This window comes from Streptosporangium oxazolinicum (assembly GCF_039537505.1).
GTDB classification, from domain to species: Bacteria; Actinomycetota; Actinomycetes; order Streptosporangiales; family Streptosporangiaceae; genus Streptosporangium; species Streptosporangium oxazolinicum.
The window spans coordinates 170,442-228,112 of record NZ_BAABAQ010000001.1; the positions used below are offsets into that span (position 1 = coordinate 170,442).

Annotated in this window: 47 protein-coding genes and 1 tRNA gene (2 of these 48 cut by a window edge); 15 read left to right on the forward strand and 33 right to left on the reverse strand. The window is 69.7% G+C overall.

The genetic code is table 11. From position 1 onward, the window contains the following. The 15 genes from fusA to ABD817_RS00885 all read right to left on the reverse strand — a co-directional run. Positions 1 to 866 carry the beginning of an elongation factor G gene (gene fusA, locus ABD817_RS00815; protein WP_425583259.1) on the reverse strand. It extends 1,183 nt beyond the left edge of the window, so 866 of the gene's 2,049 nt are visible here — the first part of the coding sequence; it begins with the start codon at positions 864 to 866; its stop codon lies off the left edge, out of view. 87 nt (positions 867 to 953) lie between these two features. Beyond that, positions 954 to 1,424, reverse strand: a complete 471-nt coding sequence (rpsG, locus tag ABD817_RS00820; RefSeq protein ID WP_012887827.1) for a 30S ribosomal protein S7 — start codon at positions 1,422 to 1,424, stop codon at positions 954 to 956. Positions 1,425 to 1,426: 2 nt separating this feature from the next. Next, positions 1,427 to 1,798 (reverse strand): 30S ribosomal protein S12, encoded by a 372-nt coding sequence (gene rpsL / locus ABD817_RS00825; RefSeq protein ID WP_012887826.1) that lies wholly within the window; start codon positions 1,796 to 1,798, stop codon positions 1,427 to 1,429. Between the two features lie 623 nt (positions 1,799 to 2,421). Further along, complete coding sequence (locus tag ABD817_RS00830; RefSeq protein ID WP_344913800.1) at positions 2,422 to 6,309, reverse strand: DNA-directed RNA polymerase subunit beta'; 3,888 nt, start codon at positions 6,307 to 6,309, stop codon at positions 2,422 to 2,424. A gap of 27 nt (positions 6,310 to 6,336) precedes the next feature. Beyond that, the gene (gene rpoB, locus ABD817_RS00835; RefSeq protein WP_344913803.1) at positions 6,337 to 9,804 is read right to left on the reverse strand and encodes a DNA-directed RNA polymerase subunit beta; all 3,468 of its coding nucleotides are present in this window, start codon (positions 9,802 to 9,804) and stop codon (positions 6,337 to 6,339) included. 443 nt (positions 9,805 to 10,247) lie between these two features. Beyond that, positions 10,248 to 10,772 (reverse strand): hypothetical protein, encoded by a 525-nt coding sequence (locus ABD817_RS00840; protein WP_344913805.1) that lies wholly within the window; start codon positions 10,770 to 10,772, stop codon positions 10,248 to 10,250. Beyond that, positions 10,769 to 11,296 carry a hypothetical protein gene (locus ABD817_RS00845; protein ID WP_344913808.1) on the reverse strand — a complete coding sequence of 176 codons (528 nt, stop codon included), beginning with the start codon at positions 11,294 to 11,296 and terminating at the stop codon, positions 10,769 to 10,771. The genes ABD817_RS00840 and ABD817_RS00845 overlap by 4 nt, the downstream gene beginning before the upstream one ends. A 413-nt stretch (positions 11,297 to 11,709) precedes the next feature. Next, entirely contained in the window at positions 11,710 to 12,096 is a 387-nt protein-coding gene (gene rplL, locus ABD817_RS00850; RefSeq protein WP_344746616.1) for a 50S ribosomal protein L7/L12, read from the reverse strand. A gap of 84 nt (positions 12,097 to 12,180) precedes the next feature. Continuing rightward, entirely contained in the window at positions 12,181 to 12,705 is a 525-nt protein-coding gene (rplJ, locus tag ABD817_RS00855; protein WP_344746617.1) for a 50S ribosomal protein L10, read from the reverse strand. Between the two features lie 399 nt (positions 12,706 to 13,104). After that, on the reverse strand, positions 13,105 to 13,935 hold the full coding sequence (locus ABD817_RS00860; RefSeq protein ID WP_344913811.1) for an SCO4651 family lipoprotein: 831 nt from the start codon (positions 13,933 to 13,935) through the stop codon (positions 13,105 to 13,107). Between the two features lie 142 nt (positions 13,936 to 14,077). Then, positions 14,078 to 14,791, reverse strand: a complete 714-nt coding sequence (rplA, locus tag ABD817_RS00865) for a 50S ribosomal protein L1 (RefSeq protein ID WP_344913814.1) — start codon at positions 14,789 to 14,791, stop codon at positions 14,078 to 14,080. Positions 14,792 to 14,959: 168 nt separating this feature from the next. Continuing rightward, positions 14,960 to 15,391 carry a 50S ribosomal protein L11 gene (rplK, locus tag ABD817_RS00870; protein ID WP_344913817.1) on the reverse strand — a complete coding sequence of 144 codons (432 nt, stop codon included), beginning with the start codon at positions 15,389 to 15,391 and terminating at the stop codon, positions 14,960 to 14,962. Between the two features lie 147 nt (positions 15,392 to 15,538). Next, the gene (gene nusG / locus ABD817_RS00875) at positions 15,539 to 16,327 is read right to left on the reverse strand and encodes a transcription termination/antitermination protein NusG (protein ID WP_329089908.1); all 789 of its coding nucleotides are present in this window, start codon (positions 16,325 to 16,327) and stop codon (positions 15,539 to 15,541) included. Between the two features lie 74 nt (positions 16,328 to 16,401). Further along, positions 16,402 to 16,650: a preprotein translocase subunit SecE gene (gene secE, locus ABD817_RS00880; protein ID WP_344913820.1), complete on the reverse strand. Its 249-nt coding sequence runs from the start codon at positions 16,648 to 16,650 to the stop codon at positions 16,402 to 16,404. Between the two features lie 75 nt (positions 16,651 to 16,725). Continuing rightward, positions 16,726 to 16,798 (reverse strand) — tRNA-Trp (locus tag ABD817_RS00885). 257 nt (positions 16,799 to 17,055) lie between these two features. On the opposite strand from ABD817_RS00885, the gene ABD817_RS00890 reads away from it, so the two are divergent. Further along, complete coding sequence (locus ABD817_RS00890) at positions 17,056 to 18,261, forward strand: pyridoxal phosphate-dependent aminotransferase (protein WP_344913823.1); 1,206 nt, start codon at positions 17,056 to 17,058, stop codon at positions 18,259 to 18,261. Between the two features lie 54 nt (positions 18,262 to 18,315). On the opposite strand, the gene ABD817_RS00895 is transcribed toward ABD817_RS00890, so the two are convergent. Together ABD817_RS00895 and ABD817_RS00900 are read right to left on the reverse strand one after the other, a co-directional pair. Beyond that, positions 18,316 to 20,325, reverse strand: a complete 2,010-nt coding sequence (locus ABD817_RS00895) for an ATP-binding protein (RefSeq protein ID WP_344913825.1) — start codon at positions 20,323 to 20,325, stop codon at positions 18,316 to 18,318. Positions 20,326 to 20,351: 26 nt separating this feature from the next. Beyond that, complete coding sequence (locus ABD817_RS00900; RefSeq protein WP_344913828.1) at positions 20,352 to 22,469, reverse strand: ATP-binding protein; 2,118 nt, start codon at positions 22,467 to 22,469, stop codon at positions 20,352 to 20,354. A gap of 536 nt (positions 22,470 to 23,005) precedes the next feature. Between ABD817_RS00900 and ABD817_RS00905 the strand changes: the two genes are divergently transcribed. After that, the gene (locus ABD817_RS00905; RefSeq protein ID WP_344913831.1) at positions 23,006 to 24,025 is read left to right on the forward strand and encodes an adenosine deaminase; all 1,020 of its coding nucleotides are present in this window, start codon (positions 23,006 to 23,008) and stop codon (positions 24,023 to 24,025) included. 234 nt (positions 24,026 to 24,259) lie between these two features. Here ABD817_RS00905 and ABD817_RS00910 read toward each other — a convergent pair whose 3' ends face one another. From ABD817_RS00910 to ABD817_RS00920, 3 genes are all read right to left on the reverse strand, one after another. Then, positions 24,260 to 25,108 carry a hypothetical protein gene (locus ABD817_RS00910; RefSeq protein ID WP_344913834.1) on the reverse strand — a complete coding sequence of 283 codons (849 nt, stop codon included), beginning with the start codon at positions 25,106 to 25,108 and terminating at the stop codon, positions 24,260 to 24,262. Then, positions 25,095 to 25,673 (reverse strand): RNA polymerase sigma factor, encoded by a 579-nt coding sequence (locus tag ABD817_RS00915; protein WP_344913837.1) that lies wholly within the window; start codon positions 25,671 to 25,673, stop codon positions 25,095 to 25,097. The genes ABD817_RS00910 and ABD817_RS00915 overlap by 14 nt, the downstream gene beginning before the upstream one ends. Before the next feature lie 116 nt (positions 25,674 to 25,789). Further along, positions 25,790 to 27,841 carry an ATP-binding protein gene (locus ABD817_RS00920; RefSeq protein ID WP_344913840.1) on the reverse strand — a complete coding sequence of 684 codons (2,052 nt, stop codon included), beginning with the start codon at positions 27,839 to 27,841 and terminating at the stop codon, positions 25,790 to 25,792. 410 nt (positions 27,842 to 28,251) lie between these two features. On the opposite strand from ABD817_RS00920, the gene ABD817_RS00925 reads away from it, so the two are divergent. The 5 genes from ABD817_RS00925 (at position 28,252) to ABD817_RS00945 (ending at position 32,586) form a co-directional block, all read left to right on the forward strand. Further along, complete coding sequence (locus ABD817_RS00925; RefSeq protein WP_344913843.1) at positions 28,252 to 28,962, forward strand: class I SAM-dependent methyltransferase; 711 nt, start codon at positions 28,252 to 28,254, stop codon at positions 28,960 to 28,962. Positions 28,963 to 29,267: 305 nt separating this feature from the next. Beyond that, entirely contained in the window at positions 29,268 to 29,777 is a 510-nt protein-coding gene (locus tag ABD817_RS00930) for a hypothetical protein (RefSeq protein WP_344913846.1), read from the forward strand. Positions 29,778 to 29,929: 152 nt separating this feature from the next. Then, positions 29,930 to 30,616 carry a response regulator transcription factor gene (locus ABD817_RS00935; protein ID WP_344913849.1) on the forward strand — a complete coding sequence of 229 codons (687 nt, stop codon included), beginning with the start codon at positions 29,930 to 29,932 and terminating at the stop codon, positions 30,614 to 30,616. Next, complete coding sequence (locus tag ABD817_RS00940) at positions 30,616 to 32,025, forward strand: sensor histidine kinase (protein ID WP_344913852.1); 1,410 nt, start codon at positions 30,616 to 30,618, stop codon at positions 32,023 to 32,025. The genes ABD817_RS00935 and ABD817_RS00940 overlap by 1 nt, the downstream gene beginning before the upstream one ends. Before the next feature lie 357 nt (positions 32,026 to 32,382). Continuing rightward, entirely contained in the window at positions 32,383 to 32,586 is a 204-nt protein-coding gene (locus tag ABD817_RS00945) for a hypothetical protein (RefSeq protein WP_344913855.1), read from the forward strand. A 271-nt stretch (positions 32,587 to 32,857) separates the two neighbouring features. Here ABD817_RS00945 and ABD817_RS00950 read toward each other — a convergent pair whose 3' ends face one another. From ABD817_RS00950 to ABD817_RS00960, 3 genes are all read right to left on the reverse strand, one after another. Beyond that, positions 32,858 to 34,003: an acetyl-CoA C-acetyltransferase gene (locus tag ABD817_RS00950; protein ID WP_344913858.1), complete on the reverse strand. Its 1,146-nt coding sequence runs from the start codon at positions 34,001 to 34,003 to the stop codon at positions 32,858 to 32,860. A 228-nt stretch (positions 34,004 to 34,231) separates the two neighbouring features. Beyond that, entirely contained in the window at positions 34,232 to 35,092 is an 861-nt protein-coding gene (locus tag ABD817_RS00955) for a class F sortase (protein ID WP_344913861.1), read from the reverse strand. A 13-nt stretch (positions 35,093 to 35,105) separates the two neighbouring features. Next, positions 35,106 to 36,020: a hypothetical protein gene (locus ABD817_RS00960; protein WP_344913864.1), complete on the reverse strand. Its 915-nt coding sequence runs from the start codon at positions 36,018 to 36,020 to the stop codon at positions 35,106 to 35,108. Positions 36,021 to 36,656: 636 nt separating this feature from the next. Here ABD817_RS00960 and ABD817_RS00965 point away from each other — a divergent pair. The 6 genes from ABD817_RS00965 to ABD817_RS00990 all read left to right on the forward strand — a co-directional run bounded on the left by ABD817_RS00965 (position 36,657) and on the right by ABD817_RS00990 (position 43,911). Further along, entirely contained in the window at positions 36,657 to 37,328 is a 672-nt protein-coding gene (locus tag ABD817_RS00965) for a DUF2291 family protein (RefSeq protein WP_344913866.1), read from the forward strand. Beyond that, a complete protein-coding gene (locus tag ABD817_RS00970; RefSeq protein ID WP_344913869.1) occupies positions 37,325 to 38,872 on the forward strand; it encodes a sugar ABC transporter ATP-binding protein in 1,548 nt (515 codons plus the stop codon). The genes ABD817_RS00965 and ABD817_RS00970 overlap by 4 nt, the downstream gene beginning before the upstream one ends. Continuing rightward, positions 38,869 to 39,981 (forward strand): ABC transporter permease, encoded by a 1,113-nt coding sequence (locus tag ABD817_RS00975; protein ID WP_344913872.1) that lies wholly within the window; start codon positions 38,869 to 38,871, stop codon positions 39,979 to 39,981. The genes ABD817_RS00970 and ABD817_RS00975 overlap by 4 nt, the downstream gene beginning before the upstream one ends. A gap of 194 nt (positions 39,982 to 40,175) precedes the next feature. Beyond that, positions 40,176 to 40,766 carry a 2Fe-2S iron-sulfur cluster-binding protein gene (locus ABD817_RS00980; protein WP_344913874.1) on the forward strand — a complete coding sequence of 197 codons (591 nt, stop codon included), beginning with the start codon at positions 40,176 to 40,178 and terminating at the stop codon, positions 40,764 to 40,766. Then, positions 40,763 to 41,809: an FAD binding domain-containing protein gene (locus ABD817_RS00985; protein WP_344913877.1), complete on the forward strand. Its 1,047-nt coding sequence runs from the start codon at positions 40,763 to 40,765 to the stop codon at positions 41,807 to 41,809. The genes ABD817_RS00980 and ABD817_RS00985 overlap by 4 nt, the downstream gene beginning before the upstream one ends. After that, positions 41,806 to 43,911, forward strand: a complete 2,106-nt coding sequence (locus ABD817_RS00990; protein ID WP_344913880.1) for a xanthine dehydrogenase family protein molybdopterin-binding subunit — start codon at positions 41,806 to 41,808, stop codon at positions 43,909 to 43,911. Before ABD817_RS00985 ends, ABD817_RS00990 begins: the two co-directional genes overlap by 4 nt. 104 nt (positions 43,912 to 44,015) lie before the next feature. Here ABD817_RS00990 and ABD817_RS00995 read toward each other — a convergent pair whose 3' ends face one another. From ABD817_RS00995 to ABD817_RS01010, 4 genes are all read right to left on the reverse strand, one after another. Continuing rightward, on the reverse strand, positions 44,016 to 44,801 hold the full coding sequence (locus ABD817_RS00995; RefSeq protein ID WP_344913882.1) for a class I SAM-dependent methyltransferase: 786 nt from the start codon (positions 44,799 to 44,801) through the stop codon (positions 44,016 to 44,018). Positions 44,802 to 44,928: 127 nt separating this feature from the next. Further along, positions 44,929 to 45,990, reverse strand: coding sequence for a glycerophosphodiester phosphodiesterase family protein (locus tag ABD817_RS01000; protein WP_344913885.1), 1,062 nt, complete (start codon positions 45,988 to 45,990; stop codon positions 44,929 to 44,931). Positions 45,991 to 47,418: 1,428 nt separating this feature from the next. Continuing rightward, positions 47,419 to 48,252, reverse strand: coding sequence for a class F sortase (locus ABD817_RS01005; RefSeq protein WP_344913888.1), 834 nt, complete (start codon positions 48,250 to 48,252; stop codon positions 47,419 to 47,421). Positions 48,253 to 48,263: 11 nt separating this feature from the next. Beyond that, positions 48,264 to 49,622, reverse strand: coding sequence for a hypothetical protein (locus tag ABD817_RS01010; RefSeq protein ID WP_344913890.1), 1,359 nt, complete (start codon positions 49,620 to 49,622; stop codon positions 48,264 to 48,266). Between the two features lie 336 nt (positions 49,623 to 49,958). Here ABD817_RS01010 and ABD817_RS01015 point away from each other — a divergent pair, with 336 nt between their 5' ends. Further along, a complete protein-coding gene (locus ABD817_RS01015; protein ID WP_344913893.1) occupies positions 49,959 to 51,104 on the forward strand; it encodes an acyl-CoA dehydrogenase family protein in 1,146 nt (381 codons plus the stop codon). Between the two features lie 197 nt (positions 51,105 to 51,301). Here the strand turns inward: ABD817_RS01015 and ABD817_RS01020 are convergent, their stop codons facing one another. Next, positions 51,302 to 51,835 carry a hypothetical protein gene (locus tag ABD817_RS01020; RefSeq protein ID WP_344913896.1) on the reverse strand — a complete coding sequence of 178 codons (534 nt, stop codon included), beginning with the start codon at positions 51,833 to 51,835 and terminating at the stop codon, positions 51,302 to 51,304. A gap of 99 nt (positions 51,836 to 51,934) precedes the next feature. Between ABD817_RS01020 and ABD817_RS01025 the strand changes: the two genes are divergently transcribed. After that, positions 51,935 to 52,096 carry a hypothetical protein gene (locus tag ABD817_RS01025; RefSeq protein WP_329089849.1) on the forward strand — a complete coding sequence of 54 codons (162 nt, stop codon included), beginning with the start codon at positions 51,935 to 51,937 and terminating at the stop codon, positions 52,094 to 52,096. Between the two features lie 65 nt (positions 52,097 to 52,161). On the opposite strand, the gene ABD817_RS01030 is transcribed toward ABD817_RS01025, so the two are convergent. From ABD817_RS01030 to pdxH, 5 genes are all read right to left on the reverse strand, one after another. After that, the gene (locus ABD817_RS01030; protein WP_344913900.1) at positions 52,162 to 52,935 is read right to left on the reverse strand and encodes an alpha/beta fold hydrolase; all 774 of its coding nucleotides are present in this window, start codon (positions 52,933 to 52,935) and stop codon (positions 52,162 to 52,164) included. A gap of 52 nt (positions 52,936 to 52,987) precedes the next feature. Next, positions 52,988 to 55,213, reverse strand: coding sequence for an ATP-binding SpoIIE family protein phosphatase (locus ABD817_RS01035; protein ID WP_344913903.1), 2,226 nt, complete (start codon positions 55,211 to 55,213; stop codon positions 52,988 to 52,990). Positions 55,214 to 55,330: 117 nt separating this feature from the next. Continuing rightward, the gene (locus ABD817_RS01040) at positions 55,331 to 56,035 is read right to left on the reverse strand and encodes an iron-dependent transcriptional repressor DtxR (protein WP_344913906.1); all 705 of its coding nucleotides are present in this window, start codon (positions 56,033 to 56,035) and stop codon (positions 55,331 to 55,333) included. Between the two features lie 159 nt (positions 56,036 to 56,194). Beyond that, entirely contained in the window at positions 56,195 to 57,442 is a 1,248-nt protein-coding gene (locus ABD817_RS01045; RefSeq protein WP_344913909.1) for an MFS transporter, read from the reverse strand. Between the two features lie 55 nt (positions 57,443 to 57,497). After that, positions 57,498 to 57,671, reverse strand: partial view of a pyridoxamine 5'-phosphate oxidase gene (gene pdxH, locus ABD817_RS01050; RefSeq protein ID WP_425583216.1) — the final stretch only. The gene runs 480 nt beyond the window's last position; only the last 174 of its 654 coding nucleotides appear in the window; its start codon lies off the right edge, out of view — the gene reads right to left on this strand; the stop codon is at positions 57,498 to 57,500.

Sequence of the window (57,671 nt, forward strand, 5' to 3'; positions counted from 1 at the left end):
TGACGCTCGATGACCTCCTCCTCCTTGCCGACCGCGTGGCCCTTGAAGGCCGGGATGTCGATCGGGGCGGGGAGGTAGGCGACGATCGCGTCGAGCAGGGGCTGGACGCCCTTGTTCTTGAACGCGGTGCCGGTCAGGACCGGGTTGATGGCGCTGGACAGCGTGGCGCGGCGGATCGCCGCGACCAGCTGCTCCTCGGTGGGCTCGACGCCCTCCAGGAAGAGCTCCATCAGCTCGTCGTCGTTCTCGGAGACCGTCTCGACGAGCTTGTCACGCCACTCGCGAGCGATCTCGGCGTGCTCGGCCGGGATGTCGACGGTCTCGTACATCTCGCCCTTGGCCGCCTCGGCGCTCCAGAGCAGACCCTTCATCTTGACCAGGTCGATGACGCCCTTGAAGTCGGCCTCGACGCCCCAGGGAAGCTGGATGACGGCGGGGGTCGCGTTCAGGCGACTGATCATCATGTCGACGCAGCGGTGGAACTCCGCGCCGACCCGGTCCATCTTGTTGACGAAGCAGATCCTGGGCACTTCGTAGCGGTCGGCCTGACGCCAGACCGTCTCGGACTGCGGCTCGACACCGGCGACGCCGTCGAACACGGCGACGGCACCGTCGAGGACGCGGAGCGAACGCTCCACCTCGATCGTGAAGTCCACGTGGCCCGGCGTGTCGATGATGTTGATCGTGTGGCCGAGCCATTCGCAGGTCGTGGCAGCGGAGGTGATGGTGATACCACGCTCCTGCTCCTGCTCCATCCAGTCCATCGTGGCTGCGCCCTCGTGGACCTCACCGATCTTGTAGTTGATACCGGTGTAGAACAGGATGCGCTCGGTCGTCGTGGTCTTGCCCGCGTCGATGTGGGCCATGATCCCGATGTTACGGACCTTGGCCAGGTCAAGAGCGGTCGTGGTGGCCACTTCTCTCGCGTCCTCGTCGTCTCGTCGAACCCGCTGTTACCAGCGGTAGTGGGCGAAGGCCTTGTTGGACTCGGCCATCTTGTGGGTGTCCTCGCGCTTCTTGACGCTTGCGCCGAGGCCGTTGCTGGCGTCGAGCAGTTCGTTCATGAGGCGCTCGGTCATGGTCTTCTCGCGGCGGGCGCGGGAGTACTGCACCAGCCAGCGCAGGGCCAGGGTGGTGCTGCGCGCCGCGCGCACCTCGACCGGGACCTGGTAGGTCGCGCCACCGACACGGCGGCTGCGGACCTCAAGGGTGGGCTTGACGTTGTCCAGCGCGCGCTTCAGGGTGACGACCGGGTCGTTGCCGGTCTTCTCCTTGGCACCCTCAAGGGCGCCGTACACGATGGACTGGGCGATCGATCGCTTGCCGTCCAGGAGCACCTTGTTGATGAGCGCGGTGACCAGGGGCGAGTTGTGAACCGGGTCAGCCATGAGCTGACGACGGCCAGGAGAACCCTTGCGAGGCATTCCTACTTCTCCTTCTTCGCGCCGTAACGGCTACGAGCCTGCTTGCGGTTACGGACACCCTGGGTGTCGAGCGAGCCACGGATGATCTTGTAGCGAACACCCGGCAGGTCCTTCACACGACCACCACGGACGAGCACGATGGAGTGCTCCTGGAGGTTGTGGCCGACACCGGGGATGTAGGCCGTGACCTCGATGCCGTTGGTGAGCCGGACACGCGCGACCTTGCGGAGGGCGGAGTTCGGCTTCTTCGGGGTCGTGGTGTAAACGCGCATGCAGGTGCCGCGTCGCTGAGGGCTGGCCTTGAGCGCCGGGGTCTTGGTCTTGGTGACCTTGTCCTGGCGGCCCTTGCGGACCAGCTGCTGAATCGTGGGCACCGCGTCTCCGTTCGTGCTAGCCGGTAATTCGAATGTGATGCATTTTGCAGGTGCTGCCGGTGTCATGACCTGCGATTCTTTCAGCCCCTCCGACCCACGCGGTCGGGCGTGTCGCGCACGTTCCGCGCCACATCCCGGTTAAGGCCGGTCCGGTGGAGGAGGCCACGCGGCGCCTCTGTCAACTCCACAGCGGGAACCTGTCGACGCGCACGCATGAAGGCCCATGAAGACATGGGCACGAAGGAAAAGACTACCCAGCCCAACGCAACACGTCAAAACGGTTGCACTCGCCAGGCGCCGACGTTCGTGTCATGACTCCCGCGATCGGTTTCCGACCGACCGCTTCTGGGTCCGTGACGAGTTTACCCGCCGCGGAGCACTTCTCCGGCCGTTCTCCGCATTAACGTACGGCTTTCGCCGCAACATTCCGGTCAAGAAAGGTCCACATCCCCAGCTACCGGGCCTGCGGGAGGGAGAAAACGACGGCGCGGGGAGACGACCGCGGGGAGGAAAGGAAGGAAGGGAGGGCGGCGGGAAAAGGCGACGGCGCCCGGCCCCCTTCCGGGGACCGGGCGCCGTCCGTGACACTCAGCCGTTCGTGGCACTCAGCCGTTCGCGACCACTCAGCGGTTGTACTGACCGAAGTCGTACTCCTCCAGCGGCACGGCCTCACCGGAGCCCGAGCCGAAGGTGTAGTCGGCCGCGGAGCCGTCGTAGCCGCCGACGGTGTACATGGCGGCCTTCGCCTCCTCGGTCGGCTCGACCCGGATGTTGCGGTACTGGGGCATGCCCGTACCGGCCGGGATGAGCTTTCCGATGATGACGTTCTCCTTGAGGCCGAGCAGCGAGTCCGACTTGGCGTGGATCGCCGCGTCGGTGAGCACTCGGGTCGTCTCCTGGAAGGACGCCGCGGACAGCCAGGACTCGGTGGCGAGCGAGGCCTTGGTGATGCCCATCAGCACCGGGCGGCCGGAGGCCGGCGTGCCGCCCTCCGCCACGCACTCGCGGTTGATCCGCTCGAAGCGCGGCCGCTCGACGAGCTCGCCGGGCAGCATGTCGGCGTCGCCGGACTCCAGCACGTTCACGCGCTTGAGCATCTGCCGCACGATGATCTCGATGTGCTTGTCGTGGATCGACACACCCTGCGAGCGGTAGACCTGCTGGACCTCCGCCACGAGGTGCAGCTGCACGGCCCGGGGGCCGAGGATGCGCAGCACCTCGTTGGGGTTGACCGCACCGGCGATCAGCTGCTGGCCGACCGTGACCCGCTGCCCGTCCGAGACCAGCATCCGCGACCGCATCGACACCGGGTACGCGACCTCCTCGGAACCGTCGTCCGGGACGATCACGATCTTCCGCGTCTTGTCGGTCTCGTCGACGCGGACCCGGCCCTCGGCCTCGCTGATCGGGGCGACGCCCTTGGGGACGCGCGCCTCGAAGAGCTCCTGGACACGGGGCAGACCGTGGGTGATGTCGGCACCCGCCACACCACCGGTGTGGAAGGTACGCATCGTCAGCTGGGTGCCGGGCTCGCCGATCGACTGGGCGGCGATGATGCCGACCGCCTCGCCGACGTCCACGAGCTTGCCGGTCGCGAGCGAACGGCCGTAGCAGGTGGCGCAGACACCGATCTTGGCCTCGCAGACGAGGGCGCTGCGGGTCCTGACGGTCTCCACCCCGGCCTCGACCAGCGCGGTGACGTGGATGTCGTTGATGTCGACACCCACCGGCGCGATGATCTTGCCGTCCACCTCCACGTCCTCGGCGAGGATGCGGCCGTGCACGTTGCTCTCGGCGTTCTCCGCCTTGACCAGGTTGCCCTGGGCGTCGCGCTCGCCGACGTGCAGCGGGACGGCGCGGTCGGTGCCGCAGTCGATCTCGCGGACGATGACGTCCTGCGCCACGTCCACCAGACGACGGGTCAGGTAGCCGGAGTCGGCGGTCCGCAGCGCGGTGTCCGCCAGACCCTTCCGCTGGCCGTGGGTGGAGATGAAGTACTCCAGCACCGACAGGCCCTCGCGGAACGAGGCCTTGATCGGACGCGGGATCGTCTCACCCTTGGTGTTGGACACCAGACCGCGGATGCCGGAGATCTGCCGGACCTGCATCAGGTTTCCTCGGGCGCCCGACTGGACCATCATCCAGACCGGGTTGGTCTTCGGGAACGCCTGCTGCATGTCGTCGGTCACGTCACTGGTCGCGTGCGTCCAGATCTCGATGAGCTCCTGGCGGCGCTCCTCGTCCGTGATCAGACCGCGCTCGTACTCACGCTGGACCTTGTCGGCCCTGCGCTCGTACGTCTCCATGATGTCGGCCTTGTTCGGCGGCGCGATGACGTCCTCGATGGAGATCGTCACACCGGCCCTGGTCGCCCAGTAGAAACCGGCGTCCTTGAGGGCGTCGAGCGCCGCGGCGACCTCGACCTTGGGGTACTTCTCGGCGAGCTCGTTGACGATGACCGACAGCTGCTTCTTGCCGACCTGCGAGTTCACGTACGGGTAGTTCGCCGGCAGGGTCTGGTTGAACAGGCACCGGCCCAGGGTGGTCTCCAGGCGGTAGCTGTCACCGGCCTCCCAGCCCTCGGGACCGGCCCAGCCTCGGGGCGGCGGGACGTCGCCCTTCATCCGGATCTGGATCAGCGACTGGATGTCGAGCTCTCGGCGGTCGAAGGCCATGAGCGCCTCCGACACCGAGCCGAAGACCCGGCCCCTGCCGACACCGTTCTCGTCCTCGTCCTTGAGCGTGGTCAGCGAGTAGAGGCCGATGATCATGTCCTGGGTGGGCATGGTCACGGGCTTGCCGTCGGCCGGCTTGAGGATGTTGTTCGTCGACAGCATCAGGATGCGGGCCTCGGCCTGCGCCTCGGCCGACAGCGGCAGGTGCACGGCCATCTGGTCACCGTCGAAGTCCGCGTTGAACGCGGTGCAGACGAGCGGGTGGATCTGGATGGCCTTGCCCTCGACCAGCTGCGGCTCGAAGGCCTGGATGCCCAGGCGGTGCAGGGTCGGCGCGCGGTTGAGCAGCACGGGGTGCTCGGTGATGACCTCTTCGAGGACGTCCCACACGACCGGCCGGGCACGCTCGACCATCCGCTTGGCCGACTTGATGTTCTGCGCGTGGTTCAGGTCGACCAGGCGCTTCATCACGAACGGCTTGAAGAGCTCCAGCGCCATCTGCTTGGGCAGACCGCACTGGTGCAGCTTCAGCTGCGGGCCGACGACGATGACCGAACGGCCGGAGTAGTCGACTCGCTTGCCCAGCAGGTTCTGGCGGAACCGGCCCTGCTTGCCCTTCAGCATGTCGCTGAGGGACTTCAGGGGGCGGTTGCCGGGACCGGTGACCGGGCGGCCACGGCGGCCGTTGTCGAACAGCGCGTCGACGGCCTCCTGGAGCATCCGCTTCTCGTTGTTCACGATGATCTCGGGGGCGCCGAGGTCGAGGAGACGCTTGAGGCGGTTGTTGCGGTTGATCACCCGGCGGTACAGGTCGTTCAGGTCCGAGGTCGCGAACCGGCCACCGTCGAGCTGCACCATCGGGCGCAGGTCCGGCGGGATGACCGGGATGCAGTCGAGGACCATCCCGTTGGGCGAGTTGCGGGTGTTCAGGAACGCCGACACGACCTTGAGACGCTTGAGCGCGCGGGCCTTCTTCTGGCCCTTGCCGCTGCGGATCGTCTCGCGCAGGTTCTCGGCCTCAAGAGCGAGGTCGAAGTTGGTCAGACGCTCCTGGATCGCCTGGGCGCCCATGCCACCGCGGAAGTAGCGGCCGAAGCGGTCGCGCATCTCGCGGTAGAGCAGCTCGTCGCCCTCCAGGTCCTGGACCTTGAGGTTCTTGAAGCGGCTCCAGACCTCGTCCAGCCGGTCCAGCTCGCGCTGGGCCCGGTCGCGCAGCTGCCGCATCTCACGCTCGGCGCCCTCGCGGACCTTGCGGCGCTGGTCGCCCTTGGCGCCCGCGGCCTCAAGCTCGGCCAGGTCGGTCTCCAGCTTGCGCTGGCGAGCCTCGATGTCGGCGTCACGGCGCTGCTCGATGTGCTGCCGCTCGACGGAGATCTTCGCCTCCAGCGACGGCAGGTCACGCTCACGCATTTCCTTGTCGACGTGCGTGATCATGTAGGCCGCGAAGTAGATGACCTTCTCCAGGTCCTTCGGGGCCAGGTCGAGCAGGTATCCCAGGCGGGACGGGACACCCTTGAAGTACCAGATGTGCGTGACGGGCGCGGCCAGCTCGATGTGGCCCATCCGCTCACGACGCACCTTGGCGCGGGTCACCTCGACGCCACAGCGCTCACAGATGATGCCCTTGAAGCGGACGCGCTTGTACTTACCGCAGTAGCACTCCCAGTCGCGGGTCGGACCGAAGATCTTCTCGCAGAAGAGTCCGTCCTTCTCGGGCTTGAGCGTCCGGTAGTTGATGGTTTCGGGCTTCTTCACCTCGCCGTGCGACCACTGGCGGATGTCGTCGGCGGTCGCGAGGCCGATCCGAAGCTCGTCGAAGAAGTTGACGTCGAGCACTATGTAATCCCCTCCTCAGCTTCTAGATCAGACCTCTTCGACACTGCTCGGCTCGCGCCGGGACAGGTCGATGCCGAGTTCTTCCGCGGCGCGGAAGACGTCTTCGTCGGTGTCGCGCATCTCGATGGACATGCCGTCGCTGGAGAGCACCTCGACGTTCAGGCACAGCGACTGCATTTCCTTGATGAGGACCTTGAACGACTCCGGGATGCCCGGCTCGGGAATGTTCTCACCCTTGACGATCGCCTCGTAGACCTTCACGCGGCCGAGGACGTCGTCGGACTTGATGGTGAGCAGCTCCTGCAGGGCGTAGGCGGCGCCGTACGCCTCCAGGGCCCAGACCTCCATCTCACCGAAGCGCTGGCCACCGAACTGGGCCTTACCGCCGAGCGGCTGCTGGGTGATCATGGAGTACGGGCCGGTCGACCGAGCGTGGATCTTGTCGTCGACCAGGTGGAGCAGCTTCAGGATGTAGATGTAGCCGACGGAGATCGGGTGCGGGAACGGCTCCCCGGAGCGGCCGTCGAACAGCTGGGCCTTTCCGTTCGCGCCGACCATGCGCCCGCCGTCCCTGTTGACCAGGGTGTTGTCGAGCAGACCGATGATCTCTTCCTCGTTGGCACCGTCGAACACCGGCGTGGCCATGTTGGTGCGCGGGTCGACCTCGGCGAAGCCCTTGTCGCGCAGCCGCTCGGCCCACGCCTCCTGGATGCCGGAGATGTCCCACCCTCTGGCGGCGATCCACCCGAGGTGGGTCTCCAGGACCTGGCCGACGTTCATTCGGCCGGGCACGCCCAGGGGGTTGAGGATGATGTCGACGGCGGTGCCGTCCTCAAGGAACGGCATGTCCTCGACCGGGAGGATCTTGGAGATGACGCCCTTGTTGCCGTGACGGCCGGCCAGCTTGTCGCCGTCGGTGATCTTACGCTTCTGGGCCACGTAGACGCGGACCAGCTCGTTGACGCCGGGGGGGAGCTCGTCGCCCTCCTCGCGGCTGAACACGCGGACGCCGATGACCTTGCCCTGCTCACCGTGCGGCACCTTCAGGGAGGTGTCACGGACCTCGCGGGCCTTCTCACCGAAGATCGCGCGGAGCAGGCGCTCCTCGGGGGTGAGCTCGGTCTCGCCCTTGGGCGTGACCTTGCCGACGAGGATGTCGCCGGGGACGACCTCGGCGCCGATGCGGATGATGCCGCGCTCGTCGAGGTCGGCCAGGACCTCCTCGGAGACGTTCGGGATGTCCCGGGTGATCTCCTCGGGGCCCAGCTTGGTGTCGCGGGCGTCGACCTCGTGCTCCTCGATGTGGATCGAGGAGAGGACGTCGTCCTGCACCAGACGCTGGGAGAGGATGATCGCGTCCTCGTAGTTGTGACCCTCCCACGGCATGAACGCCACGAGGAGGTTCTTGCCCAGGGCCATCTCGCCGTCGTCGGTGCAGGGACCGTCGGCGACGACCTGGTTGACCTCGATCCGGTCGCCTTCCTTGACGATCGGCTTCTGGTTGAAGCAGGTGCCCTGGTTGGAGCGCTTGAACTTGGCGACCCGGTAGGTCGTACGGGTGCCGTCGTCGTTCATCACCGTGACGTAGTCGGCGGAGACCTCCTCGACCACACCGGCCTTGTCGGCGGTGATGACATCACCGGCGTCGGTCGCGGCGCGGTACTCCATGCCGGTGCCGACCAGCGGCGCCTCGCTCTTGAGCAGCGGCACCGACTGGCGCTGCATGTTGGAGCCCATGAGCGCGCGGTTGGCGTCGTCGTGCTCCAGGAACGGGATCATCGCGGTCGCCACGGACACCATCTGGCGTGCCGAGACGTCCATGTAGTCGACCTCGTTGGCGCGCAGGGACTCGAACTCCCCGCCCTTCCTGCGGACGAGCACGCGCGGCTCGACGAACGTCCCGTCGGGACCGACCGGCGTGTTCGCCTGGGCGATGACGTGCCGGTCCTCCTCGTCCGCGGTCAGGTAGTCGACCTGGTCGGTGACCCGGCCGTCGACGACCTTGCGGTAGGGGGTCTCGACGAACCCGAAGGAGTTGACCCGGCCGAAGGAGGCGAGCGAGCCGATCAGACCGATGTTCGGTCCTTCCGGCGTCTCGATCGGGCACATGCGGCCGTAGTGCGAGGGGTGGACGTCACGGACCTCGAAGCCGGCCCGCTCACGGGACAGACCACCGGGACCCAGCGCGGACAGACGACGCTTGTGCGTCAGGCCCGCCAGGGGGTTGGTCTGGTCCATGAACTGCGACAGCTGGGAGGTGCCGAAGAACTCCTTGATCGACGCCACGACCGGGCGGATGTTGATCAGGGTCTGCGGCGTGATCGCCTCGACGTCCTGGGTCGTCATCCGCTCGCGGACGACACGCTCCATGCGGGCCAGGCCCAGGCGGACCTGGTTCTGGATGAGCTCACCCACCGTGCGCAGACGGCGGTTGCCGAAGTGGTCGATGTCGTCGGTCTCGACGACGATCGCACCGTTGGCGCCGGGCATCTCGACCTCGCCGGCGTGCAGCCGGACGATGTACTCGATGGTGGCGACGATGTCGTCCTCGGTGAGCGTGCCCTGGGTGATCTCGCTGTCGACCCCGAGCTTCTTGTTGATCTTGTATCGGCCGACCTTGGCGAGGTCGTAGCGCTTGGAGTTGAAGTACAGGTTCTCCAGCAGCGTCTGCGCCGACTCCTTGGTCGGCGGCTCGCCCGGACGCAGCTTGCGGTAGATGTCGAGCAGCGCGTCGTCCTGGCCGGCCGTGTGGTCCTTCTCCAGGGTGGCGCGCATGGACTCGTACTGCCCGAAACGCTCGAGGATCTGCTCGCTGGTCCAGCCGAGCGCCTTGAGCAGGACGGTGACGGCCTGCTTGCGCTTGCGGTCGATGCGGACACCGACGCTGTCGCGCTTGTCGATCTCGAACTCAAGCCAGGCGCCCCGGGAGGGGATCACCTTGCATCCATAGAGGTCCTTGTCGGAGGTCTTGTCGACGCTGCGGTCGAAGTAGACGCCCGGGGACCGGACCAGCTGGGAGACGACGACACGCTCGGTGCCGTTGATGATGAACGTGCCCTTGCCGGTCATGAGCGGGAAGTCGCCCATGAACACGGTCTGGCTCTTGATCTCACCAGTGGTGTTATTGATGAACTCCGCCGTGACGAACATCGGGGCGGAGTAGGTCATGTCCTTGTCTTTGCACTCATCGACTGAGTACTTGGGCGGCTCGAACCGGTGATCACGGAACGACAGGGACATGGTCCCGGAGAAGTCCTCGATGGGACTGATCTCCTCAAAGATCTCTTCGAGGCCCGACTGGGCCGGAACGTCCTTGCGCCCGGCCTGGCGAGCCGCCTCGACCCGCCCCTTCCACTTCTCGTTGCCGAGCAACCAGTCGAAGGACTCGGTCTGAAGAGCGAGAAGATCAGGAACTTCTAGCGGCTCCTGGATTCGTGCGAAAGACACACGACGGGGACCGGCGGGTACGGCGAAGGCGTTGCGCGAGGCTGCCAACAGATGTCCTTCCGAGGGCTCGCGGCGGACTGACTACACGCACGCCAGACGACCATGCATCAGAGCACCAAAAGAAGCGGGTCGTCAAAGGGCAGCGCAAAGGGGCAGTGTAGCCGAACGGCATACACCTGTCCACTTCAGTCTCGCTGCAAGCTCCACGTTGGTCGCAGCATCGCCCGTCAGAGCCGAAACGTCAAGCCCGGGAGCTGACATTTCGGCCGGGGAATAGCCGAGACCCTGGGAGTTTTCCCACCGGGTGACCTGCGTACACCACAAGGCCGGAGACGATGTCCCACCTGCTGTGGCTGACGCTGAGTCACGCGGCGGATCGAACACCAGCCGAGGGATCGACTGACGATCGACGCTGCCATGGTCGATGTACCCAACCGCGAACCCAGCCTAAACCGAGGCTTTGCTAACAATTGGATATAGCGACGCGCCGATCACGGGGGCGGGGGGTCTCCGAGCAGCGTGGAGAGCTCCGAGACCAGCCAGCGGGTGTCCTTCTTGACCATGATGAACCTGGCCCGGTTCTGGCTGACGACCCGGCGGGGCTCCTTCTCCCCCTCGGGGGTCCTGACCGTGCTCATGCTCATGAAGAGCAGCACCTCGACCCGGCCGGAATCCCCGGACTCCACCGACTCGACCCCGGCCCCCGTCACCGCGGCCTGCTGCACCGTCTTCTGCTTCCTGGCCTGCGGAGCCATGCTCCTGGCCAGCTGCCGGTAGTGCAGGCTGAGCGCCCCGGTGGTGTATCCCCCCGCTCTTGCGAAATCCTGTTCGATCGTACGATAGTCGTACGACAGCATGTCGGGGGCGACCGAACGGGCCGCGGCGAGCGCCTCCCGTCCCGCCGTCTCGTCCGCGCGCAACCGGCTCAGGTCGGTGAACATGATCCAGACAGCCGCCGCGAGCGCGAGCGCGACGGCGACCATGAGCCCGATCGCCAACCGGGAGGCACGCCTCACAGCACCAGCTCCGCCTTGGACACGAGCCAGGCTCCCCCCACCTTGGTCACTTCCATGTTCCACCGGTAGAACCGCTCCCGAGGGGCGTCCTCGCTCCCGTCCCGCCGGATCACCGCGTCGCCCACCACCATCACCTGGGCCGTGCTCCCCCTCAGCGAGACCAGCCCCGAGGCCCGCAGCGCGCCCGTCTGGAGGATCTTGTCCTTGACCGTGCTCCTCTTGAGCTCCGCGGCGGTCCTCGCGTACTCGGCCCTCGCCACCCCCGTCGAGGTGCCGAGAATGCGCCCGATGTCCTCGTCGACGCTCCGGTAGCCGACGGAGAGCAGATACACGGCATGCGCCCCCGCCGCCCGCAACGCGGCCTGCCGGTCGTCAGCGGCCGTCTGGGCGTCGCGCAGGGTGGCGCCGACCCAGAAGGCGGCGGCCACCAGCACCACGATCAGCACCCCCAGCACCGGCCCCGCGATCCTGAGCGGACGGCGGGAGCGACGCGAGCGACGGGAGCGAGTGGCGTGCACTGCCATGCGTTCTCTCCCATCGCACGGTCCGCGGAACGCGGGCCGGTGAGCGCGGCCACCTCGCCACGCGGGACGGCATGCTCCCCGACCGCCGGATCATAACCCGCCGCGCGGATCCACATAACGGCCTTCGCGCACATGCCCCGGGCCATTTCGCCCGGCTCCTCACCCCGTTCCGGGAACGACGAGGCGTCCGGCCCCGTGACCGCGGTCCCCCCTCGCCACCGCCGCGCAACCCCCGACCAGCCGCTTCCGGCCCCCACGCCGGTCTCACCCGCATAGGAACCGGCGTACAAGCCGGCGTACGAGCCGACCGGGCGGTGAAAACCCAAAAGACGTCGAAAACACAAAAAGCAGTGGAAACACGAAAAGAGCGGGCCACCGGCACCAGGTGGACCCGCTCTTTCCGGTGAGACGAACTACTTGACGGTCACCGAAGCGCCGGCGCCCTCAAGGGCGGCCTTGGCCTTCTCGGCCTGCTCCTTGTTGACCTTGCCGTCGAAGACGGACTTGGGAGCGCCGTCAACGAGGTCCTTGGCCTCCTTGAGGCCCAGGCTCGTCAGGGCGCGGATCTCCTTGATGACCTGGATCTTCTTCTCGCCGGCGGCCTCGAGGATGACGTCGAACTCGTCCTGCTCCTCGACCTCTTCGACAGCGGCCGCACCGGGGGCGGCGGCGGCGACGGCGACGGGGGCAGCGGCCTTGACGTCGAAGGTCTCCTCGAAGAGCTTCACGAAGTCGGACAGCTCGAGGAGAGTCATCTCCTTGAAAGCGTCGAGCAGCTCGTCGGTGCTGAGCTTCGCCATGATGGTTCCTCCATACGGATCTGAACTACTAAAGAAAGATGGGACCGCGGTTTGCGTTAATCCCCTGTGACCGCCTGCGCGGACCTACTCGCCGGCGCCTTCGCGCTTGGCGCGCAGGGCCTCGGCCAGCTGAGCCATGTTGGTGGGCAGCGCGTTGAAGACGGCGGCCGCGTGGCCCTGCTTCGCCTTCAGGGCACCGGCCAGCTTCGCGAGGAGAACCTCACGCGACTCAAGGTCGGCAAGCTTGCTGATCTCGTCCGGCGTCATCGACCTGCCGTCGACGACACCGCCCTTGATGATCAGGAGGGGATTGGCCTTGGCGAAGTCACGCAGACTCTTGGCAGCCTCGACCACGTCGCCGTTGACGAACGCGATCGCCGACGGACCCGCGAGCAGGTCGTTGAGCTGGTTGAACCCGGCCTCGGTGGCCGCGATCTTGGTCAGCGTGTTCTTCACCACGGCGAACTTCGCATTCTCACCGAGGGAAACGCGCAGCTGCTTGAGCTGGGCGACGGTGAGACCGCGGTATTCGGTCAGAACGGCAGCATTGGAGCCGTCGAAGCTGCTCTTCAGCTCAGCGACAGCCGTTGCCTTTTCTGCCTTCGCCATGGGCCTCCTTCCAGATGTGCCGCCGGGGCAAGGGTCCGGAAAAGCGAACAAGCCCCGGCGCAGGCGCACGGGGCTCACATGAGGAGGTTAGTCCAGATGAAAACTCACATCACAACCTACGCGGGCCGTCCACTGATGTGGATCCTTAAGTCATCAGGCCATGCGGCTTGACGACGACCGGCGGTCTTCGGCGTTGACAGCATACGTGCTGCCGCCACGAATGCCAACTCGGCGCGCGCCCGGGGTAAGACGAAATGCCGGGGTTTCAAACCCCCATGGCGTCGACCCCGGAGCCGTCCCGCGTACGACACCGGTCCGGAGCCCTCCCTGACGGACGGCCCCGGAAAAGGCTCGCGCCCCCGGCCACTCGGCCGGGGGCGCGGATCTCCGGGGAAACGGTCAGTTTCCGCCGCGGTGCTCGGGCAGGTCGCCCACCTGGTCGGCGGGCGGGGCGGTGATCTCCACGGGCTCGTTGAACCCCTTGAAGAGCGCCGTCAGGTTGAACGTCGCGTCCTTCTCGGAGCCGCTGAGCGTCACCTTGCGGGGCAAACTCTGGGCGTCGGCCCAAAGGTCGAACTTCACGTTCTTGGCCTGCGAGAGCTGCTCCTGGAGCCGCTCACGCTTGGCCGGGTCGATCAGCTGGGCGGCCTCGGCGACCGGGAAGGTGCCGCTGTAGTGGGTCGTGTCGACCCCGCCGACCGTCTCGGTGCCGACCGCCTTGACGTCCTTCGACGCGGTCAGCAGCTTGACGGTGCCCGCCAGGTCGAACTGCTGGGCCTGGTCCATGAACTTCCTGATCTCGGACTGCCCCTTGGCGTCGAGCTCGCTGAGCGACACCTTGGTCCACGGCTTGTCGGTGCCGGCGAACCTGTTGATGAGCTCGGACTTCACGTAGACCGTGTCACCCGACAGGATGGCGCGCGCCCCACCGGGCACGTTCTGCCCGCCGAAGGTGATCGTGTCGAGCCTGATGTCCGTCGCCAGCTGGGGCTTGCTCTGGTAGAGCATGCTGCCCTGGACCTTGCCGCCGCCCTTCTCGCCGCCGCTGGCGTCGAGAACCACGTCCGCGGAGTAGGAGGTGACCTCCTCGGCCTTCTGGGCGCTCTGCTGCACCGCGTCCGCCGCGGCGAGTTTGACGTTTCCGAGGGAGCTGGTGCCCTGCGCACCGCATCCCGCGACCGCGACGAGCGCGGCCGCTCCCAATGCGACTACGGGAGCCAATCGGCGCATTTCGTCTTCTCCCTTTCGTTCCCCGATGATCCTGACTAAGACACTACGCGTCGGCAAAGCCGGACGCGTCGTCCGGGAGAACGAAGAAAGGCCTCAACCGAATGGCCATTCGGTTGAGGCCTTTCCCAAAAGGCGTCTGGTATCAGGCGTCGAGCTCGGCGGTCAGCGCCCGCGTCTGGTTGGGGTCGACCTGGATGCCGGGGCCCATGGACGTGGAGAAGACGACCTTCTTGACGTAGCGTCCCTTGGCCGCGGACGGCTTGAGACGCAGCACCTCGTCGAGGGCGGCGGCGTAGTTCTCGATGAGCTGGCGGTCACCGAAGGACACCTTGCCGATGATGAAGTGCAGGTTCGCGTGCCGGTCGACACGGAACTCGATCTTGCCGCCCTTGATGTCGGTGACGGCCTTGCCGACGGCCGGGGTCACGGTGCCGGTCTTGGGGTTCGGCATCAGGCCACGGGGGCCGAGCACGCGGCCCAGACGGCCGACCTTGCCCATGAGGTCCGGGGTGGCGACGACGGCGTCGAAGTCGAGGCGGCCCTTGGCGACCTCGTCGATCAGCTCGTCGGCACCGACGATGTCGGCACCCGCGGCGCGGGCCTCCTCGGCACGGTCACCGGTCGCGAAGACCAGGACCCGGGCGGTCTTGCCGGTGCCGTGCGGGAGGTTGACGGTGCCGCGGACCATCTGGTCGGCCTTGCGGGGGTCGACACCCAGCCGCAGGGCCACCTCGACGGTGGCGTCGAACTTGGCGACGTTGGTCTCCTTGGCCAGCTTGGCCGCCTGGGCCGGGCTGTACAGGGTCTCGCGGTCGATCTGCGCCGATGCGGCGCGGTGTCCCTTGCTGCGCTTCATGTGATCACTCCTGGATCCGAGTGTTCGTGGTGCGGGCCAGCGCCTGGCCCCTCCACCTACTTCGAAAACTGTCCTGGCGGACGTCGCTCGTACTCCGCCCGTTGCCGGCCCCTCGACGGCCACGCGAATCGTCTCTCGCGCCCGCGGGGGCCTCGTCAGCCGTTACGGCTAGTCGACGATCGTGATGCCCATCGACCGGGCGGTGCCGGCGATGATCTTCTCGGCGGCCGCGACGTCGTTGGCGTTGAGGTCCTGCATCTTGGTCTCGGCGATCTGGCGCAGCTGCTCCTTGGTGAGCTTGCCCACCTTGTCCTTCTGCGGGACGGCCGAACCCTTGGCGACACCGGCGGCCTTCTTGATCAGCTCAGGCGCCGGGGGCGTCTTCGTGATGAAGGTGAAGGTGCGGTCCTCGTAGATGGTGATCTCAACGGGGATGATGTTGCCGCGCTGGGCCTCGGTGGCAGCGTTGTACTGCTTCACGAATTCCATGATGTTGACGCCGTGCGGACCGAGGGCGGTACCGACCGGCGGCGCGGGCGTGGCCTGGCCGGCGGGGAGCTGGACCTTGACCAGCGCGGCGAATTTCTTCTTAGGAGGCATGTTTCTCTCCGGGTCCTTGCTTCTCTGAACGGTGTTCCGGATCCCCGCGCACGCGGGGTCCACGGCGGTTGTACGTTGACCGGCGCCGCGAATTTCGGAACCATCCCCGCGACCGCGGGGCAGACTGATGAAGTCTACGCGACCGGTTTAGATTTTCGAGACCTGGTTGAACGAGAGCTCGACCGGGGTCTCGCGACCGAAGATCGACACGAGCACCTTGAGCTTCTGCGACTCGGCGCTGATCTCGCTGACCGTGGCGGGCAGCGTGGCGAACGGGCCGTCCATGACGGTGACGGACTCGCCGACCTCGAAGTCGACCGTGGCGGCGGAGGCCTTCGCGGTGGACTTCTTGACCTCTTCCGAGGGCTCCGGCGCGAGCAGCTTGGCGACCTCTTCGAGGCTCAGCGGGCTCGGCTTGTTGGAAAGGCCGACAAAGCCGGTAACACCGGGCGTGTTACGCACCGCGGACCAGGACTCGTCGGTGAGCTCCATCCGGACCAGCACGTAGCCGGGCAGCACCCGCTCCTTGACCAGCTGGCGCTTGCCGCTCTTGATCTCGGTCACGTGGTGGGTGGGCACCTCGACCTGGAAGATGTAGTCCTCCATGTTGAGGGACTGCGTGCGGGTCTCGATGTTCGACTTCACGCGGTTCTCGTAACCGGCGTAGGAGTGGATGACGTACCACTCGCCGAACAGGCTCCGCAGGTGCCGCTTGAACTCCTCGACCGGGTCGACGTCGGGAAGGACGTCACCGTCCTCGTCGACGGCGCCGGCCGGGGCCTGCTCGGCCTCGGTTTCGGCGTCGGCGTCGGTTTCGGCGTCGACATCCTGCCCGTCGGACTCGTCAAGCGAATCCTCGGTGACGTCGACGGCCTTCTCCAGCTCGTCCTCGCGCTCTTCGCGGGACTCGCCGGCCGACTGTGCAGACTCGGACACGGTGCTCTTTCTCTTTTCGTCGATGGCTTGTGGACTCCGCCCGCAGGACTGTCTCGCCCGCAGGAGACCGCGGCTCAGGCTCCGCCGAAGACTCTCAGCACGCCCTCGGTGAACAGCGCGTCCAAAGCCGACACGATCCCGACCATGATCAGAACGAAGACCAGGACGATGATGGTGTACGAAATGAGGTCTTTGCGCGTAGGCCAGATGACCTTACGCAGCTCGGCGACTACTTGCCGGTAGAAAAGGGCGGGAGAAGTGCGCTTAGTCTTCTTCTCACCGCTCGGCTTGTCTGCGGTTTCGCCGCGCGTGTCGATCGCCACAGTCCTCACCTGAATCCATCGAGTCCAACGCACATAAGCGGCGCGCTGGACGCCTGATGCGCGGACCGCTCCTAGCAGGGCACGAGGGACTCGAACCCCCAACCGCCGGTTTTGGAGACCGGTGCGCTACCAATTGCGCTAGTGCCCTAAGACATGAACCACCATACATCGGTTGGACCGAAGTTTGTCCGTGGCTCACGGTCTTGACCGCCGGTTCACGCATGCGGCGGGAAGAACATGCCGGAGTCTACGTGTGAATGGCCATCACGTCGAACCGAGGGACGATCGTCCAGCTCAGGGGCTTTTTCCCGGTGTTCGCGCGGCTCGCGGGGGTGGTGACCACATGGGCGACCACATGGTGGATACCCGGCGGAAACATCGGCACAGGTCTGTAACCATGGAGGCATGACCCGTCCTCGCATCTCAGCGCGCATCTCAGCGATCTCCGAGTCCGCCACGCTCGCCGTGGACGCCAAGGCCAAGGCGATGAAGGCGGCGGGCCGCCCGGTCATCGGCTTCGGCGCCGGTGAGCCGGACTTCGCGACCCCCGGCTACATCGTCGAGGCGGCCGTCGAAGCGTGCGGGAACCCCAGGTTCCACAAGTACACCCCGGCCGGCGGCCTTCCCGAGCTGAAGCAGGCCGTCGCCGACAAGACGCTCCGCGACTCCGGCTACCGGGTGGACGCGGCCCAGGTCCTGATCACCAACGGTGGCAAGCAGGCCGTCTACGAGGCGTTCGCCACGCTGCTCGACCCGGGCGACGAGGTCCTGGTCGTCGCCCCGTACTGGACGACCTACCCAGAGGCGATCAAGCTCGCCGGTGGCGTCCAGGTCGACGTGGTGACCGACGAGACCACCGGCTACCTGGCGAGCGTGGAGCAGCTGGAGGCGGCGCGCACCGACCGCACCAAGGTGCTGCTCTTCGTCTCCCCGTCCAACCCGACCGGCGCGGTGTACACCCCCGAGCAGGTCGCGGAGATCGGCCGCTGGGCCGCCGAGCACGACCTGTGGGTCGTCACGGACGAGATCTACGAGCACCTCACGTACGGCGACGCGACGTTCGCGAGCATCGCCACCGTGGCCCCCGAGCTGGGCGACAAGGTCGTGATCCTGAACGGCGTCGCCAAGACCTACGCGATGACCGGCTGGCGGGTGGGCTGGCTGATCGGCCCCAAGGACGTCGTCAAGGCCGCGGCGAACCTGCAGTCGCACGCCACCTCCAACGTCTCCAACGTCGCCCAGGCCGCCGCGCTGGCCGCCGTCACCGGCGACCTGTCGGCCGTGGCGGAGATGCGCGCCGCCTTCGACCGGCGCCGCCGGACCATGGTCCGGATGCTCAACGAGATCCCGGGCGTGGTCTGCCCCGAGCCGCTGGGCGCGTTCTACGCCTACCCGTCGGTCAAGGCGCTGCTGGGCAAGGAGTTCGGCGGCAGGCGCCCGGCGACCTCCGCCGAGCTGGCCGAGATCATCCTGGAGGAGGCCGAGGTGGCGGTCGTCCCCGGTGAGGCCTTCGGCACCCCGGGCTACTTCCGCCTGTCCTACGCCCTCGGCGACGACGACCTCGCCGAGGGCGTGAGCCGCCTCGCCAAGTTCCTCGGCCAGGCCGGCTGAGCACGACGGTTTCCCGCCCGGTCGAGTGCGGTCTCCGTACGCGCCGGGCGGGTTTCAGCTTCGCAGGGCGTAGGCGACGGCGGCCTCGAAGTGGGAGGCCGAGCCCTCGTTGAAGGCCCGCGCGTAGGCGGTCTCGCCGATCAGGCACGTGGCGCGGGCCCCGACGGCCTCGCGGAGCGCGGTCATGGTGTCGGCCGCGGTGGCGGGCGGCCCGAAGGTGGTCCAGACGCGCTGCGCGGCACCCAGGAGCCAGGCGGCGCGGTGGCCGTCGCCCTCGGCGGCGGCGATCCTGGCGAGCTGGTCGATGGCGAGGACGCCGCCGAGCGTGTCCCGTAGCCGCCGTTTGACCTCCAGCGCCGCCCTGGCCGCCGCGGAGGCCTCGGCAATGTCACCCCTGCCGAAAAGGGCCAGGGAGAGGACGTAGTCGTCCATGGCGCGCTGTGACAGCTCCCCTCGCGCCTCGTGACCCGGGCGCGCCTCGCGCAGGATCCTCACCGCCTCGTCGAAGTCGCCGCCGAACGTGGCGGCCAGGGCGAGGAAGGCGGGCAGGAAGAACGTCCCGGGTGAGTTGGGTCGCAGCCCGGCGGCCACGCGCAGCGCGTACGCCCGCGCGCCCTCCGGGCTCAGGTCGCCGCTGAACAGGCGGGCTTCGGCGAGGGCGAGGAGGGCGTGCGCCTCGGCGTCGCCGTCACCGTGCCGCTGGGCGCTCTCGACGGCCTCCTCGGCCCGGCCGCGTGCCAGGGACATGTCTCCCTGGATGAGCGCGAGGTGGGCGGCGACCCAGAGCGGCTGGGACCTGGCCCGGTCGGGGGCGGGCGCGGCGGCCAGGGCACGGTCGAGGTAGTGGCGGCCCTCGCGGACGAGCCCCAGATGGCACCAGAGCACCCACAGGGCCCCGGCCAGCTCCAGGGCGCCGCGGTGGTCGCCCGTGGTGAGGCAGCGGTCGAGGGCCGCGCGGATGTTGGGCAGCTCCCTGTGCGCCCAGCAGGCCCATTCGAGCTGGTGCGGGCCACACCATTCGGCGCCCATGCGCCGGGCGGTGGACAGGTAGTGGTCGCGGTGCCTGCGGATCATCAGGCCGGTCTCGCCCAGCTCGTCGAGCCAGTCCCGCCCGTAGTCCCTGATGGTGTCGAGCAGGCGGTAGCGGTCGTCCACGCGGGCGACGACGGATTTGGCCGCGAGCGCGGCGAGGACGCCGGGGACGTCGGGCAGGCGCTCGTCCTCGCACACCCCGCGCGCCGCCTCGGTGTCGAAGGCGGCGGGGAAGATCGACAGGCGTGCCCACAGGAGGCGTTCCGCGGGGGTGCACAGCTCGTGGCTCCACCCGGCGGTGGTGCGGAGCGTGTGGTGGCGGACGGGGATTCCCTCGCCGTCGGCCGGCGGCTTGAAGTGGACGTCGAGCTGGTCGGCGAGCTGGGTCGCCGACAGGCCGCGCATGTGGCTGGCGGCCAGCTCGATGGCGAGTGGCATGCCGTCGAGCCTGCGGCAGAGCCTGGCGACGGCCATCATGGCCCGATCGTCCGTGCGCAGCCCGGGGGCCACGGCCCTGGCGCGGTCGAGGAAGAGACTCGGCGCGTCGTGGTCCGCGAGGTCGGCGGCCTCGGGCGGGGGGACGGGGAAGGGCTCGACGACCATGACGACCTCCAGCGGCAGGCCGAGCTCCTGGCGGCTGGTCACGATGATCTGGACGTCGGGCGCGCCGGTCAGGACGGCCACGACCATGGCGGCGCAGGAGTCGACCAGGTGCTCACAGGTGTCGAGGACGATGAGGAGCCGCCGGTCGGCGAGGTGCTCGACGAGGGACTCCAGGGCGGGGCGTTCGGCCGGGGTGTGCAGGCCGAACACTCCGGCGACCCCGTGGATGAGCAGGCCGCCGTCGGTCTCCGCGGAGAGCTCGGCCACCCAGACGCCGTCGGGGTAGTCGTCGCGGAGATTGCGCGCGGCCCGCAGGGCCAGGCGTGTCTTACCGACGCCCCCGGGGCCGCGCAGGGTGAGCAGGCGCGTCCGGGTGAGGAGTTTCGCGATCTCGTCGAGCTCGGTGACGCGGCCGACGAAGCTGTTCATCTCGGCCGGCAGGTTGCCGCAGCGCGTCAAGAAAGGTCCCCCTGGAGTGCGTGTTCCACGGCGTCATGCAGGCTGATCGAACCTCCCCGCGCCTCCAGCCGGTCGAACTCCGCCCTGCCCATGCGCCCGCGCAGCCTCAGCTCGGCCGCGTGGAGCTGGGTCGCGATCATGGGTGAGCGGCTGGGCGGGACGTCGGCGTTCTTCCACGCGGCGCGGGACGCCCCGAACATGGTGGCGGCGAAGATGTCGTCGGCGCACGACTCGGCGATCACGACGAACACCTCCAGCGCCTCCATGAGGGAGATGCTGTCGCCGAACAGGCGGGCCCCGTTCAGGGAGCCGCAGGCGGACTCGATGGCGGAGGCGGTGTCGCCGAGGGAGTGCTCGGCCTGGGCCAGGAGGAGGTCGAGGCGGATGAGGGTCCAGTAGTCGCCGCAGGACTCGCAGAGCTCGCGTCCCTCGCGCAGGACGGAGACGGCCTGGTCGTGGTGGTTGGCGAGCATCATGGCGGTGGCGACCACGGTGTAGGTGGGCAGGAAGCCGGGGAAGACGTTGCCGGTGGAGCGGTGGCGCACCCGGGCGTGCTTGATGAGCCGCAGGGCCTCGACCACGTCGCCCCTGACGACGGCGAGGTGGGCCTGGAACTGGCTGACATAGGCCGTGGCGTAGCCGTGGGCGTCCTCCGCGGCGCATTCGGTGAGGATGCGCTCGGCGCGTACGAGGTCGCCACGCTGGATCGAGACCCAGGCGTGCACCCACAGGGCCTTGACCCGCTCGGGGCTGGGGGTGTGGTCGAGGTCGAGGCCGCGCTGGAGGAGGTCGTCGCCGGGTGCCTGCATGCCGCAGCACGCCCACAGGAACCACAGGTTGCCGACCAGGTCGAGGCCCCTGCGGTATTCCTGCGGCCGGGAGTAGCAGTATTCGATGGCGCCACGCATGTTGCCGCATTCGAGGACCAGCCTGCGGTACCACTCAAGCTGGCGGCCCTGCCAGCTCATCTCGGCGCGGGCGGACAGGGCGAGGAAGTGGTCGCGGTGGCGGCGCTGGATCTCGTCGGTCTCGCCGAGCCGGTCGAGCCAGACCACGCCGAACTCGCGGACGGTGTTGAGCAGGCGGTAGCGGACCCCGCCCTCGCCCTCCTCGCGGACGAGGACGGACTTGTCGAGCAGGCCGAGCAGCCCGTCGAGGACGTCCTTGACGGCGAGGGCGCCACCGGCGCAGACCTCCTCGGCGGCCTCGATGTCGAAGGTGCCGGCGAAGACCGAGGCCCGCGCCCACAGGAGGCGCTCCTGCGGGGTGCAGAGTTCGTGGCTCCAGCCGAGGGCGACGCGCATGGAGCTGTGCCGCCGGGGAGCGGCGGCCTGCTCGCGCGGGGTGGCGCCGGCCCTCTCGGCGTGGATCTCGCGCTCGGCGGCGGGGATCGTACGGCCTTCGAGGGCCGCGGCGAGCTCGTCGGGGGAGGTCACGTGGCCGTCGAAGGCGGCGAGGCCGGCGGTGGAGATCAGGCGGCCGTCGAGGGCGGCGGCGAGTCCGTCGAGGGTGCCGGGGCTTCCGAGGGTGTCGTCGGCCACGGCGAGCCGGATCGCGAGCGGCAGGTTGTCGAGGCGCTTGCAGAGCTCGACCGGATCGGTGTCGCCGAGCCTGTCACCGGCGAGGGCGGTGATCAGACGGACGGCGTCGGCGTCGGGCAGGCCGCCGACCGGGTAGAGGTGCTCGCCGGGCAGGCCCAGCCGCTGCCTGCTGGTGCTCAGGACGCGAAGTCCCTCGACCGAGCGCAGCAGCAGCCCGACCAGGATGCCCGTGGCGCCGACGACGCGGTCGCAGGTGTCGAGGACGAGCAGGGTCCGGCGCGTGAGGAACTCCTCGACCAGGGCCCGCAGCGCGGGGACGCCCGGCCCGCGGTGGGCGCCGATCGCGTCGGCGAGCGTCTCGGCCAGGGAGTCGAGGTCGGTGGGCGCCTCCGACAGCTCCACGACGTGGACGCCGCCGGGGAACGCGGGTTCGAGGGCGCGGGCCAGCCGCAGGGCGATGCAGGTCTTCCCGACCCCGGCGGGGCCGGTCAGCGTGACGTGCCGGACCCTTTCGAGCAGCGCGGAGACGTCGGCGAGTTCTGTTTCCCTGCCGACGAAGACGTCTGCTTCCATGGCAGCCCCAGCGTCCTGACAACGTGTGCCTCTACGGTCGCACGGAGACACGGTCCTCTGAAAGCCCGTTTCCTAAATTTCCTTGATATAGCGGTGGATGGAATATGGGTGGGTGTGCCCTGTCCCCGGAGGCACTCGCCCGAAATAACACCCGAAACCCCATAAATGGCTAATTGCGAAAAGCCGTGTGAAACGTTGGGAGGGAGGTGAGCGTGGGTTCGGGCGGCCTCCCCGGCTCTCCCGGCTCCGGGCTCCCGCCTCTTGTCTCCTGCCTCCGGCTCCCCCGTTCCCCGGATCTCCGGCTCCCCGGATGGCCTCCCTCGCGCTCCCGGCTCCTCCCGCGCTCCCGGCTCCCCCGCCTCCCGGCTCCCCCGCCTCCCGCGCGACACGGGAGCTCCTCGAAGGCCACCTCGTCCCCCATCGTCATCGGCGCGGCCCCCCTCCACTCTCCCCGCCGCGCGAACGGACCGTCAGGTTGACACCAAAAACCCCGGGGCCGTCGATCGGTGCCGTGGAGGGTACGGCACCATATTGAAATGCCACGTCCCCTCAGCGAACTGCCCAAGGCTCACCTGCACCTGCACTTCACCGGCTCCATGCGGCACTCGACCCTCGTCGAGCTCGCCCGCGAGCACGGGTTACACCTCCCCGACGCGCTTGAGGAGGACTGGCCGCCCCAGCTGCGCGCGACCGACGAGCGGGGCTGGTTCCGCTTCCAGAGGCTGTACGACATCGCGCGCTCGGTGCTGCAGCGGGAGAGCGACGTCTACCGGCTGCTGCGCGAGGCGGCCGAGGACGAGGCGGCCGAGGGGTCGGGCTGGTTGGAGATCCAGATCGACCCGTCGGGGTACGCGTCGAAGTTCGGCGGGCTCACCTCGGCCATGGAGCTGATGCTCGACGCGGCGCGCAGGGCGGCGGACCACGCGGGGGTGGGGATCGCGGTCGTGGTGGCCGCCAACCGCACCCGGCACCCCCTCGACGCCAAGACGCTCGCCCGCCTCGCCACGCACTACATGGACCAGGGCGTGGTGGGGTTCGGGCTCTCCAACGACGAGCGACGCGGCCGGGCCCGCGACTTCGACGGGGCCTTCCGGCTGGCCAAGCGCGCCGGGCTGCTGGCCGTACCGCACGGCGGGGAGCTGCTGGGCGCGGCCAGCGTGGCCGAGTGCGTCGACGTGCTGGACGCCGACCGGGTCGGGCACGGGGTACGGGCGGCCGAGTCGCCGAGGCTCATGGAGCGCCTCGCGGACCGGGGGATCACGTGCGAGGTCTGCCCGACGTCCAACGTCGGCCTCGGGGTGGCCGGGCGCGCCGAGGACGTACCGTTGCGGCGCCTGTTCGAGGCGGGGGTGCCGATCGCGCTGGGCGCCGACGACCCGCTGCTGTTCGGCTCCAGGCTGCTGCCCCAGTACGAGCTCGCCAGGCAGGTGTACGGCTTCTCCGACCCGGAGCTGGCCGAGCTGGCCCGCCAGTCGGTACGGGCGTCGGCGGCTCCGGAGGACGTGCGCAAGGAGCTCCTCCAGGGGATCGACGACTGGCTGGCGTCGGCGGGCTGAGCGGGCGATCTCCGGCCCCGACGCGTCGGCCCACCTCAGGCGCCCGACGGGCGTCAACCGACCAGGTGACCTCCGGCCCCGACGCACCGACCGCCTCAGGCGTCCGACCGGCGTCACCGGACCGAGCGGGTGACCTCCGGCCCCGCCGGTCGGCCACATCGGGTGCCCGACCGGCGTCAACCGACCAGGTGACCCTGCCCCGGCGCGTCGGCCGCCTCGGGTGCCCGACCGGCGTCAGCGGACCGAGCGGGCGATCTCCAGGGCAGGGCCGAGTTCCTCGACGCCCTCCAGGCGCAGGCCGACCCTCCCCCGCTGCCAGATGAGGGTGGGCCCGGCCGGGCGGGGGCGGACCGCGGCCTCGCCGCCGCCCCTGGGCAGGTAGGTCAGGCCGTGGTGGGCCGGGATCCACTGCGCCTCCGCGGCGCCCACGCCGGTCTCCTCCGGCCAGGGCGGGCCCAGGTCCTTGCGGAAGACGAGCTGGAGGCCGCCGTCGTACTCGTCCAGCCTGAGACCGGGCCAGAACAGCGACACCACCCTGCCACCGTCACTCACCCTGACCTCGGCGGGATCGCCGAGCGCGGCCGGGATCGAGATCGGGAACGCCACCTGTTCCCGTGCCCGCTCCAGGGTGACCCGTCGTTCGCCGGGCAGCGGTTGGGGGACCCCCGACGGCAGCGGCCCGGGACCGCCGATCCTGAGCTCGACCCCCGCGAAGCGCAGGATCTCCGCGACCGCCGCCCTTCCCGCGGGCGTCGCCCCCAGGAACAGGGCGACGAGGATCGCGACGACGGCGACCACCGCCCGCCGCCGCGCCCGGCCTCCGTCCCGCAGCGCCTCCCACGCGCGCCGGAGCGCGCCGGGAGCGCCCGGGACGGCGGGCGCCTCGGGAACGCGGGTCTCGGGAGCGGGGCTCCCGGGGGCCGGTACTGGGCTTCCGGGGGCCGGTGCCGGGGTCTCGGGGGCGAGTCGCGGTTCGAGGCGGGCCCGTACGGACCGCGCGACGTCGGCGGGGGGCGGGGATGGGACGTCGAGGGACTCGCCGAGGGCGAGGAGCCGGGCTTCGAGGTCGTCAGGTGAGGTCACGGGCCACCTCCTCGCGCAGACGGGCCAGGCCGCGGGAGGTCCGCGACTTGACGGTACCGACGGGAAGGTCGAGCACCTGGGCGGTCTCGGCCTCCGACAGCTGTAGGAAGTACCGGCAGACCACGGTCTCGCGTTCCCGTTCGGGCAGCGTACGCACCGCGTCGAGGAGCCGCGCCCGCCGGTCGGTCGCGACCGCCGCCTCCTCGGGCCCCTCGCCCGGTGGGGGAACGGCCTCGGTGAGCCGCGCGGTCAGCCTGTCGCGGCGTCCACGGGAGCGGGTCAGGTTGTGCGTCTCGTTGGCCACGATTCGCAGCAGCCAGGGGCGGAAGTGCGCGTCCCTGCGGAAAGAGCCCAGGTGGCGGTACGCCTTGACGAACGCCTCCTGGACCACGTCCTCGGCCTCGTCGGCGGCCCCGAGCATGGCCGCGGTGCGGTGCGCGAGCACGCTGTAGCGGGCGACCAGCACCTCATAGGCGTCCAGGTCACCGGCGAGCGATCGGGTGATCGCCTCGTCGTCGTCCGTCGGGGGGCTCCTTCGCGAATGTCGTGAGAGATTCCACCGCATATGAGCCCTTTGTGAAAACCCCTGTCCTCGGGCGCGCTCGAAATCCCCTGCCGGGGTGCCTTGTCAGAACCTTCAAAACCCTCAGGCGCCTCAGGGGCTTGAGGACTTGAGAGGCTTCAGTGGAGGGCGTAGGCGACCGCCGCGTCCGGGTCGGCCTCGTAGCCCTCGGCGAAGGCCGCGTCGTAGGTCTCGTCGCCGAGCAGTTGCCTGGCCGTCCGCTCGGCGACGGTCCTCGGCTCGGACATGCCCTCCGAGCCGAAGCCCTTGAGCCCGAAGGTGGCCCACAGCCGTACCCCCGCCCCCTGGAGCCTGGCCGTGCGGCGGCCGTCGCCCTCGACCGCGGCGATCACCGCGAGCTGGTCGACCGCCTGTGCCACGCCGGTGGCGTCGCGCAGGCGCCATTTGACGTCGAGCGACTGCCGGGCGGCCTCCGCGGCCTCGGCCACCCGGCCGAGACCCAGCTGGGCGATGGACAGGACGTAGTCGCCGCAGGCGCGGGCCCAGCGCTCGCCGCGCGCGTCGCAGAGCCGCTGCACCTCCTTGAGCACGGAGACGGCCCTGTCGAACTCGCCGCGCCAGGTGACCGCCATCGCCGCGGTCACCAGGGCGAGGGGTTCGCTGACGGTGGCGGCCTCGGCGCGGCGGAAGTACTCGCGTACGAGTTCCACGCAGGGTTCGACGTCCTCCAGGGCGCCGGAGCACAGGGAGCTGCAGGCCAGCCGGAGCTGGGCGTGCCCGGCCGCCGCGTAGTCGCCCCAGTCGAGGGCCGCGGACAGCGCCGCCTCCGCCCGGCGGCGGCCCACCTCCACCTCCCCCTGCGCGATCGCCACGCAGCCGTCGGCCCACAGGAGCCTGGGCAGCCCGGGGTCGGTGACGGGGGCCGCCTCGATCGCCCGCGCCATGTGGTAGCGGCCCTCGTTCAGCCGGCCCAGGCAGAACCAGAGGATCCAGAGCGTTCCCGCGAGCTCGACGGACGTCGGGGAGGCGGGGTCGAGGGCGAGGCGGAGGTCGGTCATGGAGAAGGCGAGCCTGGCGGCCCACTCCTCCTGCCCCGGGCCGTACCAGTCGGCCTCGGCCCTGCGTGCCAGGTCGAGGTAGTGGTAGCGGTGCCGCCGCGCCAGCCGGGCCCCGTCGCCGAGCAGGGCGAGCCGCTCCCTGCCGTAGTCCCTGACCGTGGCGGGCTGCCGGTAGCCGCCGGGCACGGGGACCAGGAGGAACCTCTTCGCCAGGCTCGCCAGCAGGCCCGGTACGTCGCCCAGCCGCTCGTCGCCACACACCCGCTCGGCGGCGGCTACGTCGAAGCCTCCCGCGAAAACCGAGAGCCTGGCCCAGAGCAGGCGCTCTTCCGGGTCGCACAGCTCGTGGCTCCAGCCGATCGCGGCGCGCACGATCCGGTGACGGGGCGTCGGCGTCCGGCCGTGTGGGACCTCGAAGCGGTCCTCCAGGTGGTCGGCGAGCCGCTCCAGCGGCAGGGACCCCAGCCATCCGGCGGCCAGCTCGACGGCGAGCGGTACGCCGTCCAGCCGCCGGCAGATCCTGGCCGAGGCCGCCATACCGGCCTCGGTCGTCTCCAGGCCGGGCAGCACGGTCCCGGCCCGGTCGAGGAAGAGCCGCAGCGCGTCGTCCTCCTCCGTGTCTCGTGTCCCCGTACCGTCCGGGGCCGCGTCTCTCGTCCACTCGAAGGGCTCGACGGGGAGCAGCGCCTCCTGCGGCAGCCCGAGCGGCCTTCGGGAGGTCGCGATGATCCGTACGCCGGGCGCCGCCGCCAGGATCTCCGTGACGAGGGCGCGGCAGGCGGGCAGGAGGTCCTCGCAGGCGTCGAGGATCAGCAGGAGTCTCCTGCTCGCGAGGAACTCGACGAGCGTCCCGGTCTGCGACCGCGCGGACCGCTCCGGGAGCCCGAGGACGGCCGCGACCGTGTGGGCGAGCAGATCGCCGTCGCGCTCGCCGGAGAGCTCCACCAGCCAGGTGCCGTCCGGGTGGTGTTCCTGGCCCTCCCACGCGGCCCTGACCGCGATTCGTGACTTGCCGATGCCGCCGACACCGGTGACCGTGGTCAGCGGCGTGTCGGCCAGGAGCTTCAGCAGCCGTCGCACCTCGCTTTCCCTGCCGATGAAGCCATTTGTCTCCGCGGGCAGGTTCCCGCGCCACCACTGGGTCTGTTCCATCGATTCGCGCTCCTTTTTCCACTCACCGGAAATCGCACCCTTTCCATATAACGAACCTGCCGGACCGCCATTTCCGAGGGGGTTTTCCTTGTCCTCCGGTGCAAATCTCACCGCCGGATCGAGGTCGAACTTCCTCCGTACGGCGTGAAGCGTGGAAATGCTGGTGCTTTATGGCTGATTCGGCGGAGCCGGTAATCGGGGGGCGTACCACCTCCGCCGCGTCCTGTCGGTGCTCGTCGTGAACCCGCCGTGAGAAGGCCCATCGCGCGGAGGCGGCAACGGCCGTGAAGCGTTTAAGGGGTCGCCGTGAGGGAAGCGCCACTAGACTCTGGCTGTCCCTGGCCGTGGCCTCGCCCCGGCCTTTCCGTAAGCGAGCTGGACGGAACCGCATGTCTGGGTATGACCGCGTAGTGCAACCCGCGGCCGGTGACGAGGCCCTGGAGAACCACCTGGGTGGGGACGAGGCCAAGAACTACCGGCAGTACGAGCTCGACATGGTCGCCCCGCACGTGGGCCGGTCCATGCTGGAGATCGGCTCCGGGCTGGGCCACTTCGCCGAGGCCTTCCTGCCCCGCCTCGACCGGCTGGTGGTCAGCGATTTCGACCCCTACTGCGTGGAGCAGCTGGAGAAGCGTTTCGAGGGCCGCGACGACATCGACGTGCTCCAGTTCGGCCTGCCGACCGAGATCCCGATCGGTGAGAAGGTCGACACCGTCGTGATGATGAACGTCCTGGAGCACATCGAGGACGACGTCGAGGCCCTGCGCTCGCTCGCCAGGGTCACCCTGCCCGGCGGCCGGATCGTCATCTGGGTGCCCGGCTACATGCAGCTGTACGGAGACTTCGACCGCAAGGTCGGCCACGTCACCCGCTACACCCCCGCCACCCTGCGCAGCACGGTCTCCAAGGCGGGCCTGGACATCGACGTGCTCAAGCCGATCAACTTCCTGGGCGGCATCGCCTGGTGGGCCGCCGTCCGCCGCGGGGGTGTCGGCTACCCCGACCCCCGCCTGGTCAAGATCTACGACCGTACGGTGGTGCCGCTGACCCGCTTCATCGAGCGCTTCGTCCGCCCGCCGTTCGGGCAGACCGTCTTCTGCGTCGCCCGCGTGCCCAAGTAACCCCTTCTGCGTGGCCCGTGTGCCCAGGTAACCCGCGACACCCGCGTCAACCCGCGCGGTGCGGCTCCCGGATCTCCGGGAGCCGCACCGCGCGCGGCTTTTCCTGGCCTTATGGTCGAGGCTCTCATGGCCGGAGCCCTCATGATCGGGGCTTTCATGAGCGGGGTTCTCACGGTCAGGCGTGGCCGGGGCCCTCGTTTTCGGGGTTCTCATGGAATTCCCAGGGTCCTCCTTCGGAGATCACAGCCCGGGGCGATTGCCTGATCGGCGTCTCCCCTTCGGGAGGCGTTCCCGGAAGGACAACCATGAAGAGGAAACTGGCACTCGGCGTCACGGCCGTCACGGCGTCGATCATGCTGACGGGCGCCACCGCCTGGGCGACCGGCACGACCGCCCCGGTTCCGACCGGCGTGACCGCCGTCGCCGACCAGCCGCCCAAGTCCGATTCCACACTTCGCGGGCAGAAGCTGCGTTCCTACCACAAGCTGCGGGCGGTCGGCATCCACGGGCGGGCGACCGTCAGGGACAAGAAGACGACCTTCACCGAATACACCTGGCAGCGAGGTGTGATCACCGCCAAGGGCGAGAACAAGCTGACCGTCAAGAGCAAGGACGGCCTCGCCTGGAACTGGAACCTCGACACGTCCACGAAGATCCGCAGGCTCGGTGTCCGCGCCGACCTCACCAAGCTGGTCGTCGGCGACGAGGTCTTCGCGATCGGCGTCCCCACCTCGACCGACCCGAAGGCCGCCGCGGTGTTCGTACCGCGTGACCGCGCCCTGCCGGACCCGCCGTCCGCCACCCCGGGAAGCTGACCGGAACCCCGAGGTCCGGCGGAAACCGACCGTGAGGCGGTGGGATCACCGAGATGCGCCGGAATCCCACCGCTTCGCGGCGGCCTCCCATTAAGGATTAACAGCTACGAAATGGCACGAAGCACAGATCAGTAGGCGAGAATGGGGCCTCCATGAATGAGAGCACCATCCTCGTCGTCGAGGACGACCCCAACATCCGTGACATCGTCGAGGTCGCCCTGCGCTTCCACGGCTTCGAGGTGAGGGGCGTGGCGACCGGCGGGGAGGCCCTCGCCTCGGTGAAGGGCGTTCTCCCCGCGCTGATCGTGCTCGACGTGATGCTCCCCGACATCGACGGTTTCGAGGTGTGCCGGAGGATCAGAGCCTCGGGCCTGCACACCCCGGTGATCTTCCTGACGGCCAGGGACACCTCCACCGACACCGTGCGCGGCCTCACCCTGGGCGGCGACGACTACGTCACCAAGCCCTTCTCCGTCGAGGCGCTCGTCGCCCGCGTGCGGGCGGTGCTCCGCAGGACGACCGTCTCCGACGACCCGGGCGGGACGCTCCGGGTGGCGGACCTGGAGCTCGACGAGGCGCGCTGGGAGGCGCGGCGGGCCGGAGTCGCGCTGGACCTCTCCCCCACCGAGTTCCGGCTGCTCGCCTTCCTGATGGAACATCCCGGCCTGGTCCTGACGAAGCGCCAGCTGCTGGAGCACGTCTGGGGGTACGGGGGGTCGTCGCAGGTCGTCGAGACGTACATCTCCTACCTGCGCCGCAAGCTCGACCCGCTCGGTCCGCCGCTGATCCACACCCAGCGCGGGGTCGGCTACGCGCTGCGCCCGCCCCAGAGCACCTGATGTCGCTCAGGGCACGACTGCTCGCGGGCCTGCTCGCGGTGAGCACGGTCCTGCTGGTGATGCTGTCCATCGTGAGCGTCCTCGTCCTGCGCGGGCACCTGATGGAAAGGCTCGACGGGCAGCTGCGGGCGGCCACCGCGACCGCCGCCAAACGGATCGTCGCCGCCCCCGGCGGCCAGCTCGCGCAGACCCTGACCGGGTCCACCTACGCCGTGGCCGCGATGAACCTCGCCTCGGGCCGGGCCAGGCTCGTCAACGGGGACGCGCCCGCCGCCGCGACCGTACCGGAGCTGGTGGAGGCGCTCGGTGTCGCCCGGTTGAAGGCCCAGGCCGAGAGCGAGGAGGCGTTCGCCCTCGACACGGCGGGCGACCAGCGCATGATCGCGCGGGTGGCCGAGGCCAGGCAGGGCAACCGGCTGGTGATCGTCGCCGTCCCGCTGGAGTCCGTCGATGCCCCGATCCGCCGGCTCGTCATCGCCGAGCTGCTCACCGGCGGCGCGCTGATCCTGGTGCTGGCGCTCGCGGGCCGCGCCCTGATCACCAGGGGCCTCTCCCCACTCGCCAGGATCGCCGGGGCGGCGTACCACATGGCCGGGGAGGGCGACCTGTCGGTCCGCATGCCCGAGGGCCCCTCGGAGGTCGGGCGGATCGGCACGGCCGTGAACCTGCTGCTCGACCGGATCGCGGGCGCCTTCAGGGATCGGTGGGCGTCGGAGGAACGCGTCCGCCGCTTCGCCGCGGACGCCTCGCACGAGCTGCGGACCCCGCTGTCCACCATCCGGGGGTACGCAGAGCTCTACCGGACCGGGGCGCTGCGCGCCGAGGACATGCCCAGGATCATGGGCAGGATCGAGGACGAGGCCACCCGGATGGGTGATCTCGTCAGCCAGATGCTCGACCTCGCCCGGCTGGACAGGAACGCCGGGCTCCAGCCCGCCGAGACCGATCTGGCCTCGGTGGCGCGTGACGTGCGCGCGGACTGCACGGCCATCGAGCCGGAGTCGCTGATCGTCGTCGACGCCCCGGAGTCGCTGACCGTCATCGCCGACGAGGCCAGGATCCGGCAGATCCTGGTCAACCTCCTGGCGAACGTACGGGCGCACACGCCCGCGGGGACCACGGCCACCGTACGGGTCACGCGGCGGCCACACGGCGGCGCGCTGATCGAGGTCTCCGACGACGGTCCCGGGATGTCCGCCGAGCAGGTGGACAGGGCCTTCGACCGCTTCCACCGGGGCGGGGAGCGGCTGCCCGACGGTGCCGGGCTGGGGCTGTCGATCGTCAAGGCGATCACCGACGCGCACGGGGGCGGCTGCTGGATCACCTCGGCCCCCGGTGAGGGCACCAGCGTTCACGTCGAGCTTCCCGAGCGTCCCGCCCCGGCGGGACCGGCCGGTTTCGCCACCTGAGATCAGCTGTTTCGCCGTGGGAGTCCCGAGGGGACCGGCCGGTTCCACCGGGTGGGTCCCGGCGGGATCAGCCGCTTTCGCGGTCCGAGCTCGGGTGAGATCAGCTGTTTCGCCAGGTGATCACCGTCGGTCTCACCGGTCCTGCGCGGCCCGGAGGCGGCGGCGAATAAATGGGTTGCACGCCTCAGCGGGGGCGTCGTAGGTTCATCCGCATGTGGATCAACTCCTAAGAGCCAGCGTCGATCAGCCCTCGCTGATCCGCCCGCACTCAGCCCTCTGGCCCCGTTCGTCTGACGCGGCAGCTGAGTTTTCCGACCCGGGATCGCACCGCGTCGTCACATTCCTCAAGGAGTCCATATGCGAATTCACCTTGCGCAAAAGCCGGTCCAGAAGTCCGCTCAGAAGCGTGGCGGGAAGTCCAGGACCGCCAAGACCGCCAAGCCCCGCACCCCGCTCCCCGAGCACGTCGTGCCCGCGGCGCCCCGGCACATGCCGATGCCCCCGACGCCGATGAGGCCGACCCAGCAGCCACGCCGGATCCCCGGCAAGGGTGGCCGCTGACCGGCGGGCCCCTTCGAGGAAACCCCCGGCCCTGGATTCCCAGGACCGGGGTTTCCGCACCTCGCGGCACCTCACGGGCCCTCCGGACCCCTGGGCGCCCCATCGGCCCAGACCGTCCCGGGATCGGGGCTTCCCGCACCTCACGGGCACCCCGCACACCCATCAGACCCAGACCGTCACGGGACCGCGGCTTTTCGTACCTCGCGGACCCTCACGGGCACCCCGCACACCCCGGGTGCCCCATCGGCTCAGGTCGTCGCGGGCACCGGTGTCACAGACGCTCGATGATCGTGACGTTGGCCTGGCCACCGCCCTCGCACATCGTCTGCAGCCCGTACCGGCCACCGGTCCGCTCCAGCTCGTGCAGGAGCTTGGTCATCAGGATCGCGCCGGTGCCGCCCAGCGGGTGGCCCAGGGCGATCGCGCCGCCGTTCGGGTTGACCTTGGCCGGGTCGGCGCCCAGGTCGTTGATCCACGCCAGCGGGACGGGGGCGAACGCCTCGTTGATCTCGGTGACGTCGATGTCCTCGATGGACAGGCCCGCCCTCTTCAGCGCCTTCCGCGTCGCCGGGATCGGAGCGGTCAGCATGTAGACCGGGTCGTCACCGGTGAGCGCCAGGGTGACGATGCGCGCCCTGGGGGTCAGGTTGTGGTCGCGGACGGCCCGCTCGGAGGCGATCAGGAGCGCTCCCGAGCCGTCGGAGATCTGCGAGGAGGTGGCGGCCGTGATCACGCCGTCCTCCCTCAGCGTCTTCAGCGACGCCATCTTCTCCAGCGTGGTGTCCGGACGCGGGCCCTCGTCGTCCTCGACACCGTTGATCGGGGCGATCTGGTCCCTGAAATAGCCGTTCGCGACGGCCTTCGAGGCCCGCTGGTGGCTCTCGTACGCGAACCGCTCCAGTTCCTCGCGCTTGAGGCCCCACTTCTGGCACATGAGTTCCGCGCCGCGGAACTGGGAGATCTCCTGCTTGCCGTACCGCTCCACCCATTTCTCCCCGAAGGGGAAGGGCATCCCCTTCTCCAGGGCGGTGGTGATGCTCGACCCCATGGGGACGATGCTCATGGACTCCACTCCGGCGGCCACGACGAGATCCTGGGTGCCGGAGAGCACGCCCTGGGCCGCGAAGTGGATCGACTGCTGGGAGGAGCCGCACTGGCGGTCGATGGTCACCCCGGCGACGTTCTCCGGGAGGCCCGCCGACAGCCACGCGTTGCGCGCGATGTCCATGCTCTGCGGGCCGAACTGCATGACACAGCCCATGATCACGTCTTCGACCGCGGACGGGTCGACGCCGGTGCGCTCGACGAGCGCGCCGAGGGTGTGCGCGGCCAGATCGGTGGGGTGGACGGTGGACAGACCGCCCTTCTTCTTGCCGACGGGGCTGCGGACCGCCCCGACGATGTACGCCTCTGCCACAGTGCCTCCTGCTTGCGGAACCGAACCGTCTGCGGAACCGAACTGCCTGTGAAACCGCGCTGCCCGCGAAACCGAGCAATGTTCGGTCATTAGGAGGTTACAACAGAACCTTTGTCCGCGTCCTGACGGGAACCGTCCGTACGTGGCACGGGACACGGGAACCGTCCGTACGTGGCACGGAAGCCATCCGACGAAAGCCGTCCGTACGTGGCACGAGAGCCGCGCCGCTCAGGCCTTCCTGGTGCTCGTCATGGTCGCGTAGGCGATGACGTTGTCGGTGTAGTGACCGGTCGAGCGGTTGTAGACGCCGCCGCACGTGATCAGGTGCAGCTGCGGGGTCGGCGACCGGCCGTACACCCGCTGGGTCGGGAACACCGACTTCTCCGCCTGCTCCAGCCCGCCGACGGTGTAGACGGCGACGATCCCGTCCTTGCGGTGCACCTCGATGACGTCGCCGTTGCGGATCTCGTGGAGGCGGCTGAACACCGCGCTTCCCGAGCGGGTGTCCTTGTGCCCGAGCATGATCGCGGGACCCGCCTCGCCGGGGGTGGGCCCCGAGCGGTACCAGCCGACCAGGTTCGAGTCGCTGACCGGCGGCACCTCGATGGCGCCCTTCCTGTCGAGCCCGACGGACTTGACCGGCGCGTTGACCCCGAGCCGAGGGATGACCAGGCGCACCGGGGAGGAGGGCTGCATGGCCGGGGCCGCGGGCAGGCTGGGCAGCGGCGGCGGCACGGTCGGGGGCGCCTGGAAGTAGGGGTTCGCCGGTGCCGCGGCCGCCAGGTCCCGGGGCGGCAGGGTGGTGCGCTGGTCGGCCAGGCCGTACTCCTCGGGCGCGGCCAGCATGTAGAGCAGGCCCACCAGCACCGTGACCACCCCGGCGATCCCGGCCAGGATGAGCACCGACCGCATCACCCGGCCGCCGCCGAGGGGCTCCTGTCCCTGGGGCCACTGCTCGTACGGCGGGCCGTACTGCTGCTGGTGGCCCTGCGGCGGGTACGGCGGCTGGACCGGGACCTGCCGGTAGTGGGGCGCCGGCCCCTGGGGATGCCCGGCAGGCGGCCAGCCGCCCGGAGGTGGGGTGGTCATCCGGCCACCCCGATCAGCCGCGACCGGCGGTGCGACGCCTCAGCACGAGCCCGCCGATCCCGGCGATCCCCACCATCAGCACGCCGCTGAGCATGATCATCCGAGCGTCGGGGCCGGAGTCGCCACCGCCGCCCGTGGAGGCCGCGCCCTTGGGGGTCTCGTCGATCTGCTCGTTGGGATCGGGGTCCGGGTCGGAGGTCCTGGTCCGGGTGACGGTGAGCGTCGGCGTCGGCCTGGGGGTCGTGACGGTCGGAGTGGGGGTCGGGGTCGTCGGCGTGGGGCTCGGGCTGGTCGACTGGCTGGGAGTGCCCGTTCCCACGGTCACCCGCAGCGCGGCGGTGGAGGCCTGGGCGGACGCCTGGGTGTCGGCGAGGAGGTTGCACACCAGCACCTCGACGTCGGCGGACGTGGCTCCCGCCGCGGGCCCGAAGAGCAGGGTGAAGGAGTCGGGCTTGAAGGCCACGACGCCGGTCGCGCTGGGAGTCACCGTGACCATCAGCGTCGGCAGGGTGATCGGCTGGCCGGACGTCATCGCCGCGGCGGGAGCGGTGGCGGCGACCGGGCGAAGCTCGGAGGGGACCGCGAGGACCCCCGCGGGGGTCGCGTCGATCTGCACGTCGGCGTCGAGGATGAGGGACAGGGCCGCGGGGATGGCCGTGGGCGCGACGACGGAGCCGGTCGGGGCGACCTTCCACGTCGCCACGACGGGGGAGTTCGTCACCGCCGCCGTCGGGCCGGTGAGGTCCATGTTGAACGTGTACGTCGCCGACGGTGTCACCGCACCGGGGACCGTGCAGCTGTACGCGACCGGATTGGGAGAGGCGTAGATGGAGGCGAGCGCGGGGAACGCACCGAAGATGACTGCGCCCGCCGCAGCGATCACGGCTGTCTTGACCGCGACGCGCAGCCGCGTCTTGGACTTCAGCACAGTTTCTCCTCGTTCCAGACTGATCGACCGGCACACCGGCCGCCGAGGCCTACAGATTGTGGTCAAGGTTCGGCATAGATCCTACGAACAGAGACCGGGACACGCGAGCAAGTCGGCTAAACGGACACAAATTCCCATCTATCCCACAGCAAACGACACCGTACATCGGTAAAGCCCTCCGTGGTGGGTCGGGCGGGAGCCTTGTCGGCCCCCGGACGGGACGAGGACGTCTCCCGGAATCCGGCCGAGGAGCTCGCCGCGAACCCGGCCGTCCGGCGGACCGGCGGTCCGGCATCGGCAATCAGCGTCTGGATATATAGAAAAGACCAGGTCAAGACTGGTGATACCAGTCCTGGAGATCACCATCCACGAAGCATCGTCGGGCAGGCTGGAACCTGCGGTGAGCCCAATTCGGACGCTCCGAATACCCCCTGGGCCGCTGAAATATTTCATCGACACGGACACGGTGATCATCGGCCCGGTCGCTCGCGCCCCGCGTGACGCGGGTCACGGTGACGACCATCCCCGGGCTCCCCCGGCAGCCCTCCCCCGCCCGGCCGCGAGCCCTTCCCGGGACTCGCTCCCGGCGGACGGATCAGCGATCTCCCCTGAGATTTCCCCACCGGAAGGATTGAGATGAGCACGCCGGTTGCATCGCAGGCGCGCGGCGGGCAGGTGCCCCGCCGGCGGATCCCGGCGAGATGGATCGCCGTCGCCCTCGCGGCGGCCCTCCTGGCGGCCATCGGGTTCAGCACCCAGTACCGCCCGGTGGAGTCGATCACGACGGGTCCCAGGCGGTTCGACCCGGCCGTGTACGGGGCGCGGACGTACGAGGACAAGGTCGTGCCCACGGTCGAGAGGAAGGCCGTCGAGCTGCCCGTGCTGGTGAGGGCGATGACCGACGACATGGAGGGGGCCGGGAGGCAGTACGGCGTCCGGCAGGGCAACGGCCCCTACAACTTCGCGGTCAAGGGCACCGGAACGGCCGGGACGGTGGAGTCGGGGCTGATGCCCGTGACCGTACGGGGGCTGCCTCCCCACACCCGGGTGTCGCTCCAGGTCGGTCCGGTGATCAACGGCACGGCACTGCGGGACGTGGTCGGATTCATCACCTTCGAGCAGTTCCTCAACCAGGTGGAGTACGCCGACGCCGCCACCGCGCTGAACGACCAGATGCGGGAGAAACTGCTGAGACACCTGGACGCGCCGGGGCTGAAGGGCAAGAAGATCTCCTTCGTCGGAGCCTTCAGCTTCCTCACCCCCTCTGTCGTGACCATCACCCCGGTCTCGATCAAGGAGGTTTCGTGAGGACCCCGGCCGTCACCGTCCTGAGCGCCCGCGACGTCACCAAGGTGTACGGGGACACGCCCGCGCTCAGGGGAGTCGACTTCGACGTCGCCGCCGGCCGGGTGACCGCGCTGTTCGGCGAGAACGGGGCCGGCAAGTCGACCCTGATGAGCATTCTCTCCGGGATCGAGCGCCCCACCACCGGCCATGTCGAGCTCGACGGCGAGCCCGTCAGATTCGTGTCGCCCCGCGACGCCGCCGACCGGGGTGTCTCGATCGTCCACCAGGGGCTCAGCCTCTGCCCCAACCTGAGCATCCAGGACAACCTGTTCCTGGCCCGGGAGATCTGCGGGGGCCCCTGGGTGATCGACCGCTCGTCCCAGCGGGCCACCACCGCGGCGATCCTCCACAGCCTGGAGGAGTATCTGGATCCCGGCGTGCTGGTCGGCGACCTGACGCCGGGCGAGCAGCAGATCGTCGAGATCGCGCGGGCGCTCCTCCAGGAGGCCCGAGTGCTGATCATGGACGAGCCCAGCCTGGCGCTCACCGCCTCGGAGATCGAGGTCCTGTTCCGGGTCATCAGGGAGCTGACCGCGAACGGGGTGGCGGTCGTCTACGTCTCCGCGCACCTGGAGGAGGCGCTGGAGATCGCCGACGACGTCGCCGTCCTGCGTGACGGGCGGCTGGTCGCCACGGCGGACGCCGAGAGCGTCGACGTCCGGTGGATCGTGGAGCGGACGACCGACCGCGACCAGGACGACCTGTTCCCGCACCACACCCCGGCCACCGGGGCGGAGGTGCTGGCCCTGCGCGGCCTCGTGGTGGCCGACCCGGCCAATCCCGGCCGTCTCGCGATCGACGACCTCTCCCTGACCGTCAGGGAGGGCGAGATCGTGGGGATCTACGGTATGACGGGCTCGGGCCGCACCGAGTTGCTGGAGGCGCTCGCCGGCCGGATCCCCTCGCAGTCGGGCGAGATCCTGCTCTCCGGCGTCCCCCTGGAGCACGCGGGGATCCGCGACCGCATCGGCCTGGGCATGGTCCTGGTCCCCGGGGACCGGTGGCGCGACGGCCTCGTCCAGACGATGTCGGTCGGGGAGAACCTCTCCCTGGCCGGGCTGGGCAGGTTCGTCCGGCGGCTGCTCGTCTCCCGTGACCGCGAGCGGGACGCCGTCAACCAGATGATCACCGGCATCACGGCCGGGAGGGACGGCACAAAGGCGCCCGTCGCGTCGCTGAGCGGCGGCGACCAGCAGAAGGTGGTCATCGGCAGGGCGCTGCTGACCACTCCTCGGGTACTCCTGCTGGACGAGCCCTCCCGCGGCGTCGGCACCGACGCCAGGGCGGACATCTTCGAGCTCATGGCCGCACGGGCGGAACGCGGCCTGGCCGTCGTCTTCACCACGTCGGACGCCGAGGAGGCCCTGCGCGTCCCCGACCGGCTGCTGGTGCTCGCCCGCGGGACCCTCGCCGGCGAGTTCCGGCGCGGCGAGACAACCCGGGAGGAGCTGATGAGGGTGTCGGACGGCACCGCCATCGACACGGACGAGGAGGGAGCGGGGTGATACCTCGGGAGACGTCCCCCGCACCGTCCTCGCCCGGCCACTCCCCGCCGAAGCGGTCCGCGGCCGAGGCACGCCGCCTGTCGCTGGTGAACGGCCTGTTCGAACTGCGGGCGCTCATCGCGCTCCTGATCGTGGTCGTGGTCTTCGGCCTGCTGTCGGACACCTTCCTCACCCTGCCGAGCCTCATCACGATGACCAAGCACGTCGCGATCAACGCGGTGATCGCGCTCGGCATGCTGCTGGTCATCCTCAAGGGCGGCATCGACCTGTCGGTGGGCTCGATCGTCGGGCTCTCCGGGGTCGTCGCCGGTGAGTTGCTCGAAGGGCTCAACCTCGGGTTCGCCGACGCGGTCGCCTACCCGCCCGTGTGGGGCGTGATCGTGCTCTGCGTCGCGATCGGCATGTTCGTCGGCCTGGTGAACGGCATCGTCATCACCCGCTTCAACGTGGCGCCGTTCATCGCGACGTTCGGCATGCTGTACGTGACGCGGGGAATCACGCTGCTGATCTCCGGTGGCTCGACCTACCCCAATCTGGACGGCAACCCCGACCTCGGCAACACCGGCTTCGAGATCCTCGGCAACGGGCGCCCGCTCGGCATCCCGGTGGCGATCTGGATCATGATCTTCCTCGCCGCCACCGTCACGCTGGTGCTCACCAGGACGCCGTTCGGGCGGTGGCTGTACGCCGCGGGCGGCAACGAGCGGGCCGCGGAGCTCTCCGGGGTCCCGGTCGAACGCGTCAAGACGGCCGTGTACGTGATCTCCGGCGCCTGCGCCGCGCTCGCGGGCCTCATCATCGCCTCGCAGCTGACCTCGGCGACACCGCTGGCCGGTGAGATGTACGAGCTCAACGCGATCACCGCGGTGATCCTCGGCGGCGCCGCGCTGAGCGGAGGGCGCGGCACGGTACGGGGCACCCTCGTCGGGGCCTTCGTCATCGGCTTCCTCTCCGACGGCCTGGTGCTCGTGGGCGTGTCGCCGTTCTGGCAGATCACCATCAAGGGGATCGTGCTCGTTCTCGCCGTGATGCTGGACCAGGGACAGCGGCGGTTCCAGCGGCGCGGGGCCACCGTGTCGGCGATGGCCGCCGACAGACGACCGGGCTGACCCGCCCCGCCATCCGCCCTGTCACTCGCGCCTCGCCACCCGGCCGATCTCGGGCCGTTCAGCCCAGGGTCCGTGCCGGTCTTGGCGCCCCTTTAGCTCCCCGTGATTCTCGAAGCGGCAGGATTGCCGCTTCTTTTGGATTTTCAGATTGATAGGAAATCCACCCCTCATCAGGGAATTGACAGGATAAACACATGGCAGTCGAAGCGTTCGGCAGCGACGTCACGCTGCGCATCAACGGTGTCGACCACTCCGTCTCCCTGGACAACCGGGTGACCCTCCTGGACGCGCTACGGGAGCATCTCGGGCTGACCGGGACGAAGAAGGGATGCGACCACGGGCAGTGCGGGGCGTGCACGGTCCTGCTGGACGGCCGCCGGGTGAACAGCTGCCTGACGCTCGCCGTCACGGCCGCCGGGCAGGAGATCGTCACCATCGAGGGGGTGGCCGGTCTGGCTCGCCCGGACGACCTGCACCCCGTACAGCGGGCGTTCCTCGATCACGACGGCTTCCAGTGCGGCTACTGCACGCCGGGGCAGATCTGTTCGGCCATCGGCGCCCTCGACGAGGCGGAACGGGGCTGGCCGAGTCACGTCACCGAGGACGTCGCCGCGGGCGTCGCCTCCAGCGGCGCCCTGGACGCCGAGGAGGTCCGCGAGCGGATGAGCGGCAACCTCTGCCGCTGCGGGGCGTACGCCGGGATCGTCGAAGCCGTCCTCGACGCGGCCGGTGGGGAAGGTCAGGAGCCGGTTCTCTCCGGGTGGGATCGCGGAGGCGCGCGATGAGGCCCTTCACCTACGAGCGCGCCACCGACCCCGCTGCCGCCGCCACCGCCCTCCTCGACGGCACCGACGCGATGTTCCTGGCCGGTGGCACCAATCTCGTGGACCTGATGAAGCTCGGCGTGGCCAGGCCCGCGAAACTGGTGGACGTCACGCGGCTGCCGTACGACCGGATCGAGCACCGGGCCGACGGGAGCGTGCTCATCGGCGCGATGGTGCGCAACAGCGATCTGTCCGGTGACCTGGGCATCAGGCGGCGTTTCCCCGCGCTCTCCCAGGCGGTGCTGGCCGGGGCCTCCGGGCAGCTGCGGTCGATGGCCACCACCGGCGGGAACCTGCTGCAGCGCACACGCTGCCCGTACTTCCAGGACGTCACCAAGCCGTGCAACAAGCGCGACCCGGGGACCGGCTGCTCGGCGATCGACGGCGACCACCGCGACCTGGGGGTGATCGGCACCTCCGCCGCGTGCGTGGCCACCAACCCCTCCGACATGGCGGTGGCGATGGCCGCCCTCGACGCCGTGGTGCACATCAGGCTCGCGGGGGGCGACGAGCGGGCGGTACCGCTCTCCCGCTTCTACCTGCTGCCCGGCGACACCCCGGACCGGGAGACGGTGCTGGAACCCGGTGACCTGATCACCGGGGTCGAGCTGCCTCCGCCCCCGGACGGCGCGGTCATGCTGTACCGCAAGGTCCGCGACCGCTGGTCCTACGCGTTCGCGGTGGTCTCGATCGCGGCGGTGGTGGCGACGGAGCCCGGCGGTTCGCTGCGGGAGATCCGGCTCGCGCTGGGCGGGGTGGCCCCGGTGCCGTGGCGGGCCCGGCAGGCCGAGGAGGCGCTGACCGGTCACAGGCCGACCAGGGCGCTGCTGCTGGCGGCCTCGGAGGCGGAGTTCGCGGCGGCTCGCCCCCTCCCACGGAACGAGTTCAAGATCGGACTCGCCGGCGACCTGATCGCGGCGAGCGTGCGCGATCTCACGACACCGACGGGGTCCACCGGGCCCACCGGGTCCACGGGGAATTTCACACGGGAGGAGCGGGGATGACCACGCTCGACAAGGTGGTGGGCGGGGCACCGGCCAGGATCGAGGGACGCGACAAGGTCACCGGCGCGGCCCGCTACGCGTCCGAGTACCCCGTACCGGACGCCGTCTACGCCTGGCCGGTGCAGTCCACGATCGTCCGGGGGCGGGTGCGCGCCGTCCGCGCCACCGCCGCGCTGGCCCTGCCGGGGGTGATCGCCGTGCTGGACAACCGCAACGTCTCCCGGCTGCGCCCTGTGCAGGACGCCGAACTGGCCGTCCTGCAGTCGGCCGACGTCTCCTACCGAGGGCAGATCGTCGCCGCCGTGGTCGCGAACACCCTGGAGCAGGCCCGCGAGGCGGCGTCGGCGGTACGTGTGGTGTACGAGGGAGAGGAGGGGTACGACGTCGTGCTGGATCCCGGCGACCCGCGCATCCTCTCACCGCGGAAGGCCAACGCGGGCTTCGAGGGCACGGTCGACTGGGGTGACGTCGAGGGCGCCCTCGCGTCGGCGCCGGTCGGTGTGGACGCCGTCTACACGACCTCCACCGAGCACGCCAGCCCGATGGAGCCGCACGCCACGATCGCGTTCTGGGAGGGCGAGAACCTGACGCTCTACAACGCCGACCAGGCGCCGTGGATGTCGGCGACCGCGATCGCCGAGCTGTTCGGCCTTCCCGAGAACGCGGTGAACATCGTCGCGGACCACGTCGGCGGCGGTTTCGGGTCGAAGGCGGTGCCGCGCCCGCCGACCGTGCTCGCCGCGCTCGCCGCCCGCGCCGTCAGACGACCGGTCAAGGTGGCGATGACCCGGCAGCAGATGTTCGCGCTCGTCAGCTACCGGACGCCCACCGTGCAGCGCGTACGCCTGGGAGCCGAGCGGGACGGCACGCTGACCGCGGTGTGGCACGACGCGCTCCAGCAGAGCTCGAAACTCGTCGAGTACACCGAGCAGACGGTCGCCGCCAGCCGGATGATGTACGCGACGCCCAACAGCCACACCGCCCACCGGCTGCTGCGGCTGGACGTGCCAACCCCCTCGTGGATGCGCGCCCCCGGCGAGGCTCCGGGGATGTTCGCCCTGGAATCGGCGATGGACGAGCTGGCGTACGCCCTCGGGATGGACCCCGTCCAGCTGCGGATCGTCAACGAGCCCCCGGCCGATCCCGAGTCGGGACTCCCGTTCAGCAGTCGCAACCTGGTCGCCTGCCTGCGTGAGGGGGCGGCGCGTTTCGGCTGGGCCGGGCGCGACCCCACGCCGGGCGTCCGCGAGGAGGGCCGCAAACTCGTCGGGACCGGCGTCGCGTCGTCGACCTACCCCGTCTTCACCATGGCCTCCACCGCGGCCGCCTACGCCGAGCCCACGGGCAGGTTCGTGGTCGAGATCGCCGCGGTCGACATCGGCACCGGGGCCCGCACCGCGCTGACCCAGGTGGCCGCCGACGAGCTCGGGGTGCCGATGGACCGGGTCACGGTCAGGGTGGGCCGCAGCGTCTTCGGTCCCGCGCCGTTCGCCGGGGGGTCCATGGGCACCTCCTCGTGGAGCTGGGCGGTGAGCAAGGCGTGCCGCGCGCTGGTCAAGGAGCTCGACGAGCGGGCCGGTGTGGTCCCCCCGGAGGGGCTGGGGGTGCGAGCGGACACCACCGAGGACCTCGCCGCCTGGAAGCACTTCTCCCGCCACTCGTTCGGGGCCCAGTTCGCCGAGGTCACGGTGGACGTCGACAGCGGGCAGGTCCGTGTCGAGCGGCTGCTGGGGGTCTTCGCGGCCGGACGGATCATCAACGCCAGGACGGCGCGCTCGCAGTTCCTCGGCGGCATGACGATGGGGATCTCCATGGCCCTGCACGAGGCCCTGGAGATGGACCCCCGGTTCGGCGACTTCGTCAACCACGACCTGGCCGGATACCACATCGCGGCGAACGCCGACGTCCGCGGGATCGAGGCCCACTGGATCGACGAGCAGGACGACGAGCTCAACCCGGTCGGCGCCAAGGGCATCGGCGAGGTGGGGATCGTCGGCACCGCCGCGGCGATCGCGAACGCCGTCTTCCACGCGACCGGCTTCCGGCAGCGCGACCTGCCGATCACCCTTGACCGGGTACGGGCGGCCATGCGCGCCGGTTGACGGGGCCGCCTTGGCTCAGCCCGCTCCCCCCAAACCGGGTCCGTTCAAGCCAGTCTCGCTCAAACCGGGTCCGTTCAAGCCGGTCCCGCTCGGACCGGTCCCGCTCAGGCCGGGCGGATGGCGCGGACCGTGGCGGTGGTGATCGGAAGGTCGAACTCGCCGCTCGCGGTCTCGGGGGTGGAGCGCAGGTAAGCCGTGACCCGGTCCGTCAGCCTGGTCCGCTCGGCCTCGGAGAGGGTCAGCACGTGCGAGTGCGTGCGGATCGTCGCGACCATCGACTCCACGGTACGGCGCTGGCTGTGCGGGAACCGGGTGTGCTCGATCACCGGGAAGAGCGGCCCCTCCCTGAGAATCGACTCGGGACGCCACCGGCGGAACGACACCGGGCTCTTCGAGACCTCCTTCAGGCCGTTCACCCAGGGAACCTCGTCGTCGTCGAGGTTCCACACGCCCGCCAGCACCCCGCCCGGGGCCAGGACCCGCGCTATCTCGGGCAGGGCCCGATCGAGGTCGAACCAGTGCAGTGCCTGCCCGACGAGGACCGCGTCGACGGACCCGTCCGGCAGCGGGATCTCCTCCGCCGTACCCGCCATCGCACGGGCACCGGGCAGCAGGCGGCGGAGCTCGGCGAGCATGGCCGGGTCGGGTTCCACCGCGACGACGTCGGCGACGTACCGCAGCAGCACGGCGGTCAGCTTCCCGGTCCCCGCCGCCAGATCGAGGACACGCAGCGGCTCGCGCCCACGGACCGGCTCCAGGGCCCACAGCACGGCGGCGTCGGGGTAGTCGGGCCGCTCCCGCGCGTACGCCTCCGCCTCGCTGCCGAACGAGGAGGCCCGCATCGCGAGGACCTCGGGATCGACGTCCTGGAAAGGAGATGAACCGTTCACAGGCCCACGGTAGTCCGCGATCGCCGGGCCGCCGGGGCCGGGGGACCGTCCGTGCTTCCCGGTGGCCCGGTGGTCTTCGCACCGCGACGACGGCCGGTCTCGCGCCACGCGCCCCCGGGCCGGCGCGTCAGCCTCCGCCGCGCAGCCGTTCCCGTACGGCACACGCCAGACCGGGATCGTCGGCGATGACTCCGTCCACATTGAGGCTGTACAGGCGCTTCAGCCACTTCCTCACCTCTTCGGCGGCGCGCCCGCCGGAGGTGTCGCCCCTGAGATTCGCCCGGAGCCGTGCGGCGAGCTTGCGGACCGTCGTGGCGTGGACCAAAAGCCCTTCCTCCTGGGCGCTCCTGACGAGCGTGGCGGGTGACACCGGTCTCCCGTCGAGACCTCCGGGATCGCCGGGACCGATCCGTTTGGTGACCACCCCGATGGCGTCGGCGTACGTGGCGACCTCCCGCAGCCCCTCCGGGGTGACCATGTCGTCGTAGGTGAGCGGGTCACCGGTGCTCTCCAGGTCGTACGGACCGCCGGTCGCGCCGACGAACTGGACGAGCCGCAGCCGGGTCAGGGGACGCAGCCGCTTGAGGTTCCCCGTCTCGAAGGACTGGATGAACGCCGGATCCCGCTCGTCGTCCCAGCCGTACCGCGCGAAGGTCTTCAGCAGCGGCTCCTCCAGCGGCAGCCCGATCGAGGCGAAGTAGGTGGGGAACTTCGTCTCGGCGTAGACGCCCACCCCGTGCTTTCGCGCGAGCCGGACCACCTCGTCAAGCGTCGGGATGCGCTCCACCCCGTCGTACGCGGTGTTGTCCTGCCGTTCCCTGGGGAAGCGTTCCCTGGCGCGAAGGGTACGCAGCTCCTTCAGGGTGAAGTCTTCGGTGAACCAGCCCGTGTGCCGGATGCCATTGACGACCTTGGATGTCATGCGGTCGGCGAACTCGGGGTGTCTGGCGATGTCGGTGGTCGCCGAGAGCTCGTTCTCGTGCCGTGCGACCAGCACGTGGTCCTTGGTCGAGACGAGATCGGGCTCGATGTAGTCGGCGCCCATCGAGATGGCGACCATGTAGGCGAGAAGCGTGTGCTCGGGCCGGAAGGCGCTGGCTCCACGATGCGCGATGACGATCGGCGCGACCTCGTGGCGGCCGAAATGCCGGGCCTCCGGGTTCGACGGACGCCCTGCCGCGGAGCTCACGGACCGTCCTTCCGTGGAACTCGCGGGCCGTCTGGCCGCCGAATCACCGGATCGTTCGTTCGCGGGGCTCACGGGTCGCGTACCCGTCGAATTGGCGTGGTGGAGGGCACCGATCGCGGCCATCCCTATGAGTACGGCCAGCACACCGGCCCGCCCCCTGCTCACCTGCGTACCCCCTCGCTCCGTGTTCAGCGGGGGAGACACACTCGCATAAACGGCTATACCCGGACGGACATGCGATTAACAATCAGAAGCGATTCTCCCTTAGATAACGCCACATGACCGCTTCATGGGGTATTTCAATTTATATGTCTCGGTTCATAGGCAACAAAAAAAGAGTGAGCGATTAATCACTCACTCCACCGCGAAGGGAAAGGGAAACACGAGTCAATCGACGGCCAGGCGCTCCCCGCCCTCGTTCTCTCCGCCTCGTTCTCGGCCTCGGCCCGCCCGCGCGGGTCTCGGACGATCAGCCTCGGGCCGCCGTGCGGGTCTCGGACGGCGATCCGGCATCACGCGGCCTCGGACAGCGAACCGGTGTCACCGGATCATCGCCCGCGCTCGCGCCATGGCCCGCCTCCCCGGCCCTGCCGGCGCCGCATGCCGTGCCTGGCCCACGTCGGCCGCCCCTACCTCCCGGTCCCCGTTCCGCCAGGCGTCAGGGCCGTGCCGTCCGAACCCGTGACCCCCGCGCCATCCGGTCTCAGGGCATCGCCGCCCGAACTCGGATCGCCACGCTCGCCATCCGGAGCACTCCGCCCGAACCCGGACTCCTCCGGCTGTGCTGACTCCCGGTCCCTCGAACGCCCGAGCCCCCACCCGTCACCGCGCCCTCCGGCTCCGGACCTGCCCTCGCCGTATCGCTCGAACGCCGGGTCCTCCGGCCGCCCGTAGTCCCAGCCGTCACCGCTCTCGGCGTTCGAGTCCGGCCGCCAGAAATCTCGTTCCCTCTGGCGTCCGAACCTCCACTCCTCATTGCGCCCGGACCCCGGGTCACGCCGCCAGAACCCGCGATTCTCGTGGCGTCCCCACCCCGGATCCCGCCGATGCCCCTCGCCGTTCGAGTACCTCACCCGCGCGGGCCCCCAGTTTCCGCCACGCTTGATGGTCGTCTTCGAGCGCTCGGCCGTCCGTCCCCCGTTGCCCCAGTTCTTGGTCGTCCAGCCCCCGGCGTGCTTCGGCGCGGAGTGCGCGTGACGTTTGGCACCCCAACCCGAGGATCGCTCATGTCCCGACTTCGGATGCTGGACCGCACCGACAGCGGCCACCCCTATGAGTACGGCCACCACCCCGGCCCGCACGATGCTCACCTGGGCACACCCCCGCCTTCTGATCGTTCGGGGGGTTGTCGCCTATGTAGGGCTTCCTACCCGGATTGCCGGGGAGGCTAACGATCGGGAGCGAGCCCACGGGCCGGGCACGGTGCGCTCAGGCGCGACGGGTCTTCGACAGGGTCGCGTAGATGATGATGTTGTCGGTGTAGTGGCGGGTCTTGCTGTTGTAGACACCGCCGCAGGTGATCAACCGCAGGGTCGCCTCACCGGTGTTGCCGTAGACCCGCTTGGACGGGAAGGCCGCCTTGCTGACCTGTTCCACGCCGTCGACCGTGAACTCCGCGAGACTTCCGTCGGACCGGGAGACCTTGATCTTGTCCCCGCGCTTGATCTCCTTCAACCGGCTGAAGACGGCGGCCCCGCTCTTGGTGTTCACGTGTCCGAGAACCACCGAGGGCCCCTGCTGCCCGGGGATCGGGCCGTGCTTGTACCAGCCCGCCTGGTTGGGCCTGCTCAGCGGAGGCGTCTGGATCTCCCGCTTGGAGTCGACACCGAGCGCCATCAGCGGGGCCAGCACGCCGATCTTGGGGATGGCGAGCCGCCGTGGCGTCACACCGTCGCTCTTCAACGGCTCCGGAGGCATGGTCACCGGCAGCGGCGGCGCCGCCGTGGGCGCGGCGGCCGTCAGCGGGGCTTCCAGCCCGCCCGGCCCCACCTCGGGCGTCTGCCCCGCCGCGAGCTGCTGTCCGGCGGCCGGGACCTCCTGGATCTGGACGTTGCTGCCCGCCGCCTGCGGCACGGGCGGCCCGTACGGTTCGTCCTCGACCACCGGGGCCACGTACGCGAGCAGCCCCGCCATGATCGCGGCCACCCCGCCGAGCGACCCGGCCACGAGGAGCCCGGCCATCAGCATGCTCCCCTTGGGCTTGGGGGCCGGGCCGCGACCGTTGTAGGGGTCGGGACCGCCCTGCGCGGGTCCTTGATACATCCGGCGCCTCCTCAGCTATCCCGCTGGCCGCGCGCGTGTGCCGCTCGCCGCCTCATCAAGGCCACACCGCCCAGTGCGCTTCCCGTCACCATCGCCGTGCCCGCGCCGAGAAGCCCCAGTCCGGAGCCCTCCCCTGGAGCCTCACCCGTCTGCGCCCCGCCGCTGGGCGTGATGAGCACCTGCGGCGTGGTGGGGGTGGGCCTGGTGGGGGTGACGGTGGCGGTCACGGTCAGGGTCGGCTTGGGCGTCGATGTGGTCGTGCTGGTGGTGGTGCTGGTCGTCCCCGACTGCTGGCCGTTCTGACCGCCGTTCCCACTCGGGGTGACCGTAGGCGTAGGCGTGGGGGTGATCGTGGGGGTGACAGTGGGAGTGAAGGTGGGGGTGACGGTGGGGTCCGGGGTCTGGGAGATCGTCGGGCTGGGCGGAGGGGACTCACCCGGCTCGGAGATGGTGACGTTCACCGAGACCGGCGCGCTGACGAGCGAGCACGTGGCCCGGTAGTCGGCCGGCGGGTTCGCCAGCTCCCTCGTGATCACCCGGAAGGCGTCGACCTGGGCGAACTTCCCGGCCTCCAGGTTCGTGACCTGGATGGTGTGCTCGCCGTACCTGAGGCCGTTGAACCTCCACAGCGTGAGCCCGCCCCGGTGCGCGGCGTTCGTATCCGTGCCGTCGGGGTTCTTCGAGGCGTCGATGGAGGACGGCGTGGCGTCCTGGCCGTCGATTTTGAAGCCGACCTGCCCCGCCTCCGTGCTGCGCCGGGCGATGTACTCGATCCCGGTGCCGGTGAACGTGAAGGTGGCGAAGGAGTTCACCTTGTCCGTGCGGTGCAGGTCACGACCGTAGTCGCCGATGCTCTGCGCCTGGTCGTTCAGCTCGTACCAGTCGGTCGCCGCGTGGTAACTCACCTGCGGGTCGTCGTTGTTGACCATGACCTCACCGGCCGGGGGCATGAAGTCCACGAACAGCTTCCGGGGGCTGACCTTGAGCGTGCCCGCCCGGTCGGTGTGGGCGAAGTCGGAGATCCCGTCGGGGAGCCTCAGCACCTTGCCCGGCTGCAGCTTGCCGGGCTGGTCGATGAGGCCCTTCGGCTGGAGGACACCGGTCCAGCTCCCGGAGAGCTGCACGTTCCCGGTGACCAGGACCTTGCCCCCGGGACCGAAGTAACCCGGTGAGCCGAACCTGGCCGGGTCGCCGTTCTTGTAGTTGAGGGCCCAGCCGATGTTGAGCGGCTCCCCGACCGTGAGCGTCGTGGGAATCGACACCTTCGTCCGGAGGTTCACCACGCTGCTTCCCAGGGCGATCCCCCCGGTACAGCTGTAGTCGACCACGAGTTCGGCGTTGCTGGCACCGGACGCACCGGTGGGCAGCACGACCACAGCACCGCCGAGAAGGCACAGGGCCGAAACCGCGAGAGACCTACGGAGCCCAGATCGCCACCGAACCACCACACACTCCGATCACGAAGGCTGCCGCGACGGGCATACCCATAGCACACCGAGGGTAGATCGTACGGTTTCCACCATCTTCGGCGCAGCGAGATCACGGGTGGATCCGAAGACCGTGGCGCACTTGTGATCTGGACGTACCTCCGCATACCTCGGCACGTCGTACTAACGGCACGAGACCGGCTGTACCTGGTAGTAACAGAATCGTATTCTGTGTACACGAGCCGGCGCGAGTCGTCACGAGTCCCTGGGAGGCACACTATGCGGCGAGACCTCTTCGAGGAGGAGCACCAGCTCTTCCGGGAGACCGTGCGTGAGTTCCTGGCCCGCGAGGTGGCGCCCCACCACGACCGGTGGGAGAAGGACGGCATCGTCCCCCGCGAGGTGTGGAAGAAGGCCGGAGAGATCGGGATGTTCGGCTTCGGGGTGCCCGAGGAGTTCGGCGGAGCCGGGATCACCGACTTCCGCTACAACGCCGTGATCGTCGAGGAGGTCATGGCGATCGGCGCGACCGGCCTGGGCTACTCGCTGCACAACGACGTGATGGCGCCGTATTTCGTGGACCTCACCAACGACGAGCAGAAGGCCCGCTGGCTGCCCGGGTTCGTCTCCGGCGAGCTGATCACGGCGGTCGCGATGAGCGAGCCCGGCGCGGGCAGCGATCTGCAGGGCATCAGGACGACGGCCGTACGCGACGGCGACCACTACGTGGTCAACGGCCAGAAGACCTTCATCACCAACGGCGTCAACTCGGATCTGGTCGTCGTGGTCGCGAAGACCGACCCGGGCGCGGGTGCCCGGGGGATCTCCCTGCTGGTCGTCGAGCGGGGCATGGAGGGCTTCAGCCGGGGCCGCAACCTGGAGAAGATCGGCATGCACGCCCAGGACACGGCGGAGCTGTTCTTCGACAACGTCAGGGTCCCCGCGGCCAACCTGCTGGGCCCCGAGGACGGACAGGGCTTCTTCCAGCTCATGGCGAACCTGCCGCAGGAACGCCTGTCGATCGCGGTGATGGCGGTGGCGGCGGCGGAGACGGTCCTGCGGACGACCATCGAGTACTGCAAGAGCCGCACGGCCTTCGGCAGGAACCTCGGCAGCTTCCAGAACACCCGGTTCGTCCTGGCCGAGCTGGACACCGAGGTGGACATCGCCCGCCTCTACGTGGACAGGTGCATCCTTGCCCTCAACGCCAAGGAGCTCACCGCCGTGGACGCCGCCAAGGCGAAGTGGTGGACCACGGAGCTGCAGACCAAGGTCATCGACCGCTGTCTCCAGCTGCACGGCGGCTACGGCTACATGATGGAGTACCCCGTGGCCAAGGCCTGGATCGACAGCCGCGTCCAGACCATCTACGGCGGCACCACCGAGATCATGAAGGAGATCATCGGCCGCTCCTTCGGCTTCTGAGCCCGACCTCGGCTGCTGAGCTCGACCCTCTTCTGAGCCCGACCTTCCACAACTCCTGGACCGGCCTTCCGAGCTTCCGAGACCGGTCTTCCAAAACTTCCGGGACCGGTCTCCTCCGACCGGCCTCCGGCACACCGCACGGAGAACCGCCGTCCGCGCCCCGCGAGACGGCGGTTCCCCGTGATCGGCCGAGGCCCTCACCCCTCGGTGATGTCCTCGACCTGGGTGGCCACCCCGTCCTTGATCGTCACCTTGGCGAACAGGGTGCCGCCCTTCTTGATCGCCGTCTGCAACTGCTCCATCGAGCAGCTGTACGGGGCCTCGCCCTCCTCGCAGACCAGCCCTCGTGCGTCGCGCACGACCGTGTACGGCAGCAGGAGGGCCTTCACCTGCTCGTCGCTCCCGGAGGTCACGGTGATCCCGTCCACCCCGCGCAGGGCGATCTGCCCCCTTATCGTGGCGTCCACGTCCCGGCTCCCGGGAATGCTCACGGACGGCGACGCCGTGACGAGGGCGTCGACGTCCACCGACGCGGAGGGCGTGGGGGTTGGGGAGAGCGTGGCGGAGGCCACGGGGGACGGGGTGGCGGAGGCGGTCACGGTCACGGTGGCCGTGGCGGTCGCCGACGCGCCGGACGCTCCGGGCGCGCCACTTCCGCCCGAACATGCGGAGAGACCTGCGGCCAGAGCTGCCACCAGCAGGGCACGCGTTACCTTCGATGTCCTGTTCACGAAAGGTACGATCCCATGGGTTGGGGATTGCCTTTACCAACCGCGCGAACGCCCTCGGCGACGCATACTGGTCAGCGGAGACTCCCCGAGGTGGTGACGATGGACAGCGGGCTGATTCTGCTGATCTTCCTGGCGTTCCTGTTCGCCTGGGGCCTGAACCGGGTGCGGCGCGCCTTCCGGCTCGGCCCGGTCGCGTACGTCGGCGTCATGGTCGTGTTCGTCATCGCGATGCTCGCCATCTGGGGACAGACCGTCCGCTGACCCCCGTCGGCCCCGGACGTTCCGACACCGGGCACGGCGCCCCGGGCGCGCCCGCCCACCGAGACTTACCGGGACGCCCTCAGCAGCACCCCGGCCACCAGCTCGGGATCGTCGGTCATCGGCAGGTGCCCGCAGCCCCGGAGCAGCTTCACCCGCTGCCCCGACCATCTGGCCGCGCGGATGGCCTGCCGTCGCGGGAGCAGCCGGTCGTGCTCACCCCAGGCGATCGTGACCGGTGCCTTCGGCGGCGCGGGGGGCATCAGCCCCGCGAACGAGGCGAGGGTCTCGTCGAAACCCGAGGCGTCCCCGAGCGCCTGGAGGGCGGCGAGCAGCGCCTCGGGCGAGAGCCTTCCCGGATGGGCGACCATGACACCGGCGCACAGGACGCGGCCCAGCGGATCCTCCGCGAGGGCGGCGGCCCGTCCGGGGGGAAGGTGGCGGGCGGAGGCCCTGGTGGCGCGGAGGACGGCTCGTGCGTACGCGAGCTCGCTGCGGTTCCAGAACCCGACGGGAGAGAGCGCGGTGGCCGACCGGACCACCCCGCGCGAGGCCAGTTCGAGGGCGACGTAGCCGCCCAGGGAGCTGCCCGCCACGTGGGGGTCGCGCAGGCCGAGCACCCCGAAGAAGGACTCGATCGCGTCCGCCAGGCTCTCGGCCGTGTACGGCGTGCCGGACGGCAGCGGCGGTGAGATGCCGAAACCGGGGAAATCGACGGCGATCACGTCTCGCTCGGCGGCGAGACGGTCGAGCACCGGCAGCCATGCCTGCCAGTGATGCCCGACGCCGTGCAGCAGGACCAGGGGAGAGCCTGTCCCGCGCCGTTCGAACGCCAACTCCATGCCCCGAGTCAACCACCGATCGGGGACGCGTTCCAGCTCTGCCGGGGACGGCTCAGCGTGACCTGGTGGGGATCTCGAACCAGACGGCCTTGCCCTCCTTGGTGGGGCGGGAACCCCAGCGCCTGGCGAGCTGGTCGACGAGGTAGAGGCCCCGTCCGCCCTCGTCGTTCTCCCCCGCGCTGCGGATGCGCGGCAGCCGGAGGTCCTGGTCGAAGACCTCGACCCAGACCGACTCCCGGCCCCGGCGGAGCCTGAGCGTGAACTCCTTCTCGTTGACGATCTCGTCCTCGAAGCCGGGGACGTCCCAGGACTCGTCGAACGGCAGCGGAGGGCCGTCCATCGTCAGCTCCCTGCGCGGGATGCTGGCGGTGGCGGCGTGCAGCACGACGTTGGTGACGACCTCGGAGACCAGCAGGCAGGCGAGCTCGGCGCGCTCCTCGGGGACGTTCCAGCCGACGAACGCCTCCGAGGCCATCCGGCGCGCCTCCCCGACCATGATCGGCTGAGCGGGGAAGGTGCGCTCCTCGACGGCGAGGTCCTCGGAGGCGGACCTGAGCACGAGGATGGCCATGTCGTCGTCGATCTCACCGGGCACCGCGACGGTGGCGGCGTCGGCGAGGCGCTCGACGGAGGCGTCGCTGCTCTCGATGAGCTTGCCGCAGAGCTGCGCCAGCGTCTCCTCGACGTTGGGCGGCCTGCCGTCGGCGTCGCGGATGGGGCGGCGGTCGACGAGCCCGTCGGTGTAGAGGAGCAGCGCGGCCCCGGGGGGCAGCGTCCGCGTCTCCTCCTTGTAGACCAGGTCGGCGTGCATGCCCTTGGCCCGCACCCCCAGCGGCTGGCCGACCTCGCGGATGTCCAGCTCGGTGCAGGTGTTGCCGATCAGCAGCAGCGGGGGGGCGTGACCGGCGTTGGCGAACGACAGCTGCCGCGACCAGGCGTCGTACACGAGGTACTGGCAGGTGACGATGGGCGGGACGCTGATGTCGGTGCCGCTCTCGTCCTGCTCGGGGGTGGCGATGATGCGCGTCCACTCGTCGAGCCTGGCGAGGATCTCCGCGGGCGGCTTGTCGTCCTGGGCGAAGGCCCGCAGGGCCGCCCGCAGCTGCCCCATCACCGCCGCGGCCTTGGCTCCCCTGCCCTCGACGTCGCCGATGACGATGCCGACCCGGCCCGCCGACAGCGGGATGACGTCGTACCAGTCGCCGCCGACCTGGGTCTGGATGCCCTGCCCGTGGCTGGCCAGGGGGGCGGCCGGGTAGTAGCGGACCGCGATCTCCAGCCCGTCGAGCTGCGGCAGCGCGCGAGGCAGCAGGTGCTTCTGGAAGGACTCCGCGGTGTGCCGCTCCTCCTCGAACAGCAGGGCGTTGTCGACGGCGAGGGCGACCCTGGTGGCGATGGCCCCCACGAAGTCGCGGTCGAAGGCGTCGTAGTGCGGGCTGCGCCGGTCGGTCAGGTTGGACAGCCCCAGGTACATCAGCCCGAGGGTCTCGCCGCGCACGCACAGCGGCGCGACGATGGCCGAGGTCATGCCGATCTCGGCGGCGAGGCGGGTGTTGGCCTCACCCGGGCTGGGATAGTTCGTCTGGGAGAAGTCCTCGACGAGGATCGTCTCCTGGCGGCGCAGCGCGATCTCGGCGTAGTGCCCCACCGGGTAGCGGATCTCCGCCCCGAGCGGCGCCCAGGTGTCGGGCGGCGGGCTCCAGCCCTGGACGTGGGTGGAGACCCTGCGGGTCAGCCGCCCCTCCTCCATCAGCTCGATGAAGCAGTGGTCGGCGAACTGCGGGACGAGCATCTCGGCGACGCGCTTGAGCGTCTCCTCGACGTAGAGCGATCCGGCGAGGCGCTCGCCGATCCGTTCCAGCAGGCCGAAGCGGTCTTTCTCCCGCTCGTTGCTGCGCATCGCCTCGCGGGCGGTGATGACGATGCCCGTCACCGCTCCCGAGGGATGCCGCAGCGGCACGGCCTGTGCCCGTACGTAGATGATCGTCCCGTCCCCGCGCCTGACGTCGAACGTGCCCTCCCAGACGCCGCCCTTGAGGACGTGCTTGGAGAGCTCGACGGCGAGCGGGTGATCCTTCTCCATGATGCCCAGGGAGAGGGACTGGTCGCGGGGCCCCGAGGTGCCGGGGCGTCCGAACAGCCTTTCCGCGAAGGGATTCCAGTAGAGAAGGTTGCTGAATCTGTCGGTGACCACCACCGCCATCTCGGCATGCTCCAGGACGGAACCAGCCGTAAGGTGATCAGCGGCGTCCTGGGAAACATCCCCCCACCGCTTCATCCGGTGACCGCCCCTCGTGGGCGGGTATGTGCAAAGCGAACCACGGTTGCTCCTGCAGTCTCGGCCTGGGAGCGGAGGGACTCCCGAACGGGATCCAACCGAGCTAAGGGGCCTCGGTCAGCGTGTGGAGACGAAAACGTGCGCGGCAATCTCTCGCGGGAGATCCGCAAGAAAATTGTCCGCCTCGTCGTCACCTGTCACCCGCACACCGTCGTCGCTCGCCGCGAGCGTCACCTCGCGTCCGGGTTGTATCCCAACTTGCTTGAGTTTAAGCATCACAGCCGGATCGCTTTGCACTTGTTCGCTAATTCGACGCACGACAACGGGTATATCTCTGGGTCCGGCCATCGCGGCCATCGACGGCAGCGACTCCAGCCCCACGGCGGGAGGGCCGACGACGCCGAGTTCTTCCAGGCCGGGGATCGGATTGCCGTGCGGATCCTCCGTGGGATTGTTGAGCAGGCTGACGAGCCTGGCCTCCACGGATTCGGACATCACGTGCTCCCAGCGGCACGCCTCGATGTGCACCTCCTCCCAGGGCAGGCCGATCACCTGGGTGAGCAGGCACTCGGCGAGGCGGTGCTTGCGCATGACGCGGGTCGCGAGGGTGCGCCCCAGGTCGGTCATGGTCAGGTGGCGGTCGCCCTCGACGCGGACCAGGCCGTCGCGCTCCATCCGGGCGACCGTCTGGCTGACGGTGGGACCGCTCTGCTGGAGGCGCTCGGCGATGCGGGCGCGCAGGGGGACGATGCCCTCCTCCTCCAGCTCGAAGATCGTACGAAGGTACATCTCCGTCGTGTCGATCAGGCCATGTGCGGTCAAGGTTCCTCCCGTCCTCTCTCGATGCTACGTCCATCGCGCGGTGCTCCCGGGAGGGCGGCGCGGGACCTCGGAAGTCTGAGAAGACGACCCTATTGGGAGAACAGCCCACGATGACAAAGGACGGCAACACCGGAGGGCGCCAAATCCTTCCCTAGCTGCTCAAACGCTACGCGCGAGCGGGCGATATTTTCTGAAGGCCGGGACGGCCAGCCCCACCGCGACCACGGCCACCGCGCAGGCGAGCCCGCCGCCCACCCAGGCCCACGTGGCGCCGAACCACGAGGCGGTGCCCCCGGCCCGCAGATCCCCCAGCCGGGGACCTCCCGCGACCACCACCATGAAGACCCCCTGCATCCTCCCGCGCATGTCGTCGGGCGCGTGGGTCTGCAGGATCGTCTGCCGCCACACCGCGGAGACCAGGTCGGCGGCCCCGCCGAACGCGAGCAGGGCGACCATCAGCCACAGCTGGTCGGCGAGCCCGGCCGCGGCGACGGTGAGCCCCCACGCGGCGATCACGTACGTGAGCGCCAGTCCCTGGCGCCGGACCCGGCCCACCCAGCCCGACAGCACGCCGCCGAGCACCGAGCCGATGGCGATGCTGGCCGACAGCCAGCCGAACGCGACCAGGGAGCCGCCGAACCGTTCGTCCACGATCTCCGGGAACAGCGCCCTGGGCAGCGCGAACGCCATGGCGATGAGATCGACGACGAACGACATCAGCACGACCGGGTGCCCGGAGACGTAGCGCAGGCCGTCCACGACCGATCGCAGTCCCGGGCGGGTCACCTCGCCGATCGGTTCGAGCCTCGGCAGCCTCACCGCGGCGTAGAAACCGGCGCCGAACAGCAGCGCGTCGATCAGGTAGGCGGCGGCGAAGCCGCTCTGGGCGAGCACGATCCCGCCGAGCAGGGGGCCGATGACGGTGCCGAGGCCGCCCACCAGGAAGTTGAGGGTGTTGGCCGCGGGGATCAGGTCGGCGGGGACCAGCCTGGGGATGATCGCGCCCCTGGTCGGCCCGGTGATCGCGAACCCGGTGGCGTGGACGGCCACGGTGGCCAGCAGCAGGCCGACGCTCGTCGAGCCCAGGGCGGCCTGGACCAGGAGCGCGAGCGTCCCCGCCCAGGCGATCAGCGCGCCGACCAGCAGGAGCCTGCGCCGGTCGACCGCGTCGGCGATCGCGCCGCCCCAGAGCCCGAAGACGATCAGGGGGATGAGGTTGGCCGGGCCGAGCATGCCGACCCAGAAGGACGACTTCGTGACGTCGTAGATCTGGGCGCTGACGGCCACGGAGGTGAGCTGGAAGCCGATGAACGACACGCCCTGACCGGCCCAGAGCCGCCGGTACGCGGGGATGGCGAGCGGACGCGTGTCAGCCGTGTGCCTACGAACGAAATCCCCGAAACCCACCCTCAACCTCTCTACCTGACATACATGGATATACCAGTAAATAAAGGGCAGGTTGTCAGGGGGCGAGCCGTTCGATGATCCAGGTGGCGCCGGAGCGCCGGTAACGGAGGCGGTCATGCATACGGTCGGTGCGCCCCTGCCAGAACTCCACCTCGGACGGCACCACGCGCAGCCCGCCCCAGAAATCGGGGATCGGCGGGTCCTCGGGCCAGCGCTCCGCCAGCTCCGC

Coding starts and splice junctions, on each gene's coding strand:
- rpsG (WP_012887827.1), bottom strand. CDS start 1,424: ATGCCTCGCAAGGGTTCTCCTGGCCGTCGTCAGCTCATGGCTGACCCG.
- ABD817_RS00845 (WP_344913808.1), bottom strand. CDS start 11,296: ATGGCAGTGCACGCCACTCGCTCCCGTCGCTCGCGTCGCTCCCGCCGT.
- rplL (WP_344746616.1), bottom strand. CDS start 12,096: ATGGCGAAGCTCAGCACCGACGAGCTGCTCGACGCTTTCAAGGAGATG.
- rplJ (WP_344746617.1), bottom strand. CDS start 12,705: ATGGCGAAGGCAGAAAAGGCAACGGCTGTCGCTGAGCTGAAGAGCAGC.
- ABD817_RS00860 (WP_344913811.1), bottom strand. CDS start 13,935: ATGCGCCGATTGGCTCCCGTAGTCGCATTGGGAGCGGCCGCGCTCGTC.
- rplA (WP_344913814.1), bottom strand. CDS start 14,791: ATGAAGCGCAGCAAGGGACACCGCGCCGCATCGGCGCAGATCGACCGC.
- rplK (WP_344913817.1), bottom strand. CDS start 15,391: ATGCCTCCTAAGAAGAAATTCGCCGCGCTGGTCAAGGTCCAGCTCCCC.
- ABD817_RS00890 (WP_344913823.1), top strand. CDS start 17,056: ATGACCCGTCCTCGCATCTCAGCGCGCATCTCAGCGATCTCCGAGTCC.
- ABD817_RS00895 (WP_344913825.1), bottom strand. CDS start 20,325: ATGAACAGCTTCGTCGGCCGCGTCACCGAGCTCGACGAGATCGCGAAA.
- ABD817_RS00900 (WP_344913828.1), bottom strand. CDS start 22,469: ATGGAAGCAGACGTCTTCGTCGGCAGGGAAACAGAACTCGCCGACGTC.
- ABD817_RS00905 (WP_344913831.1), top strand. CDS start 23,006: ATGCCACGTCCCCTCAGCGAACTGCCCAAGGCTCACCTGCACCTGCAC.
- ABD817_RS00915 (WP_344913837.1), bottom strand. CDS start 25,673: ATGCGGTGGAATCTCTCACGACATTCGCGAAGGAGCCCCCCGACGGAC.
- ABD817_RS00920 (WP_344913840.1), bottom strand. CDS start 27,841: ATGGAACAGACCCAGTGGTGGCGCGGGAACCTGCCCGCGGAGACAAAT.
- ABD817_RS00930 (WP_344913846.1), top strand. CDS start 29,268: ATGAAGAGGAAACTGGCACTCGGCGTCACGGCCGTCACGGCGTCGATC.
- ABD817_RS00935 (WP_344913849.1), top strand. CDS start 29,930: ATGAATGAGAGCACCATCCTCGTCGTCGAGGACGACCCCAACATCCGT.
- ABD817_RS00940 (WP_344913852.1), top strand. CDS start 30,616: ATGTCGCTCAGGGCACGACTGCTCGCGGGCCTGCTCGCGGTGAGCACG.
- ABD817_RS00945 (WP_344913855.1), top strand. CDS start 32,383: ATGCGAATTCACCTTGCGCAAAAGCCGGTCCAGAAGTCCGCTCAGAAG.
- ABD817_RS00955 (WP_344913861.1), bottom strand. CDS start 35,092: ATGACCACCCCACCTCCGGGCGGCTGGCCGCCTGCCGGGCATCCCCAG.
- ABD817_RS00965 (WP_344913866.1), top strand. CDS start 36,657: ATGAGCACGCCGGTTGCATCGCAGGCGCGCGGCGGGCAGGTGCCCCGC.
- ABD817_RS00980 (WP_344913874.1), top strand. CDS start 40,176: ATGGCAGTCGAAGCGTTCGGCAGCGACGTCACGCTGCGCATCAACGGT.
- ABD817_RS00985 (WP_344913877.1), top strand. CDS start 40,763: ATGAGGCCCTTCACCTACGAGCGCGCCACCGACCCCGCTGCCGCCGCC.
- ABD817_RS00990 (WP_344913880.1), top strand. CDS start 41,806: ATGACCACGCTCGACAAGGTGGTGGGCGGGGCACCGGCCAGGATCGAG.
- ABD817_RS01005 (WP_344913888.1), bottom strand. CDS start 48,252: ATGTATCAAGGACCCGCGCAGGGCGGTCCCGACCCCTACAACGGTCGC.
- ABD817_RS01015 (WP_344913893.1), top strand. CDS start 49,959: ATGCGGCGAGACCTCTTCGAGGAGGAGCACCAGCTCTTCCGGGAGACC.
- ABD817_RS01025 (WP_329089849.1), top strand. CDS start 51,935: ATGGACAGCGGGCTGATTCTGCTGATCTTCCTGGCGTTCCTGTTCGCC.
- ABD817_RS01030 (WP_344913900.1), bottom strand. CDS start 52,935: ATGGAGTTGGCGTTCGAACGGCGCGGGACAGGCTCTCCCCTGGTCCTG.
- ABD817_RS01035 (WP_344913903.1), bottom strand. CDS start 55,213: ATGAAGCGGTGGGGGGATGTTTCCCAGGACGCCGCTGATCACCTTACG.